The following is a 54,724-nucleotide window of genomic DNA, read 5'->3' on the forward strand; positions in this document are numbered from 1 at the left end:
GGCTGGGCGAATTGTTCAGTGCCCGCAAGCGCCTGGAAGAGGTCTATGCCGCATATTCCGAGCCGGATGCCGACTTCGATAAACTCGCGACCGAGCAGGGTGAGCTCGAGGCCATCATCGCGGCCGCGGCCTCCAGCGGTGCGGATGACATCGAACATCAGATGGAAATCGCCGCAGATGCACTGCGTCTGCCTGCGTGGGACGCCCTTATCGGCAATTTATCCGGTGGTGAAAAGCGCCGTGTTGCCTTATGCCGTCTGCTATTGTCCAAGCCCGACATGCTGCTGCTGGACGAACCCACCAACCACCTGGACGCGGAAAGTGTGGAGTGGCTGGAACAATTCCTGCGCAAATTCCCGGGTACGGTCGTAGGCGTGACCCACGATCGTTATTTCCTGGATAACGCGGCCGACTGGATACTGGAGCTTGACCGCGGGCATGGTATTCCCTGGAAAGGCAACTACAGTTCCTGGCTGGAGCAGAAAGAAGACAGGCTGAAGCAGGAAGAAGCTTCTGAGTCGGCTCGCCAGCGCACCATCAAGAAAGAGCTGGAATGGGTTCGACAGAATCCCAAGGGCCGTCAGGCCAAGGCCAAGGCTAGGCTGGCACGTTTTGACGAGCTGTCGTCGCACGAATACCAGAAACGCAATGAAACGCAGGAAATTTTCATTCCGGTGGCAGAGCGTCTGGGCAATGAAGTGATCGAGTTCGAGAATGTCAGCAAGGCATACGGTGACAGGCTGTTGATCGATAACCTCAGCTTCAAGGTTCCGCCAGGGGCGATCGTCGGTATTATCGGTCCCAACGGTGCGGGTAAGTCCACGCTGTTCCGCATGATTGCCGGGCGCGAGCAGCCCGATAGCGGTGTGGTCAAGATCGGCCAGACTGTAAAACTGGCGTTTGTGGATCAGTCGCGCGAGTCGCTGCCCGATGACAAGACTGTTTTCGATGCAGTCTCCGACGGCGCCGATCTGCTGACGGTGGGCCGCTTCGAAATGTCCTCGCGCGCCTACCTCGGCCGTTTCAACTTCAAGGGCGGCGACCAGAACAAGCTGGTGGGCAAGCTGTCCGGCGGCGAACGCGGCCGACTGCATCTTGCCAAGACGCTTATGGCCGGCGGAAACGTGTTGCTGCTCGACGAACCCTCCAACGACCTTGACGTCGAGACCCTGCGAGCGCTTGAAGACGCGTTGCTGGAGTTTGCGGGCAGCGTGATGGTCATCAGCCACGATCGTTGGTTCCTTGACCGTATTGCAACCCATATACTGGCCTTTGAGGGCGATTCCCAGGTTGTATTCTTTGACGGAAACTATCAGGAATACGAGGCTGACAAGGTGCGTCGACTGGGTGAGGAAGGCGCCAAACCCAGGCGTTTGCGCTATAAAGCACTTAAGTAGCCTTTAACCAGGAGGTGTTATGCCGGTCCTGAGTGCACACGATACGATGGTTCTGCTGGTCGATATGCAAACGGGCCTGTTGCCCGCCATAGCCGATCATCAGGCGCTGATACAAAGAACCGCCTGCTTGCTGCAGGCGGCCCAGCTAATGGGTGTACCCGTCATCGCGACCGAGCATTACGCTGACAAAATTGGCCCTACTGACCCGGCGTTGCGGCGCTGGGTCGATCATGTCATTCATAAAACTCATTTTGATGCCACGCGTGAATCCCGTTTTCTGGCCGAGTTGCCACGCAGACGCACCAGGGTGTTGCTTCTGGGCACCGAGGCCCACGTATGCGTGTTACAAACTGGCCTGGGCATGACCAATCTGGGTTTGAGCCCCATTCTGGTGACCGATTGCGCGGGCTCGCGTCGCGTCCACGACTTTGATGCTGCATGCACACGCTGGGATCACTACGGTCTTGAGCGCATCACTGCCGAAATGGCTATGTTTGAGTGGCTGGAAACGCCGATTCATCCGCAGTTCAGGGAAGTGCTTGCGCTGATCAAGTCTGTGTAGGGTGGTGGCCGGGTATCGAAACAATTGTTGCGCAAGTTCACAAGGATCTACGGGCTCGCAATTTTTGCGAAACTCAAATCGGCTACCTTATATCATCGCTTGCATATTCTGGAGGTAAAAATGAAAGCAGCTTGTCTAAGCAAACTGGGTGTTATTGGAATTCTGGCGTTCGCCCTGGGCGGATGTTCTTCCTGGGACAGCATGAGCCATCGTCAGAAAAGCACCGTGACCGGCGCCGGCCTGGGTGGTGTGGCCGGTGCTGTGGTAACCGGTGGTGGTGTGCTGGGTACAGTAGGCGGCGCAGCAATAGGCGGCGTCATTGGTGACCAGATAGGCAAGAACCGATAGCAGCAAGCGGCTGTGCGGCGATCTTGCCGCTATATTGACGAAAAAATGCCCCGGGCAGTTCGGCCTGGGGCATTTTTTTTCAGTTCGCGGGCAGCCGGTTGGCGTGAACCCGCGGCAAGAATCAGCGGGCCTCAGCCTGAGGCATTTCAATCTTGACCTCGAGGATCTCCAGGGAATCCTGGCGCTCGAGATTGACCTTGATATCGTCGGGATTGATCTTCACGTAGCGTGAAATAACCTCAACCAGCTCCTTTTGCAGCTGCGGCAGGTAGTCGGGAGCAACCCCGTCTCCGCGTTCGTTGATCAGAATCAGCTGCAGACGGTCACGGGCAACGCTGGCAGAGGTCTTTTTCTGTCCACGAAAAAAAGAAAGCAGGGACATATTATTTCCCCCCGAACAGACGCTTGAACAGGCCTGGTTTTTCGTAATCAACAAAGCGCAGCGGCTTTTCTTCACCCAGATAGCGCGACACCACGTCTTGATAGGCAACAGCTACATCGCTGTCGCGCAAATGAATCGCAGGAATACCCTGGTTCGATGCCTGCAGCACCGATTCGGATTCGGGAATGACGCCGATGAGTTTGATGCGCAGAATGTCTTCGATGTCTTTGAGCGACAGCATTTCGCCTTCAGCGACCCGCTTTGGGTTGTAGCGCGTAAGCAGCAGGTATTCCTTGATGGGCTCCTCGCCTTTCTCGGCGCGACGCGATTTGGCCGAGAGTATGCCCAGGATACGATCGGAGTCACGTACCGAAGAGACCTCGGGGTTGGTCACGACCAGTGCGTCGTCGGCGAAATACGAAGCCATCAGGGCGCCCGTTTCAATACCGGCAGGCGAGTCGCAGACTATGTACTCGAAGCCCATGTCGGCCAGGTCATTGAGTGCCTTCTCGACGCCTTCCCTGGTCAGTGCGTCTTTGTCGCGAGTCTGGGAAGCCGGGAGAATGAAAAGGTTCTCAAGCTGCTTGTCGCGTATAAGCGCCTGGTTCAGCGTGGCTTCGCCCTGGATCACGTTGACGAAGTCATATACAACACGGCGTTCGCAACCCATGATCAGGTCCAGATTACGTAGACCTACGTCAAAGTCGATAACGACTGTTTTGTGGCCGCGTATCGCCAGTCCGGAGGAGAAGCTTGCACTGGTGGTGGTTTTGCCCACACCGCCTTTGCCGGAAGTCACCACAACAATTCTCGCCATGACGATAGAATTCCTTTAGGTATTGATGATAAAACACGTAATCGTAATGCAAAATTGCATAAAAACAGCACAAGAGTACGCTAATTTGGCTGTATCTTGGCAACAAAAAATATCTGCTACTTGCTCAGCGAAGTAATTTTAAGGGTATCGTCGTCCAGATGGACAATAGTCGGCTGATTATGCAACGAGGCATCCAGCTTGGTTTCAATAACGCGATAGACACCGGCAATAGCCAGCAGCTCGGGATCCAGTTGTGTGGTGAAAATACGGGCGCTGGTGTCACCACGTGCGCCTGCCATGGCTTTGCCGCGCAAAGGTCCGTACACATGAATATTGCCGTCGGCGATCACTTCGGCTCCCTGGCTGACCACGCCAATCACGATCAAATCGGTATTTCTGGCATAAATGCGCTGCCCTGAGCGTAGCGGACGGTTGATCACCATGGCGGCCGGCGCAATTTCCGGTGCGGCTGCTGCAGCGGCCGGTGCGGCGCTGGATTTGTCTGCCTTGTTGGCGGGTTTGTCCTGGGGCGGAGCAACCACCGGCACTTCCTGTTCGGGTGCCGGCTGGGCAGTCGGACGTGGAGTGGGGCTGCCCAGATCCACGGCGGTCAGGCCTTGTGCCAGTGCGGCTTGCAGGTTGGCATCTTGTGCCACCACGCCTACGGGATGCAGGCTATGTTCGCGCAGGGCAGCGATCAGGGCCGGCCAGTCTATGGTTTCAGTGATCAGGCTGGCGTCGATGACGACAGGCTCGTTCTCGAAAAAAGATCCCGCGTCGTTCATGCGCCGTTCAAGGGCGGCCAACAGCTCGGCATCATCATGACTGCGCAGCACTACACGCAGCGCATACAGGGTGGCGCTTTTGAAGTCCAGCGCCGATAGGCTTTTGTTTTTACTGTTTGCGTCGCTCACGGGTTTTTCTTTCGATAATAAAAATTACAAACTTGGAGAGGGCATCAGCTTTTCTGAGCCCAGGAATCCTTGAGTGTGGCCGAACGGTTGAGTACCGGTTTTTCGGAGGTGGAGTCTTTGCGGTCAGCAATAAAGTACCCCAGACGCTCGAATTGCAAAGGCGTGTCGGCAGTCAATTGCGTGCCAGGCTCCAGCCAGCCCTGAACGATTGTGCATGAATCCGGGTTGATGGCATCGAGAAAGTTTTTGTCGCCCGAGTCGGGATGCGGGTCGCTGAACAGACGGTCGTAAAGACGGATCTCGGCCGAAATGGCGTGTTCAGTGCTGATCCAGGTGATGTTGCCCTTGACCTTGACCGAGTCTGCGCCAGGAGTGCCGCTCTTGGTGTCTGGCAGATACTCGGCATGGACCTCGGTTACGTTGCCGTTTTCGTCTTTGACGCAGCCGGTGCAGCGGATGATGTAGCCGTATTTCAGGCGTACTGTGTTGCCAGGGAAAAGCCGGAAGTACTTTTTGGGAGGCTCTTCACGGAAGTCGTCACGCTCTATCCAGAGCTCACGACCAAGCGGAAACTCGCGTTGTCCTGCTTCGGGATCATGAGGATTGCGTGGAGCATGGCAAAGTTCGGTTTTGCCTTCAGGATAATTGGTCAGTACCAGCTTGATGGGGTCGAGCACCGCAACGCTGCGCGCGGCAATCGGATCCAGGTCGTCGCGCAAGGCTTGTTCGAGCAGGCTGTAGTCTATGCGTGAGTCCGCTTTCGATACCCCCAGTCGTTCGCAGAACAGGCGTATCGAGGCTGGTGTATAGCCACGCCGGCGCAAGCCGGCCAATGTTGGCAGACGGGGGTCGTCCCAACCGTTGACATAGCCCTCGCGCACCAGCTGCAGCAACTTGCGCTTGCTCGTGACAACATAGCTCAGGTTGAGTCGGGCAAACTCGTACTGCCGGGGCAGCGGCCTTTGCAGCTGGCCCAGGTCTGCCAGGTGATTGAGTATCCAGTCGTAGAAAGGACGCTGGTCTTCAAATTCAAGTGTGCAGATGCTATGGGTGATGCCTTCAAGGGCATCCTCGACCGGATGCGCCCATGAGTACATGGGATAGATGCACCAGCGATCACCGGTGCGATGGTGCGGCACGTGCCTGATGCGGTATAGCACGGGATCGCGCATATTGATGTTGGGCGATCCCATGTCGATCCTGGCCCGCAGGGCCATGCTACCGTCGGGATGCTTGCCGTCGCGCATTTCATCGAGCAGACGCAGCGACTCTTCGACGGGGCGGTCGCGCCATGGGGAGTTGGTGCCTTTTTCGGTCAGGGTGCCACGCGTGGCGCGCATCTCTTCAGCGCTTTGCTCGTCGACGTAGGCCAGACCGGCTTGCACCAGTGCCTGCGCGAACGTATACATATATTCGAAATAGTCGCTGGCAAAATAGCGGTTGTTCTCGTTCCCGTACTTCCAGTCGAAGCCCAGCCACTCCACCATATCGATAATGGCATTGACGTATTCGTCTTCTTCCTTTTCCGGATTGGTGTCGTCGAAGCGCAGGTGGCAGGCACCCTGGTAGTCGTGTGCCAGGCCGAAGTTAAGGCATATGCTTTTGGCGTGTCCGATATGCAGATACCCGTTGGGCTCGGGCGGGAAGCGTGTGCGTATGCGTGCGGGGTCAATGTCGCCCGTCGCCTGTACGGAAGCCGGCCCCGGCTTGCCTGCCCAGCGCTTGTCGGCATAGCGGCCTTGAGCCAGGTCGTTGTCGATGATGGTGCGCAAAAAGTTCGAAACAGGTGCGGGAGATGGCGCAGAGGTCATACTGAAATAAATTAGGCAAAAATAATCGGGTGAAGTATGCATTTTGCCACGTTCGGGCTTATTTGCCCGCCCCGTGGGTTTACAAATGCTGATCTGGCTCTAAACTAGCGCACATTATGACGCACACAACCTTGTGGCTATCACAGATACAGTTTTTCTCCAGTTTGGGGTTTATGCTGCTCTTTCTGACCATAGAGCTTGGTCTGGCTTGGGTGCTGCTGTATTTCAAGCTCAGGTGGCGGGGCCCGAACCACGCCGCCTGGATCGCTGCGTACCGATTCTGGGTGCGTGTGTTTGCGCTGGCCTTCATTCTCAGCTTTGCCTCCTGTCTGCCGGTGCTGATTCAGTTTGGCAGTCTGTGGCCTGCGCTGATGGAAAAAATAGGCGATGTCGCCGGGCCCCTGCTTGCCGCCGGAGTGCTCTCTACTTTTATCTTCAAGTCCTGTTTTCTGGGCGCCATGCTGTTTGGGCAACGTTATTTGTCAGATAAGGCCCATACCCTGGTCGTGTTCATGGTCGCGGTAGGCGTGGCGGTCAGTGCGTTCTGGCTGTTGGCGCTGCTGTCCTGGACACATACTCCGACCGGTGCGCAATTCATCGATGGGCAGTACCAGGTTCAGGACTGGTGGGCGATTCTGTTCAATCCGGCGCTGCCGTGGTATGCCGCGCTGTTCGTGCTGGTGGCCGTCCTGACTACCTCATTTCTCATGATAGGGCTTATAGTGGCCCAGAGCTTGCGCCGACCCGTCGATGAAAGTGAGCGTCTGGTATTCAAGTCTGCCGTATGGCTGGCTGCAATATGTGTGGTGCTCCAGGGCATGGCGGTGGTGGGATCGGGCCATATGACCGCGCATCATCAACCCGCCAGAGCTGCCGCGACTGCCGCGTACTGGCATAGTGGGCAGCCGGCCGATCTGGTGTTGTTCGCCTGGCCTGATGCGCGGAAATCCGCCAATCTTCATGCCTGGCGCCTGCCAAAGATGGGTGATTTCTGGTTGGGGCGGGATCAGGCCGGTGCGCTGCGAGGGCTGGATCAGTTCTCAGGCATGAGCCCGCCGGTCACGGCTACGTTCTGGTCGTTCAGGCTGGCCCTGGTGGTAGGCATGTTGATGATGGCGGCAGCCTGGCTGACGGTCTGGCGTGCCCGACGGGTTGAGTATGATCCGGGCGCTTTATCCCGGTGGGGGCGCCATGTGCTCAAGGCAATGACATTTTCGGGCTGGGTGCTGCTGCTTGCAGGCATGGCTCATATCCTGCTGGGCGCTTTGCCTTATGCAGTCAATGGCACGGTCACCATGACCGAGGTATTGGGTTCCGCAAGCGTACAGACCTTAGTGGGCGGCTACGTGGCTTATCTTGTGCTTTACCTGCTGCTGTTCGTCAGCTTCTTTCAATTGCTTCGGCACATCGCGCGTTATGGGGTGGTACCGGTTGCGCGGCGTAGGGGCAGGGCATGATAGAGGCCTTGGCCACTGCGCTGGGCTTGAGCGCGCAAGACCCCTCGTTCTGGATGCCTTTGGCATTCATGGTGATACTCTTTGCCGTGATTGTCGCCGGTACGGTGCTTGATGGTTTTGATATCGGAGTGGGCTGCCTGACGCTGTTTGCACCTGCAGCCTCGGGGCCACGCATGCTGTCGCTGCTTAGCCCCTGGCGCGATGCAAATGAGTTCTGGCTCTTCCTGGGCCTGGGGCTGTTTGTCTGCGTCTTTCCGAAGGCCGCAGGCCACGTCATGGGGCAGCTGTATCTGCCCTTGAGCCTGCTTGGTCTGGGCGTATTGTTGCGTTCGGCGGCGTTCGAGATCCGCCTGCGTGCCCCTCGCGAGATGCAGGGGCGCTGGGTTATCGGCTTCGGCCTGGGTTCACTGCTGACGGCGTTTTCACATGGTTTGTTGCTTGCGCAACTGGTGGTGTCGCATCAGCCGGATGCAGGCTATGTCTGGTATTCGTTGTTTATCGGCCTTTGTGCGGTGGCAGCCTATTGCTTGCTGGGCGCATCGTGGTTGATTATGCGCGTCGCGGGCGAGTTGCGTGCGCGGGCGGTAATGTGGGGCCGGCGTGCCGTACGCTGGTCTGCTGCCGGGGCGGTGGCGGTCTCGGTGGTGCTGGCTTTCGCCAACCCGGGGGTTTTCCTTAAATGGAGCGATGGGCCTCAATGGCAGATCGTGGTGGCCTTGTGGTGTTTGTTGTTGGTGTGTTTTGTTTCGGTCGAGATGTGCCTGCAGCGCATGATCAACAGCAGCTATCGCACGACAGCCTTGCCGTTTTTCATGACCTTGCTGATCTTTCTCGTGGTGCTTGGTGGCCTGGGGTACAGTTTTTTCCCCTACCTGGTTCTGGATGAAATCACCTTGTGGGACGCGGCCGCGTCTGTCGACTCCATGCGTTTGCTGTTGTCGGCTACGGTCATTGCTCTGCCGGTGGCCTTTATTTTCAATCTGCGTGTTTACTGGCGGATGTTTGGTTTGTCGGTGCCGCCTGCTCAACCTGATTTTGATCACTGACTGCTGTCTGTACAGGCAGGGTGATGCGAACTTGCAGGCCGCCCAGGCTTGCCGTTTCCAGGGTCAGGGAGCCATCATGCGCACGCGCAATGTTTTCAGCCAGCGCCAGTCCCAGTCCCACTGAGCCTGTGCGGGTGCGTGCGTCGTCCAGGCGTGAAAATGGCCGCAGTGCCTCGATGCGCCGTTCAGCGCTGATGCCGGGGCCATGATCCGATACCGTGATGACGGCATTGCCTTGCTCGACCTGCATGGCTACCTCGACAGGCGGCTCACCATGATTCAGGGCATTGGTCACCAGGTTGTCCAGCAGGCGCCCCAGTGCTGTTTTGTCACCGTTGATCGTCAGTGACTGCGTGGGCATGCTAACCAGCTTGACCGGGCTGCCGGCGCTTTCCCAGGCTGATACCTGTTCCTCAAGCCAGGTATTAAGCGAAAGGGGTGTGAACTGGTATGAGCCAGGATCGGCGCCCCGCACAAAGCCAATGAACTGATTGACCATGCGTTGCATATCCTGCACGTCCTTGAGCATGCCTTCCTTGAAGTCGTTCTCTTCCGACATTTCTATGCGCAGCCACATGCGCGACAAAGGCCCCTTCAAATCGTGAGGCAGGCCGGCCAGCAGTGTGCGCTGGACGGCATTGGATTCGGCCAGCGTATCGAGCATGGCGTTGAAGCGTTCGCCCAGTATGCGTGTTTCGGAGGGGCCCGAAGGATACACGCGCTGAGGCTGGCCGGCAGCCAGCTGGTCGGCGGCTTTGGCCAGCCGTGTAAGTGGCCGGGTGATATGCCAGGAAAAAGCTGCCGCGAGCAGCAGCAACAGGCCCATGCCTCCAAGCCAGATCATGATCATGGGAGACGTGACCGGCGGGGCTATGCGGTCCAGTGGAATAACCAGCCATTCCCGATTGGGTGGCGTTATGCTTTCGGCGGGGTAGGGTAGCGAAATATACAGACGCGGTTCAGTACCCCGCGAAAGGGCGACACGGGTGTCGTCGTCCAGGCGCAGGTTCAGTGCCTGGACAAAGGTGCGCAGCGAATGACGGATATCTCCGGGCGGAGGTGGCGGCGGATTGCGCGGCGGACGACGGTGCTCCACGCTGGTATTCGAGGGCAGGCTGCGCGCCCAAAGACGCCATTGGTTGCCCGAGGCCTGACGCACGAATTCGTCGCGCCCTTCGGATGGAATCTTGGCCAGTGCGGCGCGCAGGGTGCGTATGGTGGTCGCAGTGAACTCGACTGTTACTTCTTCAGTGTATTTTTTCCGGTAGTAGGAAACCGACGCAAAGGTAGCGGCCTGCACCAGCAGGATGGTTCCCAGCGTCAGCAACACCATGCGTGTGCTCAGGGATTTCGGCAGCAAGCGTCGTAACATGGTGGCGTCAGGGAGAAAAACGATAGCCCACACCCCATACTGTCTGTATCCAGCGAGGTTGTTTGGGATCGTCTTCTATGGCGCGGCGCAGGCGCAGGACGGCAATGTCTATGGCCCGGTCGTTGCGCTCGCCTTCGTCGTCGTCGCGCGCCAGAGCCAGCAGGCGCTCGCGAGACAGAGGCTTCCCGGAGTTATTGATCAATGCCTCGAGCAGGTTCACTTCACCGCCGGTCAGTTTGATGACTTCCTGACCTTTGGTCAGCTGACGGGTGGCAGGACTGAAGGTGAAGGGGCCAAAGGACACCGGCTGGTCTTTGGTCAGGGCCGAGGCGCCTTTCTTGCGACGCAGTACGGCCTCGATACGGGCCAGCAGCTCGCGCGGGTCGAAGGGCTTGCCCAAATAGTCGTCGGCACCGGCTTCCAGCCCTATGACGCGATCGACGGTTTCGTCGCGACCTGTCAGTAAAATGACGGGGATGTCTTCACCTTGCTGTCGCAGACGCCGGCAGGCTTCGGCGCCGTCGCCGTCTGGCATCATGCGGTCAAGCACTATAAGATCGGGTGAGTAGCGCTGTATGCGCGCAGGCAGATCGCTTGCGTCGGGCGCAAGCAGGGTGTCGTACTCGTGACGATTCAGGTAGTCGGCCAGCAACTGTCGCAAGGCGGGGTCGTCGTCTACGACCAACACTTTAACCAGAGTTTTTTCCATAGATCGAAAGTGTGCCTTGTGCCTGCCAGCCAGGCAAGCTCTCGAAATGAATTGAAATATGTCACCGTCTTGCGTTATGGTTTGTGCTTCGTGGGAAGCAGAATGAATATGTTACGCAGCTCCGTGCAGTCAGTGCGCGATCGCCTGGCCGGCTACTCCTGGTTATCGGATCTTCCTGCCATGCTGTGCTGGGCCGTACTGGTTGGTGCGCTGGGCGCCTATGCCACCATTGCCTTCCATGAAGGCATGCGTCTGGTTCAGCATGTGGCCACAGGCCATAGTGGCTCGATCGTGGGCGTCACACGCGAACTGCCGTGGTACGGGCGCCTGCTGTTTCCTTTGGTTGGTGGGGTAGTGGCCGGTGCGCTGCTTTGGGCCTCCAAACGACTGGAAGGCAAAACCAACTCCGACTACATGGAAGCGGTTGCCATTGGCGACGGCCACCTGTCATTTCGACAGGGGATGTTGCGTTCATTGTCTTCATTAAGCTCGGTGGCGTCCGGCGGCTCAATAGGCCGCGAAGGGGCTATGGTGCATCTGGCGGCGCTGAGTGCGTCGATCATAGGACGCTTTACCCGTTTCAGTACGGCACGCCTGCGTTTGCTGGTGGCTTGTGGCGCGGCGGCCGGGGTGGCGTCAGCCTACGGTGCCCCGATTGCAGGGGCCCTGTTCGTGGCAGAAATCGTGCTGGGTACCATGAGCATGCAAAGTCTGGGGCCTTTGCTGGTAGCGGCTGCTTCGGCCAATATCGTGATGCGCCTGACGGGCCATTATCACACCACCTATGCCATGCCCGACATTCCGCAGGTTCCGGGCCTGGAAGTATTGCCGTTCCTGGTGCTGGGCGTCATGGCAGGCCTGGGCGCCCCTCTGTTCCTGAAGTTTCTCGACTTTTCCAAGCGTCAGTTCCAGCGCAGCAAGCTGCCTTTGCCTGCCAGGCTGGGACTGGGTGGCGGCTTGTTGGGCCTGTTGCTTATCGTCATGCCCGAGGTTGCTGGTAATGGATACAGTGTGGTGCATTCGCTGCTGCACGCACCCTGGACCTGGTATGCCGTGGTGACCATTCTGCTGCTCAAGATACTGGCCACGGCGCTGACTGTCGGATCGGGTGCCGTGGGCGGGGTGTTCACGCCTGCGCTGTTTGTGGGCGGAGGCCTGGGGGCCTTGTTTGGCATGATCATGTCGGTGCTCTGGCCGGGCATGACGGTTCAGACTTATATGTATGTTCTGGTGGGCATGGGCAGTTTTCTGGGAGCCGCCACCAGTGCGCCTCTGATGGCCATCCTGATGATTTTCGAGATGACGCTCAGCTATCAGATAGTCTTGCCATTGATGCTGGCCTGCGTGGTTGCCCATTTTGTTTCCAGGGCGGTGGCAGAGGTGGCCATGTATGACGTCACCGTGGTGCGTGAGCGTGATGCCGGCTTTCGCTACCGGCTAAGGCATACCGTTATTCAGGATCTGGTCCGCCCGGCCGATACTGTGGTGGCCACGACGGCGCCGGTGGGCGAAGCGCTGCAAATGTTTCTGGAGTATCCGGTCAAGTATCTGTATGTGGTCGATGAAAAGAATATTTACCAAGGTGTGATTGCCCAACAGGATTTGACCAGTTTATTGTTGAGCCAGGGGGATGTGCAAAGCAAGTCGGCGGGCGAAGTCCTGCGTCTGGACTTCGTGAAGACCTTGCATCCCGACATGACTCTTGATCAGGCCCAGGAGTATTTCGTGCATTTCCAGGGTGAGCGTCTGCCAGTGGTCAGTCGCGGCGAGCAGCCGCAACTGCTGGGCGTCGTCTACAAGTCGGCGCTGCTTGAAAAATACAGTGCCTTGAAAAGGTCGTTCGATGCCAGCAGCGAGGCCATGCTGGATTTTTCGGCAGGCAGGCGCTTGCGTTGATCAGGTTTGTAGCCGTCAGGTGCAGTGTTTGTTTGGTATTTGTCTATGAGGTTTTCTTTGATCGGTCTGGTGCGTGCAGTGATGTCCATGCAATGTACCGCACTGGTCTGCCTGCTTGGCGGTTGGCATGGGCCAGTCTACAGCGTTCAGCTCAGCGATCTTGCGCCCGTGCAGGTATTTGCCGCCCCGCAGATCAAGGTGGCGCCCCCGCAGCCATTGCCTGACCCGCAGCCGGAACCCGTCAGTGACGATGACGACTATCTCTTCATTGACGAGGCCGACAGCATTCCGGATATCTCCTACAGCTTTACGTGGAGCCGCGCCGACGCGGCGGCCTGGCGCAATCGTCGCGTTTCCCGTTCTTCACCGGGTTTGTGGGGGGCGCTCGATAACCGGCGCAGATGGCGATTTACGCCGCCGCCCGCCACGGCAGCGATGCCTTGGGAGCTCGGCGTCAGCAACTGGCGCTTTGCCGGCGATGGCGGGCTGGATGTGGCGTTGGGCAGCAACGATATCGTGACGCCCGCCTGGGGCAATTCGGCCCGGCTCGGTGGTATCAGCATTTCGCAATCGTCTTTGGTCAATGCGGAAGACAAGGAGGGCAACTGGCAGTATGCACTGGCTGTCGGTGCGCTGGATTTTTCTCCAGGCCCTGCCGAAGATCTGGACCTGGGGCCGACCGCCGCCAATTCCGTATTTCGCTATGGTGTAAGTCCAAGCCTGGTGCTGGAGTCACAGTTGCAGCTGGCTCCCGACCTGATGTCCACCGGTGTGGGGGGGCAATACCGGACTGATTGGGGCCGGTGGAGTGCCGGCCTGGCACGGGCGAATATGGGTGCGGCTCAAGGCTGGCGATATCAGGCGGCTTATGAGCTGGATATGTTCGAGTCATTGCAGCTTTCCTGGCGGGGCGAACGTCGTGATCCAGGCTACGCCGATCTGAGCCGCTATACGGCCGACCCTTCGATCGGGGGCGTTCGTCAGCAATGGAAGGCCACGATACCGCTGGGGCGCTGGGGAGACCTGAGCGGAAAATTTGAAAACGAGCACACATCCCTGGGCGAGTCGCGGAGTCGGTTCGGGTTCACGCAGCAGTTTTGGTACAGTCCGAACCTGCGGGTAGGGGTGGCCGCCGCGCGGGAGCTGGACAGCGGCGACTATGATATAGGTATTCGTTTCTCGGTACCCATTTATTAAGCATGACCCTATCCTCATTGGAAACCCTGCAGCAAGTCTTTGGTTATGACTCTTTTCGAGGCGACCAGCAGGCCATCATAGACCACGTCGTACAGGGCGGTGACGCCCTGGTGCTGATGCCTACCGGTGGCGGAAAATCGCTTTGCTACCAAATACCTGCCCTGGTTCGGGAGGGTGTGGGCGTTGTTATTTCACCGCTGATTGCCCTGATGCAGGATCAGGTCGATGCCCTGATAGAGCTGGGCGTACGCGCGGCGTTTCTTAACTCGTCCCAGGACTGGCGTACCGCCCGCGAGGTGGAGCAGGCCTTCCTGCGTGGTGACCTGGATTTGTTGTATGTGGCCCCCGAGCGCCTGCTGACGGACCGCTGCATAGAGCTGCTTGAGCAAGGCAATGTATCGTTGTTTGCCATCGACGAGGCGCACTGCGTATCGCAGTGGGGGCACGATTTTCGCCCTGAATACCTGGGCCTTTCCATTCTGCACGAGCGCTGGCCCCACGTGCCGCGTCTGGCCCTGACGGCAACGGCTACGTCGGTCACGCGCCGCGAGATTGCACAGCGCCTGGATCTGAACGATGCGCCGCATTTCGTAGCCAGCTTTGACCGGCCCAACATCAGCTATCGCATTATTGAAAAAAATGAAGTCAGGCGGCAACTGCTGGCCTTTATCAAGGCTGAACACGCCGGGGACTGCGGCATTGTGTATTGTCTGTCGCGGGCCCGCGTCGAGGAAACGGCTGATTTCCTGTGTCAGAACGGCATCGAGGCCTTGCCTTATCACGCTGGCCTGAACGCCCAGGTGCGGGCCGCCAATCAGGCCCGCTTCCTTCGGGAAGAGGGTATTGTGATGGTGGCGACAATCGCTTTCGGCATGGGGGTAAACAAACCCGATGTGCGGTTTGTGGCCCATATAGATCTGCCCAAGTCGGTGGAAGGCTATTACCAGGAAACCGGTCGGGCGGGTCGTGACGGCCTGCCGGCAACGGCATGGCTGGCTTATGGTCTGCAGGATGTAGTGCAGCAGCGCCGCATGATCAACGAGTCGGCTGGCGACGAGGCGTTTAGGCGGCGCCTGGGCGCACAACTGGATGCGATGCTGGGCTTGTGCGAGACGGTCAACTGCCGGCGCCAGCGTCTGTTGGCTTATTTTGATCAAAGCATCACGCCTTGCGGCAACTGTGATACTTGTCTTGAGCCTCCCCAGGCCTGGGACGGCACCGTGGCGGCGCAGAAAATTCTGTCGGCGGTGTACCGGCTTTGGCGTGAGCGTGGCCAACGCTTTGGTGCAGGGCACTTGATTGATATTCTGCGCGGCAAGGTAACAGACCGGATCAAGCAGTATGAGCACGAAAGTCTGAGCGTATTCGGGATAGGCAATGATCTTTCCGAGCAGGCCTGGCGCGGGGTGCTGCGTCAGCTGCTGGCTCAAAGTTTGCTGGCGGTGGACCACGAGGGCTACGGTACGCTGGCTTTGACGGAAGGCAGTCGTGCGGTGCTCAAGGGCGAGAAGCAGCTGATGTTCCGGCGTGAGTCCGAGAAGAAAACACGTAACGGACGATCCGCAGGTACGCGAAGCAAGGATGCGGGCATAGTGTTGCCGCCCGATGCGCAGCAACGTTTCGAAAATTTGCGTATCTGGCGCGCCGAGGTTGCCCGCAGCCACGGTGTGCCGGCTTATGTGATTTTCCATGATGCAACGCTGCGGGAGGTGGCGTTGAATTGCCCGCAGTCGCTGGAGGAGCTGGGCGGCATCAGTGGGGTTGGCGTGCGTAAGCTGGAGGCGTACGGGGAGGAGTTGCTGCGGTGCGTGGCTGGGTGAGCGTTTGAGCGGTCGTGTCAGCGAATAGCTACCGTATCAACAGATAGTTAGCGTATCAGTGTATAGCCACCGTAGCTGCAGGTAGCGGCCACCGTACAAACAGGTTCTATAGAAAAGGGGGCCTGTCCAGGACCGCTCCGGCTTCACGCGCACGTCCCTGGCGCGCCAGGGATACCCGCTTTATTGGCGCCAATCGAGGCGGTTGCGGAACTCGCCCGAATGAACAGCCACTGGCTGTTCATAAACGCCGGGCTCATACAGCCGCAACCTTGCATCCTCGATTGGCGCCAATAAAGCGGCGTGCGCGAGGCGCCTCCACAGCCCTGGACAGCCCCCCTTTTTTATGGAGCCGAGTGTTCGGGGCACTGTTTGGGCCACGATCTGATATTTGACGTGATCTGATTTATGCCACGATCTGATTTTCGCGGCGATCCGATAATCACGCAGCCATGCCATTCATGCCGTGCCAGTATGGGGCCCGCAGCGGTGTTGCGACTGTCTGGGGTATGAGGGGGTGGGGAGGCGGTCAGGCGTGCGCCGCCTGCTTCCGAAGGGAGGCCGGGGGATGTCGTCGGGCGCTGTCTGAGTGAGCGCAGCGAACGAGTTCGCCCGACGCCCGGCAGGACGAGGAAGAGGCGGAAGCAAGCACGCCGTGCCGGACCACCCCCTCATACCCCAGACAGTCGCCATAAGGCCCCCATACTGGCACGACATGAATGGCACAGTTATGGCCTTAAACCGGTCAGATAACCTTGAACCAATCAGGCAAAAAATCACCCAAACAAATCGCCCGTTGAGCCAGAGGTCCCTGAGGGCGGTGCCAGGCCGAGATGCCGCCAGGTGGTTTGGGTAGCGATTCGCCCGCGTGGCGTGCGCTGCAGATAGCCTTGCTGTATCAGGAAAGGCTCGATCACGTCTTCTATGGTGTCCCGTTCCTCGCCGATGGCGGCGGCCAGACTGTCGACCCCTACGGGGCCGCCGTCGAACTTGTGCACGATGGCTTCCAGCAGCTTTCTGTCCATGAGATCCAGACCTTGCGGGTCGACCTCCAGCATGGACAGCGCTGCACTGGCCACGGCTTCGTCTATCTTGCCGTTGGCCTTTACTTCCGCGTAGTCGCGCACGCGGCGCAGCAAGCGGTTGGCGATGCGTGGCGTTCCGCGCGCACGGCGGGCAATCTCGATGGCGCCTTCAGGCGTGATATGCGCGTTCAGCAGATGGGCGCTGCGACCGACGATATGGGTCAGGTCATCAGTGTTGTAGAACTCAAGGCGGGACACAATGCCGAAGCGGTCGCGCAAGGGGTTGGTCAGCATGCCTGCACGGGTGGTTGCGCCGACCAGTGTAAAGGGCTGCAGATCGATCTTGACGCTACGGGCCGCCGGACCTTCACCGATCAGGATGTCGATCTGGAAGTCTTCCAGTGCCGGATAAAGAATTTCCTCGACCACGGGCGACAGCCGGTGGATTTCATCTATGAACAATACATCGTTTTTTTCAAGATTCGTCAGGAGCGCGGCCAGGTCGCCTGCACGCTCAAGGACCGGGCCCGAAGTCTGGCGCATTTGCACGCCCATTTCGTGAGCCACGATATGAGCCAGCGTGGTCTTGCCCAGGCCCGGAGGGCCGAACAGCAAGACGTGGTCCAGCGCTTCGCCACGGTTCCGGGCGGCAGCGATGAAGATCTCGAGTTGTTCGCGGACACGGTGCTGACCGATATATTCCGAAAGCTCGCGAGGGCGCAGGGCCCGTTCTATGGAATCTTCGTTGGGCGAGCTGCTGTGCGGCGCTACCAGACGTTCTGGTGCGGGCAGGCTGGAAAGCGAGTCGGAATGAATGGCCATGACTATCTAGCTGATTAAATTTACAGTAGTAATCGTAACCCAACTACTGCGTATCGGGGCAGCCATTTGCGCAGTATGCCGGCGATTCAAGCATAATTGCGGCTGTATGTCTGCCAGTGTCGTATCCTGGATTATCGTTTAACTTTGGCGCCGCCCCATGAACCCAAGCTTACCTACTTATGAAGACGTTGTGCAGGCCAGCCAGCGGCTGGAAGGAATCGCCCACCGTACACCCGTAACGACCTCCTCGAGCCTGGACGCCCGGCTGGGCGCCCTGGTATTTTTCAAATGCGAGAACTTTCAGCGCATCGGCGCTTTCAAGTTTCGAGGCGGTTATAACGCCCTGGCCAGTCTCGACAGCGAGCAGCGCAAGGCGGGGGTTGTGGCTTTTTCTTCAGGCAACCACGCACAGGCGGTAGCATTGGCCGCCCGCATGCTCGATATCAAGGCCACCATCGTCATGCCGCACGACGCTCCTGCCGCCAAGAAGGCCGCAACACGAGGCTATGGCGCACAGGTAGTCGAGTACGACCGCTACAAACAAAACAGGGAAGAGATCGCCCATGGGCTCGTGCAGGCGCAGGGCCTGACCCTGATTCCACCCTTCAATCACCCGGACGTCATAGCCGGTCAGGGTACGGCAGTCAAAGAACTGCTCGAGGAAACCGGTGGTCTGGATATGCTGTTCGTGCCTCTGGGCGGTGGCGGGTTGTTGTCAGGATCGTTACTGGCTGCTCATGCCATCAGTCCGGATTGTGCCGTGTACGGTGTGGAACCCGAGGCGGGTAACGATGGCTGGAAATCGTTTCACAAGGGCGAGATCGTCGGCATCGATACACCTGTGTCCATCGCTGACGGCGCACTGACCCAGGCGTTGGGTTCCCTTACTTTTCCCATCATTCGCCAGCATGCACACGACATCGTCACGGTCAGCGACCAGCAGTTGGTGCAGGCCATGCGGTTTTTTGCCGAGCGCATGAAAATGGTGGTTGAGCCTACCGGTTGCCTGGGGGCCGCTGCGGCTCTGAGCGAAATCGTTCCGGTCAAAGGAAAACGGATAGGTGTGCTGCTGAGTGGCGGCAACGTTGATCTTGCCGCCTATTCAGCTTACCTGACGGCGGCCTGAGCGCGGAGCGTGGCTTATGCCCTGGCCAGTGACTTGAGGGCCAGGCGTATGCCCTCGGCCACGTCCACGCCTTCGGGCAGTCCTTTCAGTGCAGCCTGGGTTTCACTATTCGAATAGCCCAGCGACAGCAGGGCATTCAGGATGTCGTCGCGGCCCGACGAGACGGCCCCGCCTGTATGCGACAGGTCTGCCCCCAGCTTGCCACGCAGCTCCAGCAGCAGGCGTTCCGCCGTCTTCTTGCCTATACCGGGCACGCGTGTGAGCAGACCGGTTTCCTGCTGGGTAATGGCATTGGCAAGGTCGTCTACGCTCATGCCCGACAGTACGGCCAGCGCGGTGCGCGCACCTATGCCCGTCACCTTGATCAGTGCCCGGAATGCGCTGCGTTCTTTGGGCGACAGAAAGCCATATAAGGTGTGTGCGTCTTCGCGTACGGCAAGATGGGTGTACAGCGTGACGGTGGCGCCGTTTTCGGGCAGATCATATAGCGTGCTCATTGGCACATCGATTTCGTAGCCGACGCCGCTTACGTCGATGCAGACGATAGGCGGGGTTTTCTCAATCAGCGTGCCGGTAATGCGACCGATCATGGTGAATCCTTGTCAACAGATGTAAGGCCTAGCCGAGCAGGCGGCCGCCACGGATGCGGCTGGCCCGACCGGACGCAAGCTGTCCGGTATCCTGCAGGCGTTGCGTAAGAGGGTGAAAATGAGCGTGGCAGATGGCGCAGGCCAGCGCATCGGCCGAGTCGGCAGCCGGCATGCCGTTCAGGCCCAGCAGATGCTGCACCATCTTCTGCACCTGCTCTTTGGCCGCATGCCCGTTGCCCACGACCGATTTCTTGATCTGCAGGGCTGTGTACTCGTGTACGTCCAGCAGGCTGTCGGCAAGCGCGCACATGGCGGCACCCCGGGCCTGGCCCAGCAACAGGGTGGACGCCGGATTGGTATTGACGAAGACCTTTTCCAGCGCCGAGACCGTGGGCTTGGTTGACTGCACGATTTCGCGGATATTGTCGAGTATGACCTTGAGCCGTCCGGCCAGGGCCTGGTCGGACGGCACCACGATGGTACCGCTGGTCACGTAGACCAGACGAGAACCCTGGATATCGATGACGCCAAAGCCGGTGCGACGCAGGCCCGGATCGATGCCCAATATGCGCATGAGGCTTTACGCCTAGTGGCGGAAATGCCGGGCGCCGGTGAAGACCATGGCAATGCCGCGTTCATTTGCCGCTGCGATGACCTCATCGTCGCGTATGCTGCCGCCGGGCTGGATGATGCAGTTGGCACCGGCGTCTGCCACGACGTCCAGACCGTCGCGAAACGGAAAGAATGCGTCTGAGGCCACTGCCGAACCCGTCAGGCTCAGACCGGCATTTTCAGCCTTGATGGAGGCGATGCGGGCGGAGTCGATACGGCTCATCTGGCCTGCACCGACACCCAGGGTCATGCCGCCGCCTACAAACACGATGGCGTTGGACTTAACGTATTTGGCAACCTTCCAGGCAAACTGGAGGTCTTGCATTTGAGCGGCTGTGGGCGCCAGTTCGGTGACCACCTTGAACGCATCTTCGGGTACCTGATAGTCGTCGGGATTTTGCACCAGCCAGCCGCCACCAACGCGCTTGATGTCGAACTCGTTGTGTCCGTTGCCCTGTGGTACTTCAAGTACACGAACATTTTTCTTGGCTGCGAAAATTGCCAGTGCTTCCGGCGTATAGGCCGGTGCCAGCAGGACTTCCACAAACTGGCCGCTGACGGCCTGTGCGGTTGCCTCGTCGACGGGGCGGTTAAAGGCAATGATGCCGCCAAAGGCGGAAGTGGGGTCGGTTTTGAAGGCTTGCTGGTAGGCATGCAGCGAGCTGTTGCCGATCGCAACGCCGCAAGGATTTGCGTGCTTGACGATGACGCAGGCTGTGGTCTGGAAGCTGCGTACGCATTCCCAGGCAGCATCGGCATCGGCGATATTGTTGTACGACAGTTCCTTGCCTTGCAGCTGACGATAGCTGCCCAGCAGGCCATCCTGCAAGGGCTGGTCTATGTAGAAGGCAGCCGACTGGTGGGGGTTCTCGCCATAGCGCAGGATTTGCTGGCGCTTGACCTGTACGGTCAGGTTTTGGGGCCAGGCATTGCGTTCGGGCTCTTGTTCCTGTGCGGGTTCGGCGCTTGCCAGGCTGCTCAGGTAAGAGGCGATGGCGCCATCGTAGGCGGCTGTGTGAGCATAGGTTTTGGTGGCCAGTTCCAGACGCAGGGCATATGAAGGACCGCCCTGGGGGCCGTCCATGTCGGCCAGAATACGGGGGTAGTCAGCCGGATCTATGGCTACGGTGACGCCGCCTTCCGCAGTGCCATGATTTTTGGCCGCGGCGCGCAACATGGCGGGGCCGCCAATGTCTATGTTCTCAACGGCATCGGCGAATGTACAGCCGGCCCTGGCGATGGTTTCGCGAAAGGGGTACAGGTTTACAACCAGCAAATCGATGCGTTCGATGCCATGTTCTTCCAGGGTTTTCAGGTGTACTTCGCTGTCGCGGCGGGCGAGCAGTCCGCCATGTATTTTTGGATGCAGTGTTTTTACACGGCCGTCGAGGATCTCGGGCGAGCCGGTGTGTGCAGCCACTTCGGTGACGGTGAGCCCGGCATCGGCAAGCTGCCTGGCCGTGCCGCCCGTAGACAGCAGGCGTACGCCGCGCTGTGCAAGCGCCTGCGCAAATTCAACAATACCGGTTTTGTCGGAAACCGAAAGTAAGGCAGTCTGGATTTTCATGGAATCGAAATGTGAAGTGTGAAATCAGGGTTGGAGGTCGTGCGCCTGCAATTTTTTCCTTAGCGTGCTGCGGGTAATGCCCAGCATTTCTGCTGCCTTGGATTGGTTGCCATGGGTTTGCTCGAGTGCAATTTGCAATACGGGCCGCTCGACGCAGTTGACGACCATGGCCAGCAGGTCGCGCGGCTGGGCTTCGTCGCCCAGGTCGGTAAAGTAGCGTTCGAGTTGGGCTCGTACGGATTGCTCCAGTGGGTTAGTTGTACTCATGATCCTTGGTGATTCTGTTTTTGGGCATTCAGAGGGTTGCGGCCCCGGATGCCCTGGCCATTATTGGCTCGTTGGATGGATGGCGGTCGAACCACTGCGCGATGGCACGGGTTTGCTCGCCGGTACTGCTGATTGTGTTGACCTGGGGCAAAAGTTCCTGGGCGTCTGGCAGGTCGGCCAGATACCAGCCTATATGCTTGCGCGCCGAACGAACCCCGGTGAACTCGCCATAAAACTGATAATGGTCTTCAAGGTGGTCAAGCAGGCAGTCACGTAACTCGCCATAGGTGGGCGGCGGCAAATATGTGCCGTGAGCCAGATAATGGCTGATTTCACGAAAAATCCAGGGCCTGCCCTGTGCAGCGCGACCGACCATGACTGCGTCGGCGTTTGTGTACTCTAGTACGTATTTGGCTTTTTCGGGACTATCGATATCCCCATTGGCAATGACCGGAATCTGTACTATCTGCTTGACCTCACGTATCGTATCGTACTCCGCCTGGCCTTGATAAAGGTCACAGCGGGTGCGGCCGTGCAGGGTGATGGCGGCAACGCCAATGTCTTCTGCCAGCCGCGCAATCCGTACGGCATTGCGCGATGCGCTGTCCCAGCCTGTGCGGGTTTTCAGTGTAACCGGAATGTTCCGTGGCTTGCAGGCATCAACCACGCTGCGCAATATGCGTGCGACCAGCTGTTCGTTGCGCAGCAGCGCAGAGCCCGAAGCCACGTTGCAGACCTTTTTCACCGGGCAACCCATGTTGATGTCTATGATGCGGGCGCCTTTTTCTATGTTGAACACGGCGGCTTCGGCCATCATGTCAGGATCCGAGCCTGCAATCTGGACGGCAATCGGGTCGATTTCGCCGTCATGATTCAGCCTTCTTGACGTTTTGACGCTGTTCCACAGGCGTGGATTGCTGGCCGCCATTTCGGACACGGCATAACCTGCCCCCAGCGCTTTGCATAATTTGCGGTAGGGGCGATCGGTTACGCCTGCCATGGGGGCGACGAAAACAGGGTTGGGAAGGGACCAGGAGCCGATGCGCATCGGAGTGATTTTAACCCCCGGAAAAGTTTTAGGTGCGCAGACCTTGCAACAAGTGGCGGGCCAGGGGTGTGCGCAACGAAGGAACCAGATCCAGCGCGAGCAATGCCAGTCCACCCGCATGTTCGACCAGGGGAATGCCGGTGCTGAACACGCGGGGCAGAAAATCGGTGATTCCGGCGGTAAGCCAGCGATCAGGGCGCCGCTGGCTGGCAAAACGTGCCAGCAGGGGGCTCGGATCGGTGTCGGGACGGGCCAGCCACGGCGCCAGGGTCTGGCCCAGCTGGGCAGCATCGCGCAGCCCGAGGTTCAAGCCCTGTCCGGCCACCGGGTGCAGCGTTTGGGCAGCGTTGCCGATGGCGACTGTTCTGTCGTTGATCAATGACGGTCCGGCGTGCATGCTTAATGGAAAAATATGGCGCTGGCCCAGGCAGGTGAAGTTGCCCAGGCGTTCACCGAACATGGTGCGCAGGGCCACGGCAAAGTCGGCGTCAGGCAAACCCTGCAATTGCTTCGCGTGATCGGGAGCGCAGCACCACACGACGCCATACACGTCATCGGCCTGGGGGTGCGGCAGGATGGCCAGAGGACCTTCGCGGGTGAAGCGCTCGAAGGCCCAGTGTTTTCTGGGTTGTGCGGCGCGTACGGTAGCGAGCAGGGCATGCTGCTTGTAGTGGCGCTCTATGCCCTGGGGCCTGACGCCATCGGACTGTATGGCAAGGGCACTGGAAAACGACGTTTCGTTGTCCTGGAAAGTCAGATGGCCCGGCGCAGGATGAGGTGCAGCCGTGGATTCGATCAGGGTGGCCCCGGATTGTTGCAGTGCCTGGTGCAAGGCCTGCAGCAAGGCGTCGTATGCAACCACGCTGCCCAATCGGGGTACATCGAGCTCGTCGTGCCTGATCAGTGTGCGTCCCAGGCGGCCTCGTTGGGAAACATGTACGGTGTGGATGTCGGCGGACTCAGCCGGCCAGCCGTTCAGGTGCTCAAGCAGGGCGCGGCTGCCGTGATTCAGGGCCAGGGTGCGGGGGTCCACATCCTGAGTGCCAGGGCGTGAATGAAATTGCCGGCCGAGCAGCGCAATACGATCGGGCCGCGGCGACTTGCCGGCCAGCATCAGCGTCAGTGCGGCGCCCGCTGGGCCCGCACCGCAGATGACGATATCGTAGGTGGGCCTATCCATATGCTTTCCATGCTTGACTACAATGTTGAAATTGTAGGCCTTAATGATCAGACCCGGAATCATGACTCAAAGCAGTGCTGTAGCCCCTTCTCCTCATCGCAGCAAGGTCACGGTTGCCTGGCTGGCTTGCTTGCTGGGTTTTACCGGCGCCCACGCCTGGTATATGGGGCGTTCCTGGGCCTGGTTATGGACCGCCTTTACCGCCCTGATGCTGATACTGGCGCAGTTTTACCCGGTATGGTGGGACAACCCGCCTTTTCTGTTACTGATCGTGCCGATTGCCGCCGGCTTCATAGAGGCGCTGGTCTTTGCCTTGACGCCCGACGAAAAATTCGACCGGAAATACAACCCGGAGTCAGGGCGGACCACACGCACCGGCTGGGGGCCGGTGCTGGCTGCTATCGCGGCGACGTTCCTGGGCGGAACCGTCCTGATGTTCGGTCTGGCGCTGATCGTCATGCATGTCTACAAGGCCATGGGCTGGCTCGACGGCTACGTATACTGATTTCTTTATGAATTTCTTGCAATTGGAAGCCGTCCCAGGGTTGTCCCTAGGCGGGTATGCGGCTACAATGAAGGCTGTCAATTCTATAGGAGCCACGAGGTGAATTCCGACCCCGGCGACAGTAATAGTCGATCTTGCATCGACCACTCGTTCACCAGGCGCGTCTAGGCAGCAAGCTCACCCAAGCTCCGCAATGCCACGCCCTGGTTTTTCCAAGGCGTGGTATCTGATCATTCAGACTCCCGTCGTATCAATGTGCAAACCGGGCCGCCTTAGGCGGCCGGTTCTCGCGCCGCCCTGACGGCGCGCATAAAACAATGGGGGTTCTTATGCGTTTATTTAATTTGTTCCTGCGTCGTGCCGGCCTGCAGTCGGTACCCGTCCGTGTCCCCAGCTCGACCTCGAGGCTTACGGTGGTGTGCCCCCGGCATCAGCTTGCCGATGTGCGCAAGCAGATCTATCAGGGTTTCGAAGGCTCTGGGCTGCGAGTGGCAACATTGCAGGTTGATCGCGCTTTACAGCACGATATGGCACGTACCTGTGTCACCGTTCATTGCCCGCCGGAATTGCGTTCCGTGCTCATGACACAAGCCCGGCAGCTCAGTCAGTTTCCCGGCGTTGCACAGGTTCAGTGGGGCGATCAGCGCCATATTGCTTTAAACTAGGCGGGTTCGCGCTAACTGAATTTTTCTTCATGATAGTCATTGATTGGCTGACGCCCTGGGAATTTTCCCCCGCGTTGCTACTGATGTTTTTTGCCGGTTGCTGGCTGTTCTTGCGCGGCTGCCGTGTCCATCGGGTCAGCTTCGCACGCCAGTTGCTTTTCTGGCTGGGCGTCGTTTTTCTGTATTTGTCATTGCACACGCGTGTCGACTACTACGCCGAACGCATGTTCTTCATACATCGCCTGCAGCACCTGGTCCTGCATCATCTGGGGCCACTGTTGATCATGGGCGCATACCCGGGTCAGGTGTTGCGCGCCGGACTGCCCATGCGCTGGCGTCTGCGCTTGCGTGACTTTCGCCAGACAAAAACCGGCCGTGGGCTCGAGGCGGTGCTGACCAATAAAATCTTCGTGCCAGTGCTGTTTGTCGTGCTGGTTGTCGGCTTCCTGATTCCCACGGTGCAGTTCTACTCCATGCTTGACTGGCGTCTGTACCGTTTCATGAACTGGTCGGTGGTAATCAGTGGTTTCATGTACTGGAATTTGATTCTCGACCGGCGCCCCAGCCCGCCGGCAGTACTGTCGCCCGGCGGACGAATCATCTCGCCCGTGCTGACCATGGTGCCGCAAATGGTGGTGGGGGCGATCATTACCTTCACCGAATATGATCTGTATCCCATCTTTGATCTTTGCGGACGCGCGATTCCGGGCATGACGGCCCTGACGGATCAGGCCATAGGCGGGCTCACAATGTGGGTGCTGGCCGGCTTCGTCGAGGTGTTCGGCCTGCTCTTTGCCCTGGCAACACTCATGCGTCTGTCAGGCAAGAATCGATTACCCAATAAACAAGATCTTTTGCGGCGCAAACAGGCGGTGGTTGCCCCCATTTCCTGACGCTCCCGCACTACTTCGGACTCATGGCTGCCACCAGAACTGATTTTCGAAACCGATTTTATTCCCGCGCGGTCAGCGCCGGACTTATTGCGTTGATGTGCTGGAGCGGGCCGGCAGTCACGCAGCCCGTGGGCATCCCCAGCATGGGGTCGGCTTCGTCAGCAGAGCTTTCGCCCGCCCTGGAGCGTACGCTGGGCGATGCCATTATGGAGCAGGGGCGGCGCGATCCCACTTATATCGCTGATCCGGACGTCAGTCAGTACCTGACCGAAATGGGCCGGCGCCTGGCGGCCAACGCTCCCGGTGGATCTGGTCAGCGCATTACGATATTTGGTGTGCGAGACCCTCAAATCAATGCGTTTGCCCTGCCGGGTGGCTATATAGGCATCAACAGCGGGCTGGTCGTTTCGGCCCAGAGCGAATCCGAACTGGCTTCGGTTGTAGCCCATGAAATCGGCCATGTTGTGCAACGGCATATTGCGCGCGGCATGACGCAACGTTCTCAAAGCGGCCACGTGGTGATTGCGGCCCTTGCCGCAGCCTTGCTCGCCGCCCTGTCCGGCAGCAGCGATCTGGCCATGGGTGTGGCGGCGTTCGGCCAGGCTGCTGCAGTGGATCGCCAGTTGGGTTTTTCCCGCCAGGCCGAGCAGGAAGCTGATCGCGCAGGGTTTGAAATGATGCGCCAGACGGGCTTCGATCCGCGCGGCATGGTGCGTATGTTCCAGCAATTGGGCAACGCATCCCGGCTCAACGAGGGTTCAGGCGGCGGCTATACCAGTACCCATCCCCTGTCCATCCAGCGCATGTCCGACATCCAGAACCGGGTTGCAAGATTGCCCTCGACTACCGTGCGCAGTGCAGACTCCTTCTGGTACATACGCGCCAAGCTGCGCGTCGTGCAGGCGCGCAGCAGCCAGCCCTTGCGTAATGCGCTGGATAAACTGCGGCTGGACGCCCGGCAAAAGACAGGAGTCGAGCAGTCGGCGGCCTGGTATGGTCTGGCCTATGCCGCCTGGCAAAAGAAAGACTGGTCGGCGGCGAGCGAGGCGCTGGCCCAGGCGCAAAAAGGCAATGTAAACAGCCCGGAGATCGCCGGCTTGGCCGTTGCGCTGGCGCTGGAGCAGGGAGACAACGCACAGGCGGCCGCCTTGTCCGCTGCGGCCTGGAAGCGCTGGCCCGACAGCCAGGGTGTTGCCCTGGCGCGGGTCGAGGCCCTGCAAAAGATGGGTCAGGACGAACAGGCAGTGCAACTGCTGTCACAGCTGACCAAACAATGGCCGGATGTTCCGCGCTTGCACCAGTTGCAGGCACAAAGCTACGAACGTCTGGGACGCCATATCGAGGCCAGGCGCGCCATGGCGAGCTTTTACGAGCAGACCGGGGCCTTGCCCTCGGCGGTCGCACAGCTTGAACAGGCGCGCAGCATGTCCAAAGACTTTTACGTGCAGTCCGAGCTGGATGTGAAGATACGCGAGCTTAAAGAACGCCTGGCGTCCGACCGCCAGCTACTGGAGCGTTTCAAGTCTTAGCGGCCGCTTTCGAAGAATCGTGCCAGTCTGGCCGGCAGCCAGCCCAGATGACCGGGGAAGGGCGCTGTGACGAAAGCGGCGTGGCCCCCCTCGGCGGGCTGGTGCAACAGAACACTGGATGAACAATCGTGCGAGCCTGGCAATGACGGCCCGGGAACAAAGGGGTCGTTACGAGCATTCAGCACCAGGGTCGGTACGGCAATGTCGGGCAGCAGCGGCTTGCTTGACGCCCGCGTCCAGTAATCCAGCGCGTTTTTGTATCCGTGCATGGGCGCCGTATACAAAGTATCGAACTCACGTAGCGTCTTGCACTGGCTTAGTCTGAAGACATCGATATTGCCAGGAAAGCGCTTGGCTTTTTCGACAATCTTGGTTTTCATGGTCTTCAGAAAATAGCGTGTGTACAGGCGCTTGCCCAGCGAGGTGTCCGACAGCTGCGTTCCGCAGGCCAGCAGGTCCATGGGAACCGATACTGCGGTCGCTGCCGTCAGCCACGACAGCGTACTGCCTTGTTCGCCCAGGTGCTTGAGCATGGCATTGCCGCCGAGCGAGACACCTGTGGCATGCCAGCGTGCGTGGGGCAGCCGTTGGCGGACTGTATCCAGCATGAACTCTATATCGGCGGAGTCCCCGGAGTAATAGGCCCGGGCCATACGATTTGGAAAACCTGAGCAACTGCGGAAATGAGCAATTACAACGACCCAGCCGCGCGCACGGAAGTATTGGGCGATCGCCTGGGCATAGTGACTGCGGCTGCTGCCTTCCAGACCGTGGAACAGGATCAGTGCAGGGGTTCCAGGCGCAGTGGGCAGCGAATCCCAGTCTTCCGCTTGCAGCCAGCGTCGTGCGGCTGTGTTTTGCAGGGCAGGGTCTGGCTCTATGGCCTGGCCGTTCGCCAGCCGGTCGGAAAACAGGCCGGGCCCCGTCCAGTCGAAGTCCAGGAAGTCGCCGTCAGGGGTATTGACGCGTTCACGTGCGAACGAAATATGGTGGTAGCGCGCCATGAGCACGCCATACACGGTTTGCAGGTGTCCGCCTGGCAGCCACGCGGGGCTGGGACAAGGTGAGGTGTCAATCTGTGCCGTCACGTCCCGCCTTCAGTGCAGCGTGTCGGGCCGGTCTTGCAAATCGAACAGGTCGATTTCCTGCGGCGCGTGCGACGCATGGTGCAAGACCATTTTCCAGCCGTAGCGGCCTTTGTGGAAAATGTTGGTGGAATAGCAATGCGCAGTCTGGCTGCCTTGTGCCGTGCTGACGGACAGTTGTTCTATCAGTACGTGAATCGAGCTCATGACGCTGGTCATGATCATGGGACGCACAGGCTGGATGTTGACCGGACCGTTGGCGAAAATCTGCTGCCAGGCGCTTTTCAGGGCGTCGTGGCCTATGGTCCGCATTCCGCCCGGGTGTATGCAGACCACCTCCTCGTCGTCAGCCCAGACCTGCATCATCAATGCAAGGTCAGCTTGACGCAGCGCCTGATAGAACGCCTGCTCGGCCTCTTGGGGTGTGGTGAACATATAGCGGGTAACCGGTAGTAGCGGAGCGCGCCCCGAAAGGGCACTTGCGCCTGTTAGTGTCCGTGAACCTTTTCGCCGTCTCTGAGCTGATAGGCGGCACTGCAGTAGGGGCACAAGGCCTTGCCGGTCTTGGCGACTTCAATGTAGACGCGGGGGTGCATGCTCCAGAGCGGCGAGTGTGGCCCCGGGCAGTACAGGGGCAAGTCGTCGGCCTTCACGAAGATAGTGTCATCTTTGGGAACTGCGGTATTGGGGGTACTGCTCATGGTAGATCCTGATAAATAGATTTTGTATGGATGGTATGCAGCGCGTGGCCGGCTTATACCTTGCTTAGCCAATGATGATATTTGGGATTCTTGCCGTTGGCGACATCAAAGAATGCCTTTTGCAGCTTGGCCGTTATGGGGCCGCAACTGCCTGCACCGATGACGCGGCGATCGACTTCGCGTATGGGGGTGACTTCGGCGGCGGTTCCTGTAAAAAAGGCTTCGTCTGCGATGTAAAGATCGTCGCGAGTAAGACGCTTGGTCAGGACGGGAATGCCCAGGTCGGCCGCCAGCGTGTGAATGGTCGAGCGTGTGATGCCGGTAAGGGCCGAGGCGATTTCAGGCTCGCACAGGACGCCGTCTTTGACGATGAAAATGTTCTCGCCCGAACCTTCGGCCACGAACCCGTCGGTATCGAGCAGAATGGCTTCGTCGTAGCCGTGATCCAGTGCTTCGGCGTTGGCGATGATGGAGTTGGCGTAGGTGCTGGCAACCTTGGCACGCGGCATGGTTACATTGACGTGCTGGCGCGCATACGACGAAATCTGTACGCGTATGCCTTGCTGCAAGGCTTCTTCACCCAGATAGGCACCCCAGGGCCAGGCGGCAATGGCAACGTGAACCTTGGCGCCTTTGGGCGAAACGCCCATTTTTTCGGAGCCGTAGAACACCAGCGGACGAATGTAGCAGGATTCCAGCTTGTTCTGGCGCACGACGTCGAGCTGGGCAGCGTTGATGGTGTCTTGGTCGAAGGGAATGTCGATCTGATAGATATGCGCTGAATTGAACAGGCGGCGCGTGTGATCCTGCAGGCGGAAAATGGCCGTGCCGATTTCGGCGTTATAGGCACGTACACCTTCAAAGACAGACAGTCCGTAGTGCAGGGAATGCGTCAGCACGTGGGTCGTTGCGTCGCGCCACGGCACCATTTGGCCGTCGTACCAGATTAAACCATCACGATCAGACATGGACATTGCGCTCTCCCTTTAGACGAGGCTCGATTGTAGCAAGCGTGAGAAGCTTACAATAGCCGATTTTCGTACGGGATCCTAACATCGTGAAAGAGTCCAGGTTCGCCTTCAGGCGCCTTGATGCGCGTAAATGGCAAAATCTCCGGACGGGCCTGGTTGATGTCATGCCTGCCCTGGTTGCCACCGCGACCTGGGGTTTTGTGACCGGAATCGCCCTGGTCAAGTCGGGCCTCACCGAAAGCATGGCCACCCTGATGACGCTGATGGTCTATGCCGGCTCGGCTCAACTGACCTCGCTGCCTTTGCTGGAGTCGTCCGCACCTTTGTGGCTGATTTTCGCGGCAGGTACCGTCGTCAATATACGATTTGTCATTTTCGGTGCGGCGCTTCAGCCTTATTTTCGGCACCTTTCGTGGGTCAAGCGGTTGTTCCTGGGCTACCTGACCACTGATTTCTCGTTTGTGCTGTTCATGGCCCGTCATGGCGAAAGCCGTGACAGGGGAACGCCCGATCAGCTTTGGTATCTGCTGGGGGTGATCATTCCGGGCTGGATTACCTGGAACCTGTTTTCCTTGCTGGGTATTTTTCTGGGATCGTTCGTGCCGGCCAGTTGGTCGCTTGAGTATGCCGCCATTCTGGCCCTGATGGCGATCATACTTCCCCTGGTCAAGACCCGGCCCATGGTCATGTGCCTGCTTGTGGCGGGTGTCATTGCGTGGGTGGGCCAGCCACTGCCGCTGCGCCTGGGCCTGGCCGCAGCCGTCGTGGGAGGCATTATTGCCGGCGTGCTGGCAGAGCGTCAGATGAACAGGGCAAGGAGCAGGGCGTCATGATCGGTGATCTGGAATTCGATTGGTATGTGCTGGGAGCAATAGGCTTGCTGACTGTATGCAGCTTCCTGACCCGCGCAGGGTATTTTTTGTTTGGCGATCATATCCCCCTGACTGACTCTGTTCGCAGTGCATTGCGGTACGCGCCGACTGCGGCCCTGGTGGGTATTGTCGTGCCCGAGCTGTCGCCCTGGACCGAGTCAGGCCCGGTGATCGATATCAGGCTCATGGCTGCCATTATTGCGATACTGGTGTTCTGGCGCACCCGCAGTACGGTCATGGTGATTGTGGGGGGCATGATCGCCTATTGGGTGCTGAAAGGCCTGGCGGGACTCTTCTGAACCATCAGCCAGACGTGAAAATGTGACAAAGCGTATGCTTTTCACGACATTTCCCGGCTTTTATACCGGCATTAGGGCGTCATGCGTTGCCAAGTCATGATACGGCCGCATGCTGCGTTAAAATACCGGGGTTATCAGAGCCGGCCACGGATACTCCTGCGGCCGGCATCGACCATCTTCAATGACTGACACTACAAACATCGATACCCCGGCTCCTACTTTTTCCGATTTTGGTCTGCATCCAAGTATCTTGCAGGCAATAGCCGAAACCGGATACACCACACCGACGCCAATTCAGGCCCAGGCCATGCCCGTGGTCATGGATGGCCGTGATGTCATGGGCGCTGCGCAAACGGGCACCGGCAAAACGGCCGCGTTTACCCTGCCCATTCTGCATCGCCTCATGCAGTTTGCCAACACCAGTGCATCACCTGCGCGTCACCCGGTGCGTGCCCTGATACTGACTCCCACCCGTGAGTTGGCTGACCAGGTCGCCGAAAGCGTGACGACGTATGCCAAGGCTACACCGCTGCGTTCCACCGTGGTATTCGGCGGAGTCGACATCGGGCCTCAGCGCGATGCATTGCGCCGTGGATGTGAAATCCTTATTGCTACGCCAGGTCGGCTGCTTGATCATGTCGAACAAAAGACCGTGAACCTGAGTCAGGTGGGTATTCTGGTGCTGGACGAGGCCGATCGCATGCTGGACATGGGCTTTCTGCCCGATCTGGATCGCATCGTGCGTCTGCTTCCGGCCAAGCGCCAGGGCTTGTTGTTTTCGGCGACCTTCAGCAATGAAATCCGCAAACTGGGTCGCAGTTACCTGAACTCACCCGCTGAAATAGAAGTCGCTGCCCGCAACGCGACGGCCGATACGGTCAGCCAGATCGCCTACCCGCTGTCAGGTAGCGACAAGCGCGCCGCCGTGGTGCATCTGGTCAAGTCGCGTGGTTTGAATCAGGTCATAGTGTTTTCCAACACCAAGATAGGCACCAGTCGTCTTGCCCGTGAACTGGTTCGTGACGGCATCAAGGCGGAATCCATACATGGCGACAAGAGCCAGCTGGATCGCATGAAAGCGCTCGACGCCTTCAAGGCTGGTGATCTCGAGGTGCTGGTGGCAACCGATGTGGCGGCGCGCGGCCTTGACGTCGCCGGCGTGCCTTGCGTCATCAACTACGATCTGCCCTATAACGCAGAAGACTACGTTCACCGTATTGGTCGTACCGGTCGCGCGGGCAACAAGGGCGAGGCTATCGCTTTCTTTGCGCCCGAAGAAGAGCGCTATCTGCTTGATATTGAAAAACTCATCAAGGCCAAGATTCCGCGTGGCCAGCTTGCCTTGCCTGCAACGTCGCGCCGCACTTCGTCTGGTGCGCGCGGCGAACGGCGCGGCTATACCAGTGCCAGTGCGGCTCCATCGAAGCCGGTAGACGAATTCTTCTACAAGCCTTACGTGCCATCGCCCGGAACAGGCAAAACCGATAACACGCGCACCAAGCCCGTGGCGACGCCTGCCAAGAAGTCGGTGGGCATTCTGCTGGGCGGGCGTTGAGCCGGCTTCAGGCCGCGTGCCTGCAATCAGGCGTCTTCCAGCAAATCCAGCAGCGCCCCGGGGCTTTGTTCAACCAGGGGCGCGTCATCATCCATGCTTGCTATCAGTCGCTCAAGATGGCTGATGTGGGGCAGCAGCGTCCCGAAAAACAGGCTGCCGCGCTGATCCTGTAACAGCAGTGTGGGAAAATTTTCTACATCGTCATCACCGAGCAGCTCTGGATTTTCTTCAATATCAACCCATATGAAAGTATGCTCGGGCATTCTGGCGGCCAAGTCGTCGAAGGCGGGGCGATATTCAGTACAGGTATCGCACCAGGCGGCGCAATAACAGACTACCGCCAGACCAGGGTGCTCGCGCAAATGTGCCTTCAGGGCAGAAATATTATGTTGGGGTTCGAATATTTGCATAAAAGACAAATGGGACCTGGTTTGACTATGATGATCGAATCGTTGATTCAAGGCGGTATCTATGAACCAATCTAATCTGGCTGTTCGCAAGCAGCCGTCGCCGGCATGGGAAATGGCCACAGTAGGGCTGGCCTTCAAGCGTGCGCTTGTTTCGCAGTGCCATCCCAGAATGCTGGTGGCTTTGTTCCTGCCGTTCATCATCGCATTGCTGGGCGCAATTATATTACTTTGGGCTTTCTGGGATCCACTGACTGGCTGGTTGAACGTGCAGGCGTCAGACTGGGGCGTGGTCAACCAGATCGATCAATGGATGCTGGCGATAGGCCTGTTTTCCATCAAGCTTTACCTGGTACCGTTGCTTGCGGTGGGCATATTGTTGCCGATTTCCGGGATATTGGGCCTGGTCATCGCTGCCGTGTTCGTCATGCCCATCGTATTGCGACATCTGGAAAAAACCGAGTACCAGGGTGTTTCGCGTCAAGGGCGTTTCTCAACGACGGTAGGTGCCTGGAATGCCGCCTGGGTAGGTGTGCTGTTTGCCATTGGGTGGGTGCTGACCATGCCCTTGTGGTTGATTCCGCCGTTTGCCGTTTTGCTGCCCATTTTCTGGTGGACCTTTGCCTTCACACGTATGCTCAGGGTCGATGCCACCATCGAGCATGCCAGCGCGCAAGAGCGGCGGTTATTGTGGCGCATGCACAATCGACAATGGTGGGTCATCGGGTTTATTCTTGCGCTGATCAATCTGTTTCCGCCGGCCTGGCTGTTCCTGCCGGTATTTTCTGCCTTGGTGTTCGCCCATTTTGGCCTTGAGTCATTAAGGCGTTTGCGGGCGCAGAACGTTATTGACGTCTGATGTCCACCTCATCGTGCCGGAGATCGCGCAAATGAATAATGCAACACCGAATGTGACACGCAAAGTCCGGCTGATCGTCATCGGAGACGAGATCCTTTCGGGCAGACGCCAGGACAAGCACCTGAGCAAGTTCATCGAGCTGCTGTCCCAGCGTGGCATGTACCTGGTTGGTGCAGAATTTATTTCTGATGATCGCGACACGATAGCAGCCACACTGGCCCGCAGTTTTGCTACCGAAGATGTGGTTTTTTCGTGTGGCGGCATAGGCGCCACGCCCGATGATCAGACCCGTCAGGCGGCTGCGCAGGCGCTTGGTGTGGATCTGGTGCTGCACCCCGAGGCCAAACGACTGATTACCGAGCGGTGTGCCGACAATGAACGGCGCGGACAAGGTAGTGCAGACATGACTCTGCCCGAAAATCAGCAACGCCTGCAAATGGGCGTGTTTCCGGCCGGTGCCGAGATCGTTCCTAATGCCTATAACAAAATTCCCGGCTTTTTCATCAAGGATCATACCTTCATGCCGGGTTTTCCGGTCATGGCGTGGCCCATGATGGAATGGACGCTCGACACACGCTATGCCGCTTTGCAGCACAAGTCCCGGCGGGTCGAGCATTCCTTCCTGGTGTTCAATTTACCCGAATCGCGCATTACACCGGCACTCGAGGAAATCGAAAGGCGCTGGCCCGGCGTCAAGGCCGTCAGCCTGCCCAGCATGGGTGGAACGGGCCGGCCGCACATTGATCTGGGCGTCAAAGGCGAGCCCGAGGCGGCAGCCCAGGCGCTCAGTTATTTAAGGGATGAAGTGGCCAGGGCAGGGGGCGAACTGACACCGTCGTAAAAATAAAGCTTGCCATAACCTGATTTTTTTTCATATTATGGGATTGTTGCGTTGCGTCAAAAAATATAACCATGCCACGAACCTCTCTCATGAAACCGACGCCCAATGGCATGCCTGCCATCAACGGACACTCAATCACGATACAGGTGCTCGAGCGCGCCATGCTCCTGCTGGATGTTCTGGCGCAGCAGGCAGACCCGGTGGCGTTGAAAGACTTGGCTGCGGCGACCGGGCTGCACACCTCTACAACACACCGCATTCTGAATGACCTGGTGGTCGGGCGCTATGTCGAGCGTGTCGACAGCGGGCAATATCAATTGGGAATGCGTCTGCTGGAACTGGGCTCGCTGGTCAAGGGCAGGCTCAATGTTCGTGAAGTGGCGCTTGAGCCCATGCGTGAGCTGCACAAGCTGACGGGTCAGACCATCAACCTGTCGTTGCAGCAGGGCGACGAAATTGTTTACATAGAAAGGGCCTGGAGCGAGCGCTCGGGCATGCAGGTCGTGCGTGCCATTGGGGGGCGGGCGCCATTGCACCTGACCTCTACCGGCAAATTGTTTTTGTCGGTCAGCGACCCGCGCCAGGTCAGGGCATACATCACCCGTACAGGCCTGGCGGGCACAACGCGCAACAGCATTACCCAGGCAGAACAGCTCGAGCGGGACCTGGCGTTGGTACGTCGCCATGGCTACTCGCGTGATAACGAAGAGCTGGAAATGGGAGTCCGGTGCATTGCCGCCGGCATTTACGATGATACGGGCAAGATGCAGGCGGGCCTGTCGATTTCCGCCCCGGCAGAGCGCATGCGGGATGAGTGGATACCGATATTGCTGCGCACGGCTGGCCAGATATCGGAAGCCTTGGGCTACGAAGCCCCGTAACGCCAATAAAAATGCCCCGCCAGCGCGCTCAAGCGGGGCATGCCATGTGTGGCGGTCAGGTACTTATTGAGGCTGTATACCTGATTTCTTGAACAGCTCGGCCCACTGAGGAACTTGCTGGTTCACTTTTTTGGTCAATGCTTCACCGTTGGCTTCGTTCGTAAGCACGGTGGCGCCCAGGCCAGCCATGCGTTTCTGGAAGTCTTCATTCGCCAGGCCGGCTTGCAGTGCCGAGGTGAGCTTGTCGGTTACTGCCTTGGGAGTGCCTTTGGGCGCCCACATGCCGTGCCAGATACCCACTTCGAAGCCATCGTAGCCGGCTTCCTGCATGGTGGGCAGGTCAGGCAGCGTTGGAACACGTTGCTTGCTGGTGACCGCGTAGGCTTTGACGGTGCCGGCCTTGATGTGCTGGGTGGTATTGGTGGTTTGGTCGCACATCACGTCAACTTGCTTGCCCAGCAAGTCGTTCATTGCCGGACCGGTGCCCTTGTAGGGGATAGTCAGCAAATCAACGCCAATGGCATTGGTAAACATGGTGCCGCACAGATGGCTGGCCGCGCCGATGCCTGCGTTAGCCAGGGCAACCTTGTCTTTGTTGGCTTTCAGGTAGGCGACCAGCTCTTCGATGTTGTTGGCAGGGAAGTCGGAGCGGGCGATGATGGTCATGGGCACGTCGACGACCAGACCAATAGGCTCAAAGCTGGTGTCGGGGTTGTAGCCAGGGTCTTTATACAGGGATGGAGCGGTCGAGAAGCCGATATGCATCAACAGGATGCTGTAGCCATCGGGTTTTGCGCGGGCAACCTGGCTGGTACCGATAGTACCGCCTGCGCCGCCCTTGTTCTCGACAACGATGGTTTCACCCAGCGAGGCACGCATGGCTTCACCCAGTGAGCGTGCAACGTTGTCGGTGGGACCGCCGGCAGAGAACGGTACGACCATGTTGACCGCGTGGTCGGGGTAGTCGGCGGCTTGTGCAATACCGGCGCTAAGTAGTGCGCTGGCAAACACGGCTGATCCAAGCTTCAGTCTTTTGGATTTCAAGTTTGACTCCATGTTTTGTAACGAAACGGAAAGGTGTTGGTGAGATGATGGAAGCTAAAAGAAATAAGCGGACTGAATGCTAGGGTAAAACCAGCGGCCTGTCCCTTAGGTTAAGCCCTTACTTTTTCAATTTTGTTCGGGAAATCAGATCAAAATCAAAAAAGAGATAAATGTTGCGTCGCAACAAATATCTATTGACTTGGTTGTTTTTTAACGTAAAATAGAATTTGTGCGATGCAGCAAGAAGGTTTTCACACAAGTTTGGTGATTTGCTTAGCCTTCTTTATTTTATGTTTGAACACTGTTCAATTATCAGCAGTCGCGTAGCGACTGCCTTATAAAGGAAATATTATGAGCGCAATCCCCCAACACGTATTGGCTAACCAGAAAGCCTCGCTGGACAACCTGCTGGCCATCCAGGGCACTTTTTTCGGCGGCTTCGAAAAGCTGGTTGACCTGAATCTCAAAGTTATCAAGGCCACCCTCGACGAAGTAGCGCAAAAGTCGCAAGAAGCCATCGAGCTGAAAGACGCCCAGGAAGCAGTAGCTTTCTCGTCCAGCCTGGTTCAGCCCAGCGCTGAAAAAGCCCTGGCTTACAGCAAGCATGTCTATGACATTTTCTCGGGTGTTCAGGTGGACCTGTCCAAGCTGACCGAAGAGCAGGTTGCTCAAGGCCAACGCCAGGTTTCCGACGCGATCGACCAGATCTCGAAGAACGCGCCTACCGGCTCCGAAGGTGCTGTTGCTTTGCTGAAGTCCTCGCTGGCTACAGCAAACAGTGCTTACGAATCCGTTGCCAAGGCTACCCGCCAGGCAACCGAAGCTGCTGAATCCAACATCAACGCAGCTGCTTCGGCAACGTTCAAGGCCGCTACCGATGCCGCCGAAGCCGCCAACAAGGCAGCTCCCCGTGCACGTCGCGCCAGCGCAGCCAACTAAGTTGTAGCAGCTCTCCTTGCGGGAGTCTGCAATAAAAAGCCCAGGACATCGCGCCCTGGGCTTTTTTCTGTGCGGCCGAACAGTCTGTGTGCCGTCTGGCCGCAAGACATCAGGCGCTAACGCTTCAGGGCCTGTACGCATTCTGCTATCAGGGCAGGGCCTCGATAAATCAGCCCTGTATAAAGTTGGATGGCATTGGCACCCGCGTCGATTTTTTCTTTTGCCTGCCGGCCCGATACGATGCCGCCCACGCCGATAATCGGGTAGCTTGCGCCCAGTTGCTCGCGCAGGCGGGCAATTACCTGCAAAGACAGTTCATGGACCGGCGGGCCTGACAGGCCACCGGCTTCCTCGCCATGTGCCAGGCCTTTTACCGCGTCGCGCGACAAGGTGGTGTTGGTGGCAATGACCCCGTCAATGCCGTAGCGCGGCAGCAGATCGGCAATGATATCGACTTGCCCGGTGCTCAAGTCCGGCGCAATCTTGACCGCCATGGGTACGTGACGACCATGCCGGTCGGCCAGCGCCTTGCGCTTTTCCTGCAGCGGTTGCAGCAACTGTGTCAGTTCGTCCTGTCCTTGCAGCGTGCGCAGGTTCTGGGTATTGGGCGAGGAAATATTGACGGTAATGTAGTCGGCATGGGGATAAACACCTTCCAGGCCAAGCAGGTAATCATCGATGGCTCGCTCTATGGGCGTTACCGCATTCTTGCCGATGTTCAGTCCGAGTATCCCGCCACGCTCACGCCATTGGCTTTTGCGGACATTGGCAATGAAGGCCTGCAATCCAAGGTTGTTGAAACCGAGGCGATTGATCAGGGCTTGCTTTTGAGGCAAACGGAACATGCGCGGCTTGGGGTTGCCCGGCTGGGCCAGCGGTGTCACGGTGCCGACTTCAACAAAGCCAAATCCCAGGTTGCCCAGGGCGTCGATATGCGCGCCGTTCTTGTCCAGGCCGGCAGCCAGGCCTACCGGATTGCGCAAGGCCAGCCCCATCAGGGACGCAGGCAGTTCAGGTCGCGAGGCCATCATGCCACGAGTGAGGCTGCAATCGTAAGCCTTTTGCAAGGACTTCAGCGTTAGTTCGTGTGCGGATTCGGCATCCAGCGAGAAAAGTGCCGGACGGGCCAGCGCATAAGTATTGAATAGGAATGACATGCGGATAGAAAGGCTTAGGCGGATGGCTGGGCCCAGACACCACGCCTGAGAATTTGAAAGGGCCGGTATTGTGATTTGTAAGCCATTTTACGGCTTTCCTGGATCCAGTACCCCAGGTATAGCCAGGGCAGTTGCAGGCGCCTGCACTGTTCAAGTTGCCACAGTATTCCGTAGGTGCCCAGACTGCCGGGTACATCAGGGTCAAAAAACGTATAGACGGACGATAATCCCGATTTGATGACGTCGATGATGGAAACCATTTGCAGCTCGCCCGTCGGCAGCCGGAATTCAATGATTCTGGAATTTACCCGGCTGGTCAGTAAAAACTGTGTGTACTGACTGCGGCTGTCTTCATCCATGCCGGCGCCGGGATGCCGGCTGGACTGGTAGCGTTGGTAAAGTTCGAAATGCTCGTCATGCCAATGCAAGGCGTGCTCGGTTGCCACCAGTGTCTTGTGGCGCTGCCAGGCCCTGCGCTGGCTGCGGTTGGCCGTGAAGCCATTGACGTCGACCCGTATGGGCCGGCAGGCCTGGCATCGATCGCAGTGCGGGCGGTAGGTAAACAAGCCGCTGCGGCGAAAACCCTGTTCGATCAGATAGGAATAGGTTTCATCGGTGATCAGATGGGTAGGCGCTGCCACTTGCGAGCGGGCCTCAAGGCCGGGCAAATAGCTGCACGGATAGGTAGCCGTCGTATAAAACTGCAGGGTTTTTAATCCGGGTTCAGACAAATGGCTCATGGCAAGGCCCGATAATGCAACACGGAATTCATTATGGCGTTTCCTGTTTGTCTGATGCAAGCTCGCCCGATTGCCATATTTCCCCTCGACCCCATTCGGGCGCCGCATATTGCAGGGCCCGGTTCAGCAATACCATGAATTGTTGACGGCTCATTGGCTTCGCACCCAGGCTCGCAAGGTGGCTGGTTTGTTGCTGGCAGTCTATATGGTGGATACCGCGTCTGGACAAAAAGCGTATCAGATAAGCGATGGCAATCTTGCTGGCGTCCGTGGCTCGACTGAACATCGATTCGCCAAAGAAAAACCTGCCCAGGCAAACGCCGTACAGGCCGCCAGCCAGCTTCCCGTCTATCCAGGTCTCTATGCTGTGTGCCGCTCCGGCGTGGTGCCAGGCGGTGTATGCAGCCTGGACCGCAGGTGAAATCCAGGTCGCGTGCTGCGCCTGGCGAGGCTCCGAGCAAGCATGGATCACGGCGGCAAAATCCAGATTGGTCGTTACGCGGATGCGTGCCGATGCACTGCCTTCGCTGCGGGCAATTTGCCTGAGCTTCTTGGACAGTGACTGAGAGAGCCGGAACTCGTCACAGGCCAGTACCATGCGCGGATCCGGGCTCCACCACAAAACAGGATCCCCCTCGTTGAACCAGGGGAAGATGCCACGATGATAGGCCTGGCTCAGGCGCTCGACGGTCAGGTTCGCGCCCGCCGCGAGCAAGCCTTCAGGCAGCGCCGATTCGGGATCGGGGAAAGGTGAGCAATCGTCCAGCCAGATCAGGCTTGCCATTGAAAACCTACTGCTTGGGGAAGGGGACAGGAATATCGTAATGATGTACGGGAAAAACTCCGGTCTTCAGGTCGGCGATGTAATGCTCCAGTGTGGTAATCACCGTACGGAACGCCAGTTCTTTCCAGGGAATGTCATGGATGTGGAAAAACGCAGCCTCCAGACTTTCCGGGCCAGGGTAGAGGTCTTCGCTCAGCACCTTGGCCAGATAAAAGAAGTGAACCTGTTCGGCATGGGGCACGTCAATCACGGTATAGAGCGGTCCCAGTTCAATCTGGGCGCCAGCCTCTTCCTGGGTTTCGCGCATTGCGCCTTGTGCAGTGGTTTCGCCCAGTTCCATGAACCCGGCCGGCAGAGTCCATTTGTCGTAACGTGGCTCGATGGCACGGCGGCACAGCAGGACGCGGTCATCAATGACCGGCAGCACACCCACGACATTGCGCGGGTTCTGATAATGCACGGCACCGCAGTGCTCGCAGACGTCGCGTGTGCGATTGTCGTCGGGCGGAATGCGCTGCGTAATTCCGGTGCCGCACTGGCTGCAAAATTTTTGTGTGCGCGGCGCGGGAAAGTAAAAGGCAGGAGCGGGTGAAGTCATGAAGCGATTCTACTCAATGCGGGGCAAGGTACAAAGTCCAGTATGGCCGCCACCTCGGATGCGGAGCAAAACCGCAGCGGTGCCGTCGTGTTTTCCCCGGTCCATTGAATCAGCTGCTCGTCGGTCAAACCGCTATCCAGAGCCTCAAGCAGCGATGTGCCATCAGCCAGGCGTAATCTGGCCAGCAGATCGGCCAGATCCCGACCTGATATCAGGGCAGGGCCCAGATCAGTAAGGGCGTACAACTTGCCGCTGTCGTCCAGCCACCATGCAGAGACGCTGGCGACATCGTGGCCGGTATGGGTGCGCAGGCGACTGCTCGTGGCATCTTGCACCGTATGCACGATGTAAGGAGCCGCATCGAGGCGAACATACACCCGCTGGGGGCCATTCTGGAAATACCATTGGCCAGCGGCATCGGCGGCATAGTTGCGGTTCATGAACTGCAGTATGGCAGGGCTGGTAATGGCTTCGCCAGCGCTGAGTGCGTCGGGGACACAATGTTCGGGAAGCAAGGCATCACCCTGCGGGTGCAGACGCCATTCTCCGCGCTCGGAAAGAGAAAGCCAGCCATAGACGTCGGGTACATCCGGCCAGCGTGCCATTGCTGCAATTACTTGTGGATCCATGTGTTGTAGCTATCGGAGTGAAGGCCTGGCCAGCCCGGCGCAGGCCGGGTCTTGCCGGAAGGCCGGTACGGATAGTCTAACGCTGGTTCAGGCGTTGAGCCAATACAAGCCCCAGAACATGGAAGGTTTCTGCCAGTACGACCAGCATGATCGCTGATGCCAGCATGACTTCGGGCAGGAAGTTGGCATAGCCGTAGCGTATGCCCAGGTCGCCCAGGCCGCCACCTCCCATCGCGCCGGCCAGGGCGGAGTACCCCACCAGGCTAGCCAGCGTGATGCCCAGACCGGCAATGATGTTGGCCGCGGCTTCGGGCAGCAGGATCTTGCAGATGATCTGCCTGCACGAAGCCCCCATGGTTTGCGCAGCCTCGATAATATGACGGTCCACACCATCCATGGCCGCTTCCACATAGCGTGCGGCGAACGATGTCGCAATAACGCTCAGTGGAATAATCAGGGCGATCATGCCGGCGTTGCTGCCCATCAAAAAGTGTGTCAGCGGAATTGATGCTGCAAGAATAATGATGGAAGGCGTGGAATGCAGTCCGCGCACGGCAAGCCCCACGATACGGGCTGCGGTGCCGGACGGGATGATGTAATGCCGCGTCAGGTGCAGATACAGGCCCAGCACCCCGCCAGCTACTGACCCCAACAGGCCGGATGCGCCGGTCATGAGCAGGGTTTCTGCAAACGATGCTAGCAAAAGGTCGGGTAGGGCTGACGACATGGCCTGATTCCTGGATGGGACTCAGAAATTGTAGGGATGGCCGTCGGGGAAAGGAACGATTGTTTTGGAAGGGACTAATAGCCGCAAGTGATAAGCGGTGTGGAGGCGCAACTCGGAATCGAACCGGGGTACACGGATTTGCAATCCGCTGCATAACCACTCTGCCATTGCGCCGCAAACTTTGGTATGAAAAACCACACCAAAATCTGTAAAGCAAAAGAGTATAGCATTTCTTGAGGCTATAGTAGCCAGTCTATGGGAAGATGTGACACAAACCAGACGCTGGCGCGTTGCCACAGGGTGGTGTCGGGCTCGATATTGTGACGCTGCAGTGTGCCATTGACGTGTTCCAGCCAATACAGGCTACCATCCGGGTCCAGGAGGACTTCATACGAATTCCTGGGAATGTCTGTGTTGAACGCGGCGTCTATTTTCCTGGCGAGGACGGGGCTGTCGACAATAAATCCAAGCTCGGTGTTCAGCACCGCCGACCGGGGATCGAAATTGTATGAGCCCACAAAGAAATGTGTCCCGTCTACCGAAAAGGTTTTGGCGTGCAGGCTGGAGCCCGAGCTGCCGAACCTGCCAGGCCTGGAGTCCGGGCGGGGTGTGCCGGATTCAGTGCGCTTCATTTCGTATAGCTTGATGCCTGCCTCCAGCAGGTCTTCGCGCCATTTGGCGTAACCGGCGTGCACTGCCGCCACATCGGTAGCTGCCAGCGAATTGGTGAAGACTTGTACCTTGACGCCGTTGCGTGCCAGGGTGGTCAAGGCTTTCGTGCCGGTTTCGGTCGGCACAAAATACGAAGAAACGAGATTCAGGCTGCTGGCGGGTTCGCCAATGATGTCGACGAGCTGACGAATCAGCAAATCCTGGGGAGGGACGTCTCCCTGGCCCTTGGCGGGGTCGTCGCTTACCATTTTTGCCCGCGCCCATTCCATGGGAAGCTCACCCTTGATCAGCTGTTGAATGGTGTGCAATTCACCGAGTATTTTCATATACGATGCTGCAGATTCTGATTTTGCCGTATCGCCTGCCGTCATGGTGAGGGCTGCCAGATCCTGGGGCGTTGCCGGCGCCAGTACCTGGGCTGCGGGAAATGAGGACTGGCTGGCCCAATATTTGTCGAAATCGTGCGAAAGCTCTTGAACGACCGGTCCTATTGCGAGCACGTCCAGGTCGGAAAACGAGGCATCGGGGCTGGCACCGAAATATTCGTCCCCGATGTTGCGTCCACCAATAATGGTGGCCTGATTGTCAGCAGTGAATGATTTGTTGTGCATGCGCCGGTTGGCATGCTTGAAATCAGTCAGGTAGCCCAGCAGCTTCAGTTTGCGCCAGTAAAAAGGATTGAACAGCCTGACCTCGATATTGGGATGCATGTCCAGCGCGGCCAGCTCCGTATCAAGGCCAGTGGTGCCGTTGTCATCGAGCAGCAGTCGTACACGCACGCCGCGTTCGGCGGCGTCATACACGGTGTTCAGCAGCAGGATGCCACTGGTGTCCTTGCGCCATATATAGCTCTGGATATCCAGGCTGCGTTCGGCTGCCTTGGTCAGCAGCATGCGGGCGGCAAAGGCATCGTTGGGTCTGCTCAGCAGGTGGATGCCGGTCAGACCTTGATGTTTCCCGGTGAGTGGCACAATGGCCTGGCCCAGTCGTGTGTTCTGTGTGGCTTCGGCAGAGAGTGCCAAGGTGTTGGTCTGGTGTCGCGGTTCTGTGTGCGAACACCCGGCAAGAAACAGTGTTGCCAGGCAAAGCAGCAGGCAGATACCAGACTTGCGGGCTGTACGAAAAGACACGTTTCATTCCTCTGGCTGTGGTGCGCCCGGGAGCTTGTGCCCGATACACGACGAAAGGGTGTTCAGATCATATCCCATCCAGCGATTATGGACGGCGGCCAATTCAGGTATTTGGTTTATGATTCCGTGTCTGCATAGCAGTGAGCAAGTGTTTTTTGGGGAATCGGATGGCTCGGACTATTAAAAATGCGGGTGCCGTGACGGCAGTGTTGGTTGCCATGTTTTTCACGGCTAACGCCGGTGCGGCCGATCCTGCCTTCGGCGGGATCAGCGTGCGGGCTGGCTATAGCGATAACTACAATCGGGCGGAACTTGCCTGGGAGTCTCCTTCATTGTGGACGTACCGGTTCTCCGAAGGCTACGGACGGCTGGACCTGGTGGCCGAGCTTGGCGCGGCGTACTGGATGGCCAACGGTTCGCGTTCGCGATCCAGTGTCTGGCAGTTCAGCGCCACGCCCTTGCTCCGCTGGACCTGGAGCGAGCGCTATTATCTGGAAGCAGGTGTCGGCGCAACAGTTTTTTCGCATACCACCTTTGCCGACAAGCAGCTGAGCACAGCTTTCCAGTTCGGCGACCATATAGGCATAGGCGCCCATCTGTCAGACAGCAGCCGTCTCGGCCTGCGCTTTTCGCATTATTCCAATGCCGGAATCAAGCGGCCCAATCCCGGGCTCAACATCCTGCAGCTGATGTATACCCACCGGTATTGAATTGTCTGGCGGTGCAGCGCAATGACCAAGATCAGACTCGACAAGTGGTTGTGGGCGGCGCGGTTCTACAAGACACGCAGTCTCGCGGCGCAGGAAATTGGCAAGGGGCGTGTGGCCGTGAACGACCAGCCCGCCAAGCCGGCCCGCGAAGTGGGGCCAGGCGATCTTGTCACCGTGCGCAAGGATGATCCTCCCGTACACGTTCGGGTCGTTGCTGTCAGCAATGTTCGTGGACCGGCCACTGTTGCGCGCGAACTCTACGAGGAAACTCCCGCAAGCATCAGTGCGCGTGAACAGGCTGCCGAGATGCGGCGCCTCGCACCGGAACCGGCGCTGGATATTGCGGGCGGGCGTCCGACCAAGCGTGATCGACGACTGATACATCTGATCAAGGGCAGGTAGCTGCTGTAAACTCCTCTGACAATATCCACATTACACAGGAGTCACTTTCCATGCGCAGTCTGATAAATGCCGGCTTGGCGGCGATTTTGGCATTAGGTATTTCAATGCCCGCGGCTGCGGCCGAAAAATGGCCAACCAAGCCATTAACGCTGGTTGTACCTTTTGGGCCGGGATCCAGTCCTGATGTGGCCGCGCGCATTATCGCGGAACAGGCAGGCAAGACACTGGGTCAAACTATCGTTATACAGAACAAGCCAGGTGCCAGTGGCAACCTGGGAACCTCGGTGATCGCCAAGGCGGCGCCCGATGGCTACACTTTTGGTGTCTCCATCACCGGTCCTATGGTCAACAACACCGTGCTGTACAAAGAGTTGCCGTACGATCCCAGGAAAGATATCTCGCCTCTTACATTGGGTGTGCATCAGCCCAACATCCTGGTTGTGCCGGCTTCGTCAGACATCAAGTCTCTTGCCGACTTGCTCGAGGCTGTGAAAGATCCCAATACCCCTTACAACTTCCCCTCTACCGGCGCAGGCACCATTTCGCATCTGTCAGTAGAGCTTCTGCTTGAGCGTGCAGGGGGCAAGGCCGTCCATGTGCCTTATCCATCGTCACCGGCAGCGGTAACCTCGCTGATTGCGGGCGACACCCACTTCGCGGCTTTGCCGCCGATTGCGGTGATGCCTTTGGTCAACGATGGCAGGCTGCGTGCCCTGGCAGTGGTCTACAGTGACCGCGTCAGCTTTCTGCCCGATACACCTACCGTTGGTGAACAGGGTATTCCTGGCATAGAAGGGTCGGGCTGGATAGGCTTCGTGGCGCCTGCAGGCATCCCCGAAGATATCAAGGGTCAACTTACCGACGCTTTGATACAAGCCATCAAGAATCCCGAGGTGCAGAAGCGCTTGCGTAGTCAGTTCATGGAACCCGTTGGCAACACACCTGCAGAATTCGCCCAGTACATGGACGAGGAATTGCAGCGCTGGGAGCCGCTGATCAAACGCCTGAACCTGAGCGTTAATTAACTGCCAAAGCACGGCTGCCAGTCAAAAAGGCCGGCAGCCATGCATGCAGGCCGTCAGCTGATGGCCCGCATGAAGGTTTCCATCTTGGTGGCCGTTTCCCTGATCTCGCTGTCAGGATCCGAGCCCGCCACCGTGCCGGCACCAGCGTACAGACGCAAGCGATTGCCATTGGTATGCAGCGCGCAGCGCAGGGCCAGTGCCCATTCACCGTCTCCATTGGCAAGTTGCCAGCCCACCAATCCCGCGAAATAGCCCCGGTCGAAGCTTTCCAGTTGCTGGATGTGGCCAAATGCCACCGAGGTTGGATGGCCGCAAATTGCAGGGGTGGGGTGCAGCGCGCACGATAGTTCCAGCGCGGTGACAGATGGGTCGCGCAGACGGCCGGTGATATAGGTGGAAAGATGCCACAGCGTATCCGTACCGATGATCGAAGGGCCGTCGGGTACGTCCAGTTCGTCGCAGTACTCGCGCAGGATGCGGACGATATCGGCAACGACATAGCCATGTTCGCGCAGGTCTTTTTCAGAACGCGCCAGGCCTTCCCTGAGGCTTTGGTCTTTTTCAGGATCGCTGCTGCGGCCGATGGAGCCTGCCAGGGGATTGACATAGATGCGGTCGCCGCTGCGGCGTACCAGCAGTTCCGGGCTGGCGCCAACCATCACACCACTTGGGGCTGCATCCGGACCCTCGGCCCAAATGGGTATGGCAAAGGTATAGCCGTGGGCATTACGCCTGAGCAAGTCAGGCAGCAGCCGGGCATAGTCAACGGGGCTGTCCAGCTCGATGTCCATGGCGCGGGAAAGTACGACTTTTTTCAGCTCGCCCTGCGCGAACAGCGTCAGAGCCTTGCGGACCATATCGCCGTATTGTTCGGGAGCAGGGACCGGCGTGCGATTGACAATCGCAGGACGTGCGCCAGCGTTGGCTTGCTCTGCATGCTCGGGGATATCGGCTGCTTCCCATTGCAACGGGATCGCAAGGCTGGCGTTGCCGGTGGCGTCAAAGGGAACCAGCCCGAACATCAATGGATGCTCCACGCCGCGTTGTGCAGCCTGCTCGAACAGCGACTGAACGACTGCATTGTTCACTGGCTGATAGGCAGACAGCAGGCCGTTGCCGCTTCGGCCCCGGTATTGCCGGGTGGGTGAAGCAAAGAAAAAGTCATTGCCCTGGAAATCGTCCAGCAGCCATTGTCCATCTGTGTTGTTCACGGCCTGTTCGTTGTCATTCCCTGTCGGGGCGGGTGTAGTCATACTTTTTACCTTCAACAAATTTCAAAAACCAGCACGACATTAGCAGAAAAAAAGAGGACGCACTAAAAGCGGTGCAAGACGCTACAGACTACCCTTGCAACTTCGGTATTGCGCGCCGAACCGCTCGGCGCGTGCCTGAACCTTGGCTGCTACATTCTTCAGCCAGGGCTTGCTGTCATAGCTGCGGTTGCGATAGCCCGTCCAGCCTTCGTGATAGTTCAGGTACTGGCCATAGGCATCCCATTTGGATGTGCCGTTCAGGCGTTGCGCCTTGTTCATGTACCAGCCCATGAAATCAACTGCATCGCCGAAGTCGTCGCGGCTTTTGAACCAGCCACCGACTTCGCGTTCATAGTCGGCCCAGGTTTCATCCTTGGCCTGGGCGTAGCCGTAAGCCGAGCTGACACGGCCCCAGGGGATGACCCAGAGCAGGTAGCGGCGTGGTGGCTGAGCGTCATGCCGGAAACTGGATTCCTGATAGATGACCGACATAATCACCTGGGGAGGTATTCCCCATTTATTCTGTGTTTGTTCTACTGCATTGTGCCAGCCCGATTTCTCGCGAAATATCTCACAGATATTTTCCGGGTTATCGGGCGGTGTGGTGGCGCAGCCTGCAACAGCGGCGGATATTGCGATGACGGCAGGTATGCGCCAGCGGGCGTTGTGGCTGGATCGAAGGGCCTGGATCATGCCCGGATGGCAGGTTCTGAGTCGTGACATGTAAAGCTTGATGTATGCCGGGGTGGGATTGTCAAAGAAACGGCGCTATCGTGCAGTATAAATGGGACTGGAATAAAAGGAGACAGTATGGATGACTTCATGAAGGCGGCTATCCACGAAGCCCGGCTGGGGCTGGAAGAAGGCGGAATTCCCATAGGCTCTGTTCTGGTGCACCAGGGCCGCATCATCGGTCGCGGGCATAATCAGCGGGTGCAGCGTGGCAGCACCATACTTCACGGCGAAATGGATGCTCTGGAAAATGCGGGGCGCCAGCCGGCCAGCGTGTACAGGGAGTCCGTACTCTATACCACGCTGTCACCTTGCCCCATGTGCACCGGCGCCATATTGCTTTACGGCATACCCAAGGTAGTCATTGGCGAGAACCAGACCTTTATGGGCGGTGAAGCGCTGCTTCATCAGCAAGGGGTCGAGTGCACGGTGCTGCAGGACGAAACCTGTATTGCGCTGATGCGAGACTTCATCAATGCCAGGCCTGAGCTCTGGAACGAGGATATCGGCGTCTGAACGCCTGATTGGCAGCCTATTTGGGCAGATACCGCAAGGCGTCAACGGCTTTGCCGTTGTAGCGCAACTCGAAATACAGCTGCACGGTATTGCTTTCGGTGTGACCCATGGAAGCTATGGTTTGACCCTGCCGGACCTGCGCTCCTTCTTTAACGAGCAAGTCTTTATTGTGTGCATAGACGGTCAGGAAGTTTGCATCGTGATTGACGATCAGCATATTGCCATAACCACGCAAGCCATTGCCTGCGTATACCACCTTGCCGCTGGCGGCTGCCTTGACGGGCGAGCCTTCGGTGCCAGAGATATAAACGGCCTGGCTGTTTGAAGCGGAAGTTCCCCGACGTGACTTGCCTTCAGCAGGCCAGATCAGATTGATCGAGCGCGGTGCGGCAATAGACGGGCCGGTGACAGGTGGCGGCGGGGTATAGGTAGACGAAGTGCCGGTAGCGGCCTTGCCATTGACCTTAAGGATCTGGCCAACACGAATATGATCGGCGTCCTTGAGCTTGTTCAGGCGTTTGAGCGAGCTCACGCTTTGTCCATGCATTTGTGCGATCTTGGTCAGGGTGTCGCCTCTGACGACCCGGTACTCACCTGTTCCGACCGGCTTGGTTGTTCCGCATGCAGCGAGCAGGGCAACTATAGCCAGTACCGCAAAGAATCGGATCCAGCTCAGGGGGAGCGATGCAACCCTGGCGGTGGTTTCAAAGCTGGCTGGCCAGGCGGAATGTATTGATATTTGCATGGTATGGCAATGCCCCCGCATGCGGGTTCCGTGTTCGGGATCATCACGGGGCATTCAAATTCAAATAGGGAAACGATACTACACCATGGGCTGTTCAGTTGTGACATGGGTATGTTGCACCCGCGTGCAGCAGGTACACTTGTTTACACGGGCGACCAGCTGAAGGGCAGGAATGGATGGCGCGGGCGTCTGACCTTTCCTTAATACGCAGGCCCAACAGGAGTAAGTAATGAGCGTCAAATATTCACTGCGCAACATTTTTTTATCCATTTCAACAGCAACGCTGGTGGCGGGTTGTGCTACGTCAACGACGCCAAAGGAGTCGGGCTTCCTGCCTGATTACTCCCGCTTGCAAAAAATGTCTGCGCCCGATGGCAGTGCGCGCCTGGCTTACGTGAATCCGGCTTTTACTCCAGCCCGCTATAACGCGATCAAGCTCGATCACGTGGTGTACTACCCCGAGCCGCAGGCCACCGAAAACGTTTCAAAGGAAACCCTGACGCAGATCCGTCAGGAAGTGGATCAGGCGCTGCGCAATAAAATGGGGCAGAAGGTCCGGATCGTTGAGCAGGCAGGTCCGGGTGTGGCGCATGTGAGCGTCGCCATCACCGCCGTTGCAAGCGAAACCAGGTCATTGAAGGCTTATCAATTCATACCGGTTGCCTTTGCCGTGACTGGCGCCAAGGCGGCGATGCAGGGTGGCTTGCCGACAGATGCCACGGTTGCCATTGAATCGAAAGTGACTGACAGTGTTTCGGGCGAGTTGCTGTACGCTGCCGTGCGCGGTGGTACCGGCGAGCGGATTACAGATTCAGCCCAGGGGCAGGGTGGAGTTCGGCTGGCCAACCTTCAGCCATTGCTTGATGCATGGACCACCGGCGCTGCCAACGCAATTCAGCAATACGTCAAGGCAAAGTAAGCTGTCGTCGTCCGGTACGCCCCGCCGTCGGGGCGACGCCGGCTTCAGGCATCAGCGTTTTGCATCCATTTCAAGTAAGCCGAACGAGTCGGTGCAGCAACAGACTCCAGGGCATCCTGATGCTTGATCTGATGCCTGAGCATCAACCTCGCGTCGGCCACGCCACGCGACTTGCAAAACCAGTGGCAGCTGTGCTGCAGCAGATATAGCTCTGCAGACAGGTGAAAGGCACGGTCCTTTGGGCTCCATCCACCTTCGTTTTCTGCTGCATACTGCAGGCCGGCGGCATGTATGTGCAGCAGCTTGCGAAAGTCCCGCGTGACCGAGGGAAGAAAGTGTTCGGCGTAAGGCAGGCAAAAGGGCAAGGCGATCAGGCTGGCCGCCTGCCGGCTTTCTTTTTGCATGCTCCGTGCCAGGGTTTGAATATTACCCGCCACCGCCTTCTCGGTCGTGGCAAACCCCGCCAATACCTGGAGTTGCCGATTCTCGTCTTTCTCGTGGATGGCGCGGGTATAGCCCTGAGTCAGCGTTTCCATGTGTCGCTCCAGCTGCAGGTTCGCCAGATGCTGTGCCAGCAGTGCAATATGCGTGCGCTGGTAACGCGTCCGCAGCACTATCCACACTCCAAAGACCATTAACAGGATTAATGCCATGTCCATTTTTGTGCCTTATGTTCTGAGCAAAAAAAGGCCCAAACCGAAGTTTGGGCCTTTTTGAAATCTGGAGCGGGAAACCGGTCTCGAACCGGCGACCTCAACCTTGGCAAGGTTGCGCTCTACCAACTGAGCTATTCCCGCGAAATCACTGGTGTACAAGCTGCATAACCAGAGAAGAGCGAAATTATAGCAGCTTTTTTAAATCATGCATTTTGGCCAGAATGCCTGTTGGCCGCAAGCTTGATATACTGTATTTAAATACAGTTATTGTTCAGTGCCGATGAACCCCGTGCTCGAAAACCGCTATTACTATCTCGACAATTTCGAGATGGTCCTTCGCTGGGTCTCGCAGCGTTACGATGACTTGCTGGCCAGCAATGAACGCGATTTCATTGGCCGTTTTCAAGAGCTTCCACGCGCCTCGCGGGCGCTGCTGGTCAGAATGATCATGCGCAAGGGCACGCTCTTCAGAAGCAGCAAGCTGCGCTACGACGAGATCGGCAGCACCGCTGTGGCTGCCCGGGCTCTGGTCGAGCAGGGCTGGCTGAACGACAGCCCCGCACTGACACTCGAGCAATTGTTCGGCCTGCTGACCAAGGCCGAACTGGGCCGGGCTTTCGGTACGGAGCTGTGCGGTCAGCACACCCGCAAAGATGCGCAGTACCTGGCCTTGAAAGAGCGATACACCGAAGCACTGCCCATCCATGCCTGGCATGCAGCACCAACCGATCATGTATACGAGTTGCTCGTTATGCCTTTGTGCGAACGTCTAAGACTGATGTTCTTTGGCAATTTGCACCAGGACTGGTCCGAGTTTGTGCTTGCCGATCTGGGCCTGTATGTCTACGAAAAAGTAGAGTTCCCTGCAACATCGCGAATTTTTCACAGCCGGCAAGATATCGACGACTACTTGTATCTGCACGATTGTGGTGACCGGTTCCGTGCTGGAGAGGATGCCGGGCTTGTGGTGCAGGATATTCCGCCGGCGCCTTACCAGAACGAGTGGCTGGAGCGACGCCGCGCCAAGCTGCTGTTCCAGTTCGGACGCCACTACGAACAACGCCGTGATTGGTCCGGGGCGCATGCTTTGTATGCGCAATCTGCGCAAGCGGGCGCGCGTAGCCGACGCGTACGTGTGCTCGAGCTCAGTGAACAGTTTGAGTCGGCCCTGCAATTGGCGCAGGCAGCATTGCAGGAGCCCGAAAACGAAGCGGAAAAGCAGCAAATCGAGCGCACGTTGCCGCGGCTGTTACGCAAGCTTGGTCGGCCGCTTCCTGCGCGTCGGAGTGCTCCGGCCATGAGCAAACAGGTACTGAGCCTGCCCAAACCTGCTGCGTTCACCTGCGTCGAGGAATTGGTCCGCAAGTACCTCCAGCAGTCGTACAGCCCCGTCTATTATGTAGAAAATACATTGGTCAACGCGCTATTTGGTTTGCTGTGCTGGGACGCAATCTTCGCGGCGCTGCCCGGCGCCTTCTTCCATCCCTTCCAGCGTACGCCGGCTGATTTGCACAGTATTGATTTCTACTCACGGCGTAAGGAGCTCTTCGACAGCTGTCTGGCTCAGCTTGATTCCGGTGCCTACAGAAACACCATCGTGCACAATCATGAACGAAAAGCCGGCATCCAGTCGGGATTCGTGGCTTGGGGCATCATGACCGACCAATTACTCGACCATGCCCTGGCGTGCATTCCGGCATCTCATCTGAAGAAATGGTTTGAGCGCATTCTGCTCGATATACCTGCTCATCGTTCAGGCTTCCCCGACCTGGTCCAGTTCTGGCCGCTGGAAAAGCGTTATCGCATGATTGAGGTTAAAGGGCCTGGCGATCGTCTGCAGGACAATCAGCTGCGATGGTTCGATTATTGTGCGCAGCACGATATGCCTGTCGAGGTCTGTCATGTGCAGTGGGCAGAAGAACCGGTATGAAATATGCCGTAGCGGTGCGTGCCCTGTGCGAGTTCACGGCCAAACAGGGTGACCTGGATCTGCGTTTCACGCCGGCACCGACAGCCCAGGAGGGCATTGCAGGTCATGCGCTGGTGGCAGCACGCCGCCCTGCGCACTATAAGACCGAGATCAGTCTGTCGGGCGAATTTGGTAATCTGCTTGTTCGTGGTCGTGCCGACGGCTGGGAGCCGGTGCAGCAGCAGCTTGAGGAAATCAAGACATTTCGCGGCGACCTGGCCCGCATGCCTGCCAATCATCGTCATTTGCACTGGGCCCAGATCAGGATATACGGCCATCTGCTTTGCCAGAAGCTGAGCTTGCCTGAACTCAGGCTGGCATTGGTCTATTTCGATATCCAGAGCCAGCGTGAAACCGTAATCAGCGAGCTGCACAACGCTGCCGCCCTTCGGCAAGGCTTCGAGGAGCAGTGCCGGCTGTTTCTGGATTGGGCCGACCAGGAATTGATGCATCGGAAGAATCGCGATCACGGGCTGGAAGGTCTGCGCTTTCCATACCCTGAGTTCAGAGCGGGCCAGCGGCCCCTGGCGGTAGCGGTATACAAAGCGGCGCGTGGCGGCGACTGCCTGGCGGCCCAGGCCCCGACAGGCATAGGCAAGACTATAGGTACGCTGTTTCCTGCGCTGAAAGCGGCCCCCGCAGCGAAGCTGGACAAGGTCTTTTTCCTTACCGCCAAGACCTCCGGACGCAGTGTCGCCCTGCAAGCCCTGAGGCAGATTCGCAGCATGGCTCCACAGATGCCTTTGCGTGTCATCGAACTGGTGGCGCGTGACAAAGCCTGCGAGCATCCGGACAAGGCTTGCCATGGTGAGTCCTGCCCGCTGGCAGCGGGGTTCTACGACCGCTTGCCGCAAGCCCGGAAGGCAGCCCTCGGCGGTGGCTTCCTCGACAAACAGGCGCTGCGGCAGGTGGCGGCGGAGCATCAGGTCTGTCTGTACTACCTGGGGCAAGAGCTGGTGCGCTGGTGTGATGTTGCAGTGGGTGACTACAACTACTATTTTGACTCGGGTGCCATGCTGCATGGCCTGATGGTGGCCAATCAATGGCGCTCTGGCGTGTTGGTCGATGAGGCCCATAATCTGCTTGACCGTGCGCGTGCAATGTATAGCGCCGAGCTGGAACGGACAGCCTTCATGTCGTTGCGACGCTCGGCTCCGACTGTGTTGAGGCGAACGATCGATAGCGTGAATCGTTGCTGGAACGAGCTGGTGAGGAACCAGGATGTGGCTTACCAGGCCTATGACTGCCTTCCTCAGAAACTGATCGGGGCATTGCAGCGAGCCGTGGCCGCCATCATTGATTTCCAGACGGACAACCCTGGGCATGCTGACAGCAGTCTGCAGCGTTTTTAC

57 protein-coding genes and 2 tRNA genes (2 of these 59 only partly in view) are annotated in these 54,724 nt (G+C 58.2%); 27 read left to right on the forward strand and 32 right to left on the reverse strand.

Annotated features, from left to right (window positions below):
* The 3 genes from ettA to LKR43_RS01095 form a co-directional block, all read left to right on the forward strand.
* Positions 1-1,397 carry the 3' portion of an energy-dependent translational throttle protein EttA gene (gene ettA / locus LKR43_RS01085; RefSeq protein ID WP_227681996.1) on the forward strand. Its footprint begins 277 nt before the window's first position, so 1,397 of the gene's 1,674 nt are visible here — the last part of the coding sequence; its start codon lies off the left edge, out of view; its stop codon occupies positions 1,395-1,397.
* Positions 1,398-1,416: 19 nt separating this feature from the next.
* Positions 1,417-1,959, forward strand: coding sequence for an isochorismatase family protein (locus LKR43_RS01090; protein WP_227681997.1), 543 nt, complete (start codon positions 1,417-1,419; stop codon positions 1,957-1,959).
* Between the two features lie 120 nt (positions 1,960-2,079).
* Positions 2,080-2,307 (forward strand): glycine zipper 2TM domain-containing protein, encoded by a 228-nt coding sequence (locus tag LKR43_RS01095; protein ID WP_227681998.1) that lies wholly within the window; start codon positions 2,080-2,082, stop codon positions 2,305-2,307.
* A 121-nt stretch (positions 2,308-2,428) separates the two neighbouring features.
* Here the strand turns inward: LKR43_RS01095 and minE are convergent, their stop codons facing one another.
* From minE to LKR43_RS01115, 4 genes are all read right to left on the reverse strand, one after another.
* Entirely contained in the window at positions 2,429-2,689 is a 261-nt protein-coding gene (gene minE / locus LKR43_RS01100) for a cell division topological specificity factor MinE (protein WP_227681999.1), read from the reverse strand.
* Between the two features lies 1 nt (position 2,690).
* On the reverse strand, positions 2,691-3,506 hold the full coding sequence (gene minD, locus LKR43_RS01105; protein ID WP_227682000.1) for a septum site-determining protein MinD: 816 nt from the start codon (positions 3,504-3,506) through the stop codon (positions 2,691-2,693).
* 116 nt (positions 3,507-3,622) lie between these two features.
* A complete protein-coding gene (gene minC / locus LKR43_RS01110; protein ID WP_227682001.1) occupies positions 3,623-4,420 on the reverse strand; it encodes a septum site-determining protein MinC in 798 nt (265 codons plus the stop codon).
* A gap of 44 nt (positions 4,421-4,464) precedes the next feature.
* Positions 4,465-6,231, reverse strand: a complete 1,767-nt coding sequence (locus tag LKR43_RS01115) for a glutamine--tRNA ligase/YqeY domain fusion protein (RefSeq protein WP_227682002.1) — start codon at positions 6,229-6,231, stop codon at positions 4,465-4,467.
* Between the two features lie 116 nt (positions 6,232-6,347).
* Here LKR43_RS01115 and LKR43_RS01120 point away from each other — a divergent pair, with 116 nt between their 5' ends.
* Together LKR43_RS01120 and LKR43_RS01125 are read left to right on the forward strand one after the other, a co-directional pair.
* A complete protein-coding gene (locus tag LKR43_RS01120; RefSeq protein WP_227682003.1) occupies positions 6,348-7,688 on the forward strand; it encodes a cytochrome ubiquinol oxidase subunit I in 1,341 nt (446 codons plus the stop codon).
* On the forward strand, positions 7,685-8,734 hold the full coding sequence (locus LKR43_RS01125; RefSeq protein ID WP_227682004.1) for a cytochrome d ubiquinol oxidase subunit II: 1,050 nt from the start codon (positions 7,685-7,687) through the stop codon (positions 8,732-8,734). The genes LKR43_RS01120 and LKR43_RS01125 overlap by 4 nt, the downstream gene beginning before the upstream one ends.
* On the opposite strand, the gene LKR43_RS01130 is transcribed toward LKR43_RS01125, so the two are convergent.
* Together LKR43_RS01130 and LKR43_RS01135 are read right to left on the reverse strand one after the other, a co-directional pair.
* Positions 8,664-10,106 carry an ATP-binding protein gene (locus LKR43_RS01130; protein WP_227682005.1) on the reverse strand — a complete coding sequence of 481 codons (1,443 nt, stop codon included), beginning with the start codon at positions 10,104-10,106 and terminating at the stop codon, positions 8,664-8,666. The two genes, LKR43_RS01125 and LKR43_RS01130, sit on opposite strands and share 71 nt — an antisense overlap.
* Positions 10,107-10,113: 7 nt before the next feature.
* Positions 10,114-10,815 carry a response regulator gene (locus tag LKR43_RS01135; protein ID WP_227682006.1) on the reverse strand — a complete coding sequence of 234 codons (702 nt, stop codon included), beginning with the start codon at positions 10,813-10,815 and terminating at the stop codon, positions 10,114-10,116.
* 108 nt (positions 10,816-10,923) lie between these two features.
* Between LKR43_RS01135 and LKR43_RS01140 the strand changes: the two genes are divergently transcribed.
* From LKR43_RS01140 to recQ, 3 genes are read left to right on the forward strand one after another with little or no spacing between them, the layout of a single operon-like run.
* Entirely contained in the window at positions 10,924-12,711 is a 1,788-nt protein-coding gene (locus tag LKR43_RS01140) for a ClcB-like voltage-gated chloride channel protein (protein WP_227682007.1), read from the forward strand.
* 45 nt (positions 12,712-12,756) lie between these two features.
* On the forward strand, positions 12,757-13,908 hold the full coding sequence (locus LKR43_RS01145) for a hypothetical protein (protein ID WP_227682008.1): 1,152 nt from the start codon (positions 12,757-12,759) through the stop codon (positions 13,906-13,908).
* A gap of 2 nt (positions 13,909-13,910) precedes the next feature.
* Entirely contained in the window at positions 13,911-15,728 is a 1,818-nt protein-coding gene (recQ, locus tag LKR43_RS01150) for a DNA helicase RecQ (RefSeq protein ID WP_227682009.1), read from the forward strand.
* A 773-nt stretch (positions 15,729-16,501) separates the two neighbouring features.
* On the opposite strand, the gene ruvB is transcribed toward recQ, so the two are convergent.
* Positions 16,502-17,572: a Holliday junction branch migration DNA helicase RuvB gene (gene ruvB, locus LKR43_RS01155; protein ID WP_227682010.1), complete on the reverse strand. Its 1,071-nt coding sequence runs from the start codon at positions 17,570-17,572 to the stop codon at positions 16,502-16,504.
* A 157-nt stretch (positions 17,573-17,729) separates the two neighbouring features.
* Here ruvB and LKR43_RS01160 point away from each other — a divergent pair, with 157 nt between their 5' ends.
* Positions 17,730-18,698 carry a threo-3-hydroxy-L-aspartate ammonia-lyase gene (locus LKR43_RS01160; RefSeq protein ID WP_227682011.1) on the forward strand — a complete coding sequence of 323 codons (969 nt, stop codon included), beginning with the start codon at positions 17,730-17,732 and terminating at the stop codon, positions 18,696-18,698.
* A gap of 14 nt (positions 18,699-18,712) precedes the next feature.
* Here LKR43_RS01160 and ruvA read toward each other — a convergent pair whose 3' ends face one another.
* From ruvA to LKR43_RS01190, 6 genes are read right to left on the reverse strand one after another with little or no spacing between them, the layout of a single operon-like run.
* Positions 18,713-19,288, reverse strand: a complete 576-nt coding sequence (ruvA, locus tag LKR43_RS01165; protein WP_227682012.1) for a Holliday junction branch migration protein RuvA — start codon at positions 19,286-19,288, stop codon at positions 18,713-18,715.
* Between the two features lie 28 nt (positions 19,289-19,316).
* Positions 19,317-19,862: a crossover junction endodeoxyribonuclease RuvC gene (ruvC, locus tag LKR43_RS01170; RefSeq protein ID WP_227682013.1), complete on the reverse strand. Its 546-nt coding sequence runs from the start codon at positions 19,860-19,862 to the stop codon at positions 19,317-19,319.
* Positions 19,863-19,874: 12 nt separating this feature from the next.
* A complete protein-coding gene (gene purH / locus LKR43_RS01175) occupies positions 19,875-21,467 on the reverse strand; it encodes a bifunctional phosphoribosylaminoimidazolecarboxamide formyltransferase/IMP cyclohydrolase (protein WP_227682014.1) in 1,593 nt (530 codons plus the stop codon).
* Between the two features lie 24 nt (positions 21,468-21,491).
* A complete protein-coding gene (locus LKR43_RS01180; protein WP_180030770.1) occupies positions 21,492-21,734 on the reverse strand; it encodes a helix-turn-helix domain-containing protein in 243 nt (80 codons plus the stop codon).
* Between the two features lie 28 nt (positions 21,735-21,762).
* On the reverse strand, positions 21,763-22,782 hold the full coding sequence (gene dusB, locus LKR43_RS01185; RefSeq protein WP_227682015.1) for a tRNA dihydrouridine synthase DusB: 1,020 nt from the start codon (positions 22,780-22,782) through the stop codon (positions 21,763-21,765).
* Between the two features lie 28 nt (positions 22,783-22,810).
* Positions 22,811-23,962 (reverse strand): FAD-dependent monooxygenase, encoded by a 1,152-nt coding sequence (locus LKR43_RS01190; protein WP_227682016.1) that lies wholly within the window; start codon positions 23,960-23,962, stop codon positions 22,811-22,813.
* A 61-nt stretch (positions 23,963-24,023) separates the two neighbouring features.
* Here LKR43_RS01190 and LKR43_RS01195 point away from each other — a divergent pair, with 61 nt between their 5' ends.
* From LKR43_RS01195 to LKR43_RS01210, 4 genes are all read left to right on the forward strand, one after another.
* Entirely contained in the window at positions 24,024-24,467 is a 444-nt protein-coding gene (locus LKR43_RS01195; RefSeq protein WP_227682017.1) for a hypothetical protein, read from the forward strand.
* 329 nt (positions 24,468-24,796) lie between these two features.
* A complete protein-coding gene (locus LKR43_RS01200) occupies positions 24,797-25,132 on the forward strand; it encodes a hypothetical protein (protein ID WP_227682018.1) in 336 nt (111 codons plus the stop codon).
* A 29-nt stretch (positions 25,133-25,161) separates the two neighbouring features.
* Positions 25,162-26,025 carry a cytochrome c oxidase assembly protein gene (locus tag LKR43_RS01205; RefSeq protein WP_227682019.1) on the forward strand — a complete coding sequence of 288 codons (864 nt, stop codon included), beginning with the start codon at positions 25,162-25,164 and terminating at the stop codon, positions 26,023-26,025.
* A gap of 23 nt (positions 26,026-26,048) precedes the next feature.
* A complete protein-coding gene (locus tag LKR43_RS01210; protein ID WP_227682020.1) occupies positions 26,049-27,554 on the forward strand; it encodes a M48 family metalloprotease in 1,506 nt (501 codons plus the stop codon).
* Here LKR43_RS01210 and LKR43_RS01215 read toward each other — a convergent pair.
* Genes LKR43_RS01215 through LKR43_RS01230 form a run of 4 tightly spaced genes read right to left on the reverse strand, consistent with a single transcriptional unit; the run spans position 27,551 to position 30,314 of the window.
* Positions 27,551-28,642 (reverse strand): alpha/beta fold hydrolase, encoded by a 1,092-nt coding sequence (locus LKR43_RS01215; RefSeq protein WP_227682021.1) that lies wholly within the window; start codon positions 28,640-28,642, stop codon positions 27,551-27,553. The two genes, LKR43_RS01210 and LKR43_RS01215, sit on opposite strands and share 4 nt — an antisense overlap.
* Positions 28,643-28,651: 9 nt before the next feature.
* Positions 28,652-29,074: a nuclear transport factor 2 family protein gene (locus LKR43_RS01220; RefSeq protein WP_227682022.1), complete on the reverse strand. Its 423-nt coding sequence runs from the start codon at positions 29,072-29,074 to the stop codon at positions 28,652-28,654.
* A gap of 53 nt (positions 29,075-29,127) precedes the next feature.
* Entirely contained in the window at positions 29,128-29,340 is a 213-nt protein-coding gene (locus LKR43_RS01225; RefSeq protein ID WP_227682023.1) for a zinc-finger domain-containing protein, read from the reverse strand.
* A 53-nt stretch (positions 29,341-29,393) separates the two neighbouring features.
* Entirely contained in the window at positions 29,394-30,314 is a 921-nt protein-coding gene (locus LKR43_RS01230) for a branched-chain amino acid transaminase (protein ID WP_227682024.1), read from the reverse strand.
* 161 nt (positions 30,315-30,475) lie between these two features.
* Here LKR43_RS01230 and LKR43_RS01235 point away from each other — a divergent pair, with 161 nt between their 5' ends.
* The 3 genes from LKR43_RS01235 (at position 30,476) to LKR43_RS01245 (ending at position 33,037) form a co-directional block, all read left to right on the forward strand.
* Complete coding sequence (locus tag LKR43_RS01235; RefSeq protein WP_227682291.1) at positions 30,476-31,144, forward strand: AzlC family ABC transporter permease; 669 nt, start codon at positions 30,476-30,478, stop codon at positions 31,142-31,144.
* Entirely contained in the window at positions 31,141-31,482 is a 342-nt protein-coding gene (locus tag LKR43_RS01240) for an AzlD domain-containing protein (RefSeq protein WP_227682025.1), read from the forward strand. Before LKR43_RS01235 ends, LKR43_RS01240 begins: the two co-directional genes overlap by 4 nt.
* A gap of 181 nt (positions 31,483-31,663) precedes the next feature.
* Complete coding sequence (locus LKR43_RS01245) at positions 31,664-33,037, forward strand: DEAD/DEAH box helicase (RefSeq protein WP_227682026.1); 1,374 nt, start codon at positions 31,664-31,666, stop codon at positions 33,035-33,037.
* 26 nt (positions 33,038-33,063) lie between these two features.
* Here LKR43_RS01245 and LKR43_RS01250 read toward each other — a convergent pair whose 3' ends face one another.
* Positions 33,064-33,447, reverse strand: a complete 384-nt coding sequence (locus LKR43_RS01250; RefSeq protein ID WP_227682027.1) for a thioredoxin family protein — start codon at positions 33,445-33,447, stop codon at positions 33,064-33,066.
* Between the two features lie 61 nt (positions 33,448-33,508).
* On the opposite strand from LKR43_RS01250, the gene LKR43_RS01255 reads away from it, so the two are divergent.
* From LKR43_RS01255 to LKR43_RS01265, 3 genes are all read left to right on the forward strand, one after another.
* The gene (locus LKR43_RS01255) at positions 33,509-34,303 is read left to right on the forward strand and encodes an EI24 domain-containing protein (protein WP_370632044.1); all 795 of its coding nucleotides are present in this window, start codon (positions 33,509-33,511) and stop codon (positions 34,301-34,303) included.
* 31 nt (positions 34,304-34,334) lie between these two features.
* Positions 34,335-35,144 (forward strand): molybdopterin-binding protein, encoded by an 810-nt coding sequence (locus tag LKR43_RS01260; RefSeq protein WP_227682028.1) that lies wholly within the window; start codon positions 34,335-34,337, stop codon positions 35,142-35,144.
* A gap of 89 nt (positions 35,145-35,233) precedes the next feature.
* Positions 35,234-36,025 carry an IclR family transcriptional regulator gene (locus LKR43_RS01265; RefSeq protein ID WP_227682029.1) on the forward strand — a complete coding sequence of 264 codons (792 nt, stop codon included), beginning with the start codon at positions 35,234-35,236 and terminating at the stop codon, positions 36,023-36,025.
* 63 nt (positions 36,026-36,088) lie between these two features.
* On the opposite strand, the gene LKR43_RS01270 is transcribed toward LKR43_RS01265, so the two are convergent.
* Positions 36,089-37,069 carry a tripartite tricarboxylate transporter substrate binding protein BugD gene (locus LKR43_RS01270; RefSeq protein WP_227682030.1) on the reverse strand — a complete coding sequence of 327 codons (981 nt, stop codon included), beginning with the start codon at positions 37,067-37,069 and terminating at the stop codon, positions 36,089-36,091.
* A 351-nt stretch (positions 37,070-37,420) separates the two neighbouring features.
* Here LKR43_RS01270 and LKR43_RS01275 point away from each other — a divergent pair, with 351 nt between their 5' ends.
* A complete protein-coding gene (locus tag LKR43_RS01275) occupies positions 37,421-38,008 on the forward strand; it encodes a phasin family protein (RefSeq protein ID WP_227682031.1) in 588 nt (195 codons plus the stop codon).
* 116 nt (positions 38,009-38,124) lie between these two features.
* Here the strand turns inward: LKR43_RS01275 and LKR43_RS01280 are convergent, their stop codons facing one another.
* The 8 genes from LKR43_RS01280 to LKR43_RS01315 all read right to left on the reverse strand — a co-directional run bounded on the left by LKR43_RS01280 (position 38,125) and on the right by LKR43_RS01315 (position 44,445).
* Positions 38,125-39,165, reverse strand: coding sequence for a quinone-dependent dihydroorotate dehydrogenase (locus LKR43_RS01280; RefSeq protein WP_227682032.1), 1,041 nt, complete (start codon positions 39,163-39,165; stop codon positions 38,125-38,127).
* A gap of 14 nt (positions 39,166-39,179) precedes the next feature.
* Positions 39,180-39,905 (reverse strand): arginyltransferase, encoded by a 726-nt coding sequence (locus tag LKR43_RS01285; RefSeq protein ID WP_227682033.1) that lies wholly within the window; start codon positions 39,903-39,905, stop codon positions 39,180-39,182.
* A gap of 31 nt (positions 39,906-39,936) precedes the next feature.
* Positions 39,937-40,689: a leucyl/phenylalanyl-tRNA--protein transferase gene (gene aat, locus LKR43_RS01290; RefSeq protein WP_227682034.1), complete on the reverse strand. Its 753-nt coding sequence runs from the start codon at positions 40,687-40,689 to the stop codon at positions 39,937-39,939.
* 7 nt (positions 40,690-40,696) lie between these two features.
* On the reverse strand, positions 40,697-41,287 hold the full coding sequence (locus tag LKR43_RS01295; protein ID WP_227682035.1) for an NUDIX hydrolase: 591 nt from the start codon (positions 41,285-41,287) through the stop codon (positions 40,697-40,699).
* Positions 41,284-41,916: a DUF2946 family protein gene (locus LKR43_RS01300; protein ID WP_227682036.1), complete on the reverse strand. Its 633-nt coding sequence runs from the start codon at positions 41,914-41,916 to the stop codon at positions 41,284-41,286. Before LKR43_RS01300 ends, LKR43_RS01295 begins: the two co-directional genes overlap by 4 nt.
* A gap of 76 nt (positions 41,917-41,992) precedes the next feature.
* Entirely contained in the window at positions 41,993-42,643 is a 651-nt protein-coding gene (locus LKR43_RS01305; protein ID WP_227682037.1) for a methionine ABC transporter permease, read from the reverse strand.
* 100 nt (positions 42,644-42,743) lie between these two features.
* A tRNA-Cys gene (locus LKR43_RS01310) sits at positions 42,744-42,817 on the reverse strand.
* Positions 42,818-42,882: 65 nt separating this feature from the next.
* The gene (locus LKR43_RS01315; RefSeq protein ID WP_227682038.1) at positions 42,883-44,445 is read right to left on the reverse strand and encodes a phospholipase D family protein; all 1,563 of its coding nucleotides are present in this window, start codon (positions 44,443-44,445) and stop codon (positions 42,883-42,885) included.
* A gap of 167 nt (positions 44,446-44,612) precedes the next feature.
* On the opposite strand from LKR43_RS01315, the gene LKR43_RS01320 reads away from it, so the two are divergent.
* From LKR43_RS01320 to LKR43_RS01330, 3 genes are read left to right on the forward strand one after another with little or no spacing between them, the layout of a single operon-like run.
* Complete coding sequence (locus LKR43_RS01320; protein WP_227682039.1) at positions 44,613-45,155, forward strand: acyloxyacyl hydrolase; 543 nt, start codon at positions 44,613-44,615, stop codon at positions 45,153-45,155.
* A 21-nt stretch (positions 45,156-45,176) separates the two neighbouring features.
* Positions 45,177-45,557: an RNA-binding S4 domain-containing protein gene (locus LKR43_RS01325; protein WP_227682040.1), complete on the forward strand. Its 381-nt coding sequence runs from the start codon at positions 45,177-45,179 to the stop codon at positions 45,555-45,557.
* 50 nt (positions 45,558-45,607) lie between these two features.
* The gene (locus LKR43_RS01330; RefSeq protein WP_227682041.1) at positions 45,608-46,582 is read left to right on the forward strand and encodes a tripartite tricarboxylate transporter substrate binding protein; all 975 of its coding nucleotides are present in this window, start codon (positions 45,608-45,610) and stop codon (positions 46,580-46,582) included.
* 53 nt (positions 46,583-46,635) lie between these two features.
* On the opposite strand, the gene LKR43_RS01335 is transcribed toward LKR43_RS01330, so the two are convergent.
* On the reverse strand, positions 46,636-47,835 hold the full coding sequence (locus tag LKR43_RS01335) for an isochorismate synthase (protein ID WP_227682042.1): 1,200 nt from the start codon (positions 47,833-47,835) through the stop codon (positions 46,636-46,638).
* Positions 47,836-47,916: 81 nt separating this feature from the next.
* Positions 47,917-48,528: a transglycosylase SLT domain-containing protein gene (locus LKR43_RS01340; protein WP_227682293.1), complete on the reverse strand. Its 612-nt coding sequence runs from the start codon at positions 48,526-48,528 to the stop codon at positions 47,917-47,919.
* 117 nt (positions 48,529-48,645) lie between these two features.
* Between LKR43_RS01340 and LKR43_RS01345 the strand changes: the two genes are divergently transcribed.
* The gene (locus LKR43_RS01345) at positions 48,646-49,083 is read left to right on the forward strand and encodes a nucleoside deaminase (protein ID WP_227682043.1); all 438 of its coding nucleotides are present in this window, start codon (positions 48,646-48,648) and stop codon (positions 49,081-49,083) included.
* A gap of 16 nt (positions 49,084-49,099) precedes the next feature.
* Here the strand turns inward: LKR43_RS01345 and LKR43_RS01350 are convergent, their stop codons facing one another.
* Positions 49,100-49,882: a peptidoglycan DD-metalloendopeptidase family protein gene (locus LKR43_RS01350; RefSeq protein WP_227682044.1), complete on the reverse strand. Its 783-nt coding sequence runs from the start codon at positions 49,880-49,882 to the stop codon at positions 49,100-49,102.
* Between the two features lie 175 nt (positions 49,883-50,057).
* Between LKR43_RS01350 and LKR43_RS01355 the strand changes: the two genes are divergently transcribed.
* A complete protein-coding gene (locus LKR43_RS01355) occupies positions 50,058-50,747 on the forward strand; it encodes a DUF3313 domain-containing protein (RefSeq protein ID WP_227682045.1) in 690 nt (229 codons plus the stop codon).
* A gap of 44 nt (positions 50,748-50,791) precedes the next feature.
* Here LKR43_RS01355 and LKR43_RS01360 read toward each other — a convergent pair whose 3' ends face one another.
* Together LKR43_RS01360 and LKR43_RS01365 are read right to left on the reverse strand one after the other, a co-directional pair.
* A complete protein-coding gene (locus LKR43_RS01360) occupies positions 50,792-51,406 on the reverse strand; it encodes a hypothetical protein (protein WP_227682046.1) in 615 nt (204 codons plus the stop codon).
* A gap of 62 nt (positions 51,407-51,468) precedes the next feature.
* Positions 51,469-51,544: transfer RNA gene (locus LKR43_RS01365), tRNA-Gly, on the reverse strand.
* 139 nt (positions 51,545-51,683) lie between these two features.
* Between LKR43_RS01365 and LKR43_RS01370 the strand changes: the two genes are divergently transcribed.
* Both LKR43_RS01370 and LKR43_RS01375 read left to right on the forward strand, forming a co-directional pair.
* Positions 51,684-53,333 (forward strand): VRR-NUC domain-containing protein, encoded by a 1,650-nt coding sequence (locus tag LKR43_RS01370; RefSeq protein ID WP_227682047.1) that lies wholly within the window; start codon positions 51,684-51,686, stop codon positions 53,331-53,333.
* Positions 53,330-54,724 carry the 5' portion of an ATP-dependent DNA helicase gene (locus LKR43_RS01375; RefSeq protein WP_227682048.1) on the forward strand. 873 nt of this gene lie beyond the right edge of the window, so only the first 1,395 of its 2,268 coding nucleotides appear in the window; it begins with the start codon at positions 53,330-53,332; its stop codon lies off the right edge, out of view. The genes LKR43_RS01370 and LKR43_RS01375 overlap by 4 nt, the downstream gene beginning before the upstream one ends.

This window comes from Pusillimonas sp. MFBS29 (assembly GCF_020687695.1).
Taxonomy (GTDB): Bacteria; Pseudomonadota; Gammaproteobacteria; order Burkholderiales; family Burkholderiaceae_B; genus Pusillimonas_C.

Excerpts from the sequence above, each read along its gene's own strand:
- LKR43_RS01090 (WP_227681997.1), top strand. The coding sequence starts at position 1,417 with ATGCCGGTCCTGAGTGCACACGATACGATGGTTCTGCTGGTCGATATG.
- LKR43_RS01095 (WP_227681998.1), top strand. The coding sequence starts at position 2,080 with ATGAAAGCAGCTTGTCTAAGCAAACTGGGTGTTATTGGAATTCTGGCG.
- minE (WP_227681999.1), bottom strand. The coding sequence starts at position 2,689 with ATGTCCCTGCTTTCTTTTTTTCGTGGACAGAAAAAGACCTCTGCCAGC.
- minD (WP_227682000.1), bottom strand. The coding sequence starts at position 3,506 with ATGGCGAGAATTGTTGTGGTGACTTCCGGCAAAGGCGGTGTGGGCAAA.
- LKR43_RS01115 (WP_227682002.1), bottom strand. The coding sequence starts at position 6,231 with ATGACCTCTGCGCCATCTCCCGCACCTGTTTCGAACTTTTTGCGCACC.
- LKR43_RS01120 (WP_227682003.1), top strand. The coding sequence starts at position 6,348 with ATGACGCACACAACCTTGTGGCTATCACAGATACAGTTTTTCTCCAGT.
- LKR43_RS01125 (WP_227682004.1), top strand. The coding sequence starts at position 7,685 with ATGATAGAGGCCTTGGCCACTGCGCTGGGCTTGAGCGCGCAAGACCCC.
- LKR43_RS01130 (WP_227682005.1), bottom strand. The coding sequence starts at position 10,106 with ATGTTACGACGCTTGCTGCCGAAATCCCTGAGCACACGCATGGTGTTG.
- LKR43_RS01135 (WP_227682006.1), bottom strand. The coding sequence starts at position 10,815 with ATGGAAAAAACTCTGGTTAAAGTGTTGGTCGTAGACGACGACCCCGCC.
- LKR43_RS01140 (WP_227682007.1), top strand. The coding sequence starts at position 10,924 with ATGTTACGCAGCTCCGTGCAGTCAGTGCGCGATCGCCTGGCCGGCTAC.
- LKR43_RS01145 (WP_227682008.1), top strand. The coding sequence starts at position 12,757 with ATGAGGTTTTCTTTGATCGGTCTGGTGCGTGCAGTGATGTCCATGCAA.
- recQ (WP_227682009.1), top strand. The coding sequence starts at position 13,911 with ATGACCCTATCCTCATTGGAAACCCTGCAGCAAGTCTTTGGTTATGAC.
- ruvB (WP_227682010.1), bottom strand. The coding sequence starts at position 17,572 with ATGGCCATTCATTCCGACTCGCTTTCCAGCCTGCCCGCACCAGAACGT.
- LKR43_RS01160 (WP_227682011.1), top strand. The coding sequence starts at position 17,730 with ATGAACCCAAGCTTACCTACTTATGAAGACGTTGTGCAGGCCAGCCAG.
- ruvA (WP_227682012.1), bottom strand. The coding sequence starts at position 19,288 with ATGATCGGTCGCATTACCGGCACGCTGATTGAGAAAACCCCGCCTATC.
- ruvC (WP_227682013.1), bottom strand. The coding sequence starts at position 19,862 with ATGCGCATATTGGGCATCGATCCGGGCCTGCGTCGCACCGGCTTTGGC.
- purH (WP_227682014.1), bottom strand. The coding sequence starts at position 21,467 with ATGAAAATCCAGACTGCCTTACTTTCGGTTTCCGACAAAACCGGTATT.
- LKR43_RS01180 (WP_180030770.1), bottom strand. The coding sequence starts at position 21,734 with ATGAGTACAACTAACCCACTGGAGCAATCCGTACGAGCCCAACTCGAA.
- dusB (WP_227682015.1), bottom strand. The coding sequence starts at position 22,782 with ATGCGCATCGGCTCCTGGTCCCTTCCCAACCCTGTTTTCGTCGCCCCC.
- LKR43_RS01190 (WP_227682016.1), bottom strand. The coding sequence starts at position 23,962 with ATGGATAGGCCCACCTACGATATCGTCATCTGCGGTGCGGGCCCAGCG.
- LKR43_RS01195 (WP_227682017.1), top strand. The coding sequence starts at position 24,024 with ATGACTCAAAGCAGTGCTGTAGCCCCTTCTCCTCATCGCAGCAAGGTC.
- LKR43_RS01200 (WP_227682018.1), top strand. The coding sequence starts at position 24,797 with ATGCGTTTATTTAATTTGTTCCTGCGTCGTGCCGGCCTGCAGTCGGTA.
- LKR43_RS01205 (WP_227682019.1), top strand. The coding sequence starts at position 25,162 with ATGATAGTCATTGATTGGCTGACGCCCTGGGAATTTTCCCCCGCGTTG.
- LKR43_RS01210 (WP_227682020.1), top strand. The coding sequence starts at position 26,049 with ATGGCTGCCACCAGAACTGATTTTCGAAACCGATTTTATTCCCGCGCG.
- LKR43_RS01220 (WP_227682022.1), bottom strand. The coding sequence starts at position 29,074 with ATGTTCACCACACCCCAAGAGGCCGAGCAGGCGTTCTATCAGGCGCTG.
- LKR43_RS01225 (WP_227682023.1), bottom strand. The coding sequence starts at position 29,340 with ATGAGCAGTACCCCCAATACCGCAGTTCCCAAAGATGACACTATCTTC.
- LKR43_RS01230 (WP_227682024.1), bottom strand. The coding sequence starts at position 30,314 with ATGTCCATGTCTGATCGTGATGGTTTAATCTGGTACGACGGCCAAATG.
- LKR43_RS01235 (WP_227682291.1), top strand. The coding sequence starts at position 30,476 with ATGCCTGCCCTGGTTGCCACCGCGACCTGGGGTTTTGTGACCGGAATC.
- LKR43_RS01240 (WP_227682025.1), top strand. The coding sequence starts at position 31,141 with ATGATCGGTGATCTGGAATTCGATTGGTATGTGCTGGGAGCAATAGGC.
- LKR43_RS01245 (WP_227682026.1), top strand. The coding sequence starts at position 31,664 with ATGACTGACACTACAAACATCGATACCCCGGCTCCTACTTTTTCCGAT.
- LKR43_RS01250 (WP_227682027.1), bottom strand. The coding sequence starts at position 33,447 with ATGCAAATATTCGAACCCCAACATAATATTTCTGCCCTGAAGGCACAT.
- LKR43_RS01255 (WP_370632044.1), top strand. The coding sequence starts at position 33,509 with ATGAACCAATCTAATCTGGCTGTTCGCAAGCAGCCGTCGCCGGCATGG.
- LKR43_RS01260 (WP_227682028.1), top strand. The coding sequence starts at position 34,335 with ATGAATAATGCAACACCGAATGTGACACGCAAAGTCCGGCTGATCGTC.
- LKR43_RS01265 (WP_227682029.1), top strand. The coding sequence starts at position 35,234 with ATGAAACCGACGCCCAATGGCATGCCTGCCATCAACGGACACTCAATC.
- LKR43_RS01275 (WP_227682031.1), top strand. The coding sequence starts at position 37,421 with ATGAGCGCAATCCCCCAACACGTATTGGCTAACCAGAAAGCCTCGCTG.
- LKR43_RS01280 (WP_227682032.1), bottom strand. The coding sequence starts at position 39,165 with ATGTCATTCCTATTCAATACTTATGCGCTGGCCCGTCCGGCACTTTTC.
- LKR43_RS01285 (WP_227682033.1), bottom strand. The coding sequence starts at position 39,905 with ATGAGCCATTTGTCTGAACCCGGATTAAAAACCCTGCAGTTTTATACG.
- aat (WP_227682034.1), bottom strand. The coding sequence starts at position 40,689 with ATGGCAAGCCTGATCTGGCTGGACGATTGCTCACCTTTCCCCGATCCC.
- LKR43_RS01295 (WP_227682035.1), bottom strand. The coding sequence starts at position 41,287 with ATGACTTCACCCGCTCCTGCCTTTTACTTTCCCGCGCCGCGCACACAA.
- LKR43_RS01300 (WP_227682036.1), bottom strand. The coding sequence starts at position 41,916 with ATGGATCCACAAGTAATTGCAGCAATGGCACGCTGGCCGGATGTACCC.
- LKR43_RS01305 (WP_227682037.1), bottom strand. The coding sequence starts at position 42,643 with ATGTCGTCAGCCCTACCCGACCTTTTGCTAGCATCGTTTGCAGAAACC.
- LKR43_RS01320 (WP_227682039.1), top strand. The coding sequence starts at position 44,613 with ATGGCTCGGACTATTAAAAATGCGGGTGCCGTGACGGCAGTGTTGGTT.
- LKR43_RS01325 (WP_227682040.1), top strand. The coding sequence starts at position 45,177 with ATGACCAAGATCAGACTCGACAAGTGGTTGTGGGCGGCGCGGTTCTAC.
- LKR43_RS01330 (WP_227682041.1), top strand. The coding sequence starts at position 45,608 with ATGCGCAGTCTGATAAATGCCGGCTTGGCGGCGATTTTGGCATTAGGT.
- LKR43_RS01335 (WP_227682042.1), bottom strand. The coding sequence starts at position 47,835 with ATGACTACACCCGCCCCGACAGGGAATGACAACGAACAGGCCGTGAAC.
- LKR43_RS01340 (WP_227682293.1), bottom strand. The coding sequence starts at position 48,528 with ATGATCCAGGCCCTTCGATCCAGCCACAACGCCCGCTGGCGCATACCT.
- LKR43_RS01345 (WP_227682043.1), top strand. The coding sequence starts at position 48,646 with ATGGATGACTTCATGAAGGCGGCTATCCACGAAGCCCGGCTGGGGCTG.
- LKR43_RS01350 (WP_227682044.1), bottom strand. The coding sequence starts at position 49,882 with ATGCCCCGTGATGATCCCGAACACGGAACCCGCATGCGGGGGCATTGC.
- LKR43_RS01355 (WP_227682045.1), top strand. The coding sequence starts at position 50,058 with ATGAGCGTCAAATATTCACTGCGCAACATTTTTTTATCCATTTCAACA.
- LKR43_RS01360 (WP_227682046.1), bottom strand. The coding sequence starts at position 51,406 with ATGGACATGGCATTAATCCTGTTAATGGTCTTTGGAGTGTGGATAGTG.
- LKR43_RS01370 (WP_227682047.1), top strand. The coding sequence starts at position 51,684 with ATGAACCCCGTGCTCGAAAACCGCTATTACTATCTCGACAATTTCGAG.